General features: G+C 60.0%; 54 protein-coding genes (2 of these 54 only partly in view). 23 read left to right on the top strand and 31 right to left on the bottom strand.

Features of this window, described 5'->3' with window-relative positions; genetic code table 11:
* The 5 genes from JZM60_RS03935 to JZM60_RS03915 form a co-directional block, all read left to right on the top strand.
* Positions 1-17 carry the end of a LolA family protein gene (locus JZM60_RS03935; protein WP_207164220.1) on the top strand. 799 nt of this gene lie to the left of the window's left edge, so the window shows 17 of its 816 coding nt (coding positions 800-816); the start codon falls outside the window, past its left edge; it ends in the stop codon at positions 15-17.
* 95 nt (positions 18-112) lie between these two features.
* The gene (locus tag JZM60_RS03930; RefSeq protein ID WP_207164219.1) at positions 113-832 is read left to right on the top strand and encodes a LolA family protein; all 720 of its coding nucleotides are present in this window, start codon (positions 113-115) and stop codon (positions 830-832) included.
* 22 nt (positions 833-854) lie between these two features.
* Positions 855-1,340 carry a YajQ family cyclic di-GMP-binding protein gene (locus JZM60_RS03925; RefSeq protein WP_207164218.1) on the top strand — a complete coding sequence of 162 codons (486 nt, stop codon included), beginning with the start codon at positions 855-857 and terminating at the stop codon, positions 1,338-1,340.
* 33 nt (positions 1,341-1,373) lie between these two features.
* Positions 1,374-2,711, top strand: coding sequence for a 30S ribosomal protein S12 methylthiotransferase RimO (gene rimO, locus JZM60_RS03920; RefSeq protein WP_207164217.1), 1,338 nt, complete (start codon positions 1,374-1,376; stop codon positions 2,709-2,711).
* 87 nt (positions 2,712-2,798) lie between these two features.
* A complete protein-coding gene (locus JZM60_RS03915) occupies positions 2,799-3,218 on the top strand; it encodes a TraR/DksA family transcriptional regulator (protein WP_207164216.1) in 420 nt (139 codons plus the stop codon).
* A gap of 96 nt (positions 3,219-3,314) precedes the next feature.
* Here JZM60_RS03915 and gpmI read toward each other — a convergent pair whose 3' ends face one another.
* The 12 genes from gpmI to JZM60_RS03855 all read right to left on the bottom strand — a co-directional run bounded on the left by gpmI (position 3,315) and on the right by JZM60_RS03855 (position 15,003).
* The gene (gene gpmI, locus JZM60_RS03910) at positions 3,315-4,853 is read right to left on the bottom strand and encodes a 2,3-bisphosphoglycerate-independent phosphoglycerate mutase (RefSeq protein WP_207164215.1); all 1,539 of its coding nucleotides are present in this window, start codon (positions 4,851-4,853) and stop codon (positions 3,315-3,317) included.
* Between the two features lie 35 nt (positions 4,854-4,888).
* Complete coding sequence (locus tag JZM60_RS03905) at positions 4,889-5,350, bottom strand: 23S rRNA (pseudouridine(1915)-N(3))-methyltransferase RlmH (RefSeq protein WP_207164214.1); 462 nt, start codon at positions 5,348-5,350, stop codon at positions 4,889-4,891.
* The gene (rsfS, locus tag JZM60_RS03900; protein WP_207164213.1) at positions 5,347-5,742 is read right to left on the bottom strand and encodes a ribosome silencing factor; all 396 of its coding nucleotides are present in this window, start codon (positions 5,740-5,742) and stop codon (positions 5,347-5,349) included. The genes JZM60_RS03905 and rsfS overlap by 4 nt, the downstream gene beginning before the upstream one ends.
* Positions 5,732-6,382 (bottom strand): nicotinate-nucleotide adenylyltransferase, encoded by a 651-nt coding sequence (nadD, locus tag JZM60_RS03895; RefSeq protein ID WP_207164212.1) that lies wholly within the window; start codon positions 6,380-6,382, stop codon positions 5,732-5,734. Before nadD ends, rsfS begins: the two co-directional genes overlap by 11 nt.
* Before the next feature lie 31 nt (positions 6,383-6,413).
* Positions 6,414-7,670: a glutamate-5-semialdehyde dehydrogenase gene (locus tag JZM60_RS03890; RefSeq protein ID WP_207164211.1), complete on the bottom strand. Its 1,257-nt coding sequence runs from the start codon at positions 7,668-7,670 to the stop codon at positions 6,414-6,416.
* Between the two features lie 29 nt (positions 7,671-7,699).
* The gene (proB, locus tag JZM60_RS03885; RefSeq protein WP_207164210.1) at positions 7,700-8,821 is read right to left on the bottom strand and encodes a glutamate 5-kinase; all 1,122 of its coding nucleotides are present in this window, start codon (positions 8,819-8,821) and stop codon (positions 7,700-7,702) included.
* Positions 8,822-8,831: 10 nt separating this feature from the next.
* Positions 8,832-9,848 (bottom strand): GTPase ObgE, encoded by a 1,017-nt coding sequence (gene obgE / locus JZM60_RS03880; RefSeq protein WP_207164209.1) that lies wholly within the window; start codon positions 9,846-9,848, stop codon positions 8,832-8,834.
* A gap of 88 nt (positions 9,849-9,936) precedes the next feature.
* A complete protein-coding gene (gene rpmA, locus JZM60_RS03875) occupies positions 9,937-10,194 on the bottom strand; it encodes a 50S ribosomal protein L27 (RefSeq protein WP_207164208.1) in 258 nt (85 codons plus the stop codon).
* A gap of 78 nt (positions 10,195-10,272) precedes the next feature.
* Positions 10,273-10,581 (bottom strand): 50S ribosomal protein L21, encoded by a 309-nt coding sequence (gene rplU / locus JZM60_RS03870; protein ID WP_207164207.1) that lies wholly within the window; start codon positions 10,579-10,581, stop codon positions 10,273-10,275.
* A 76-nt stretch (positions 10,582-10,657) separates the two neighbouring features.
* On the bottom strand, positions 10,658-10,960 hold the full coding sequence (locus JZM60_RS03865) for a Rieske (2Fe-2S) protein (protein WP_207164206.1): 303 nt from the start codon (positions 10,958-10,960) through the stop codon (positions 10,658-10,660).
* Positions 10,961-10,985: 25 nt separating this feature from the next.
* Positions 10,986-12,488 carry a ribonuclease G gene (rng, locus tag JZM60_RS03860; protein WP_207164205.1) on the bottom strand — a complete coding sequence of 501 codons (1,503 nt, stop codon included), beginning with the start codon at positions 12,486-12,488 and terminating at the stop codon, positions 10,986-10,988.
* Entirely contained in the window at positions 12,478-15,003 is a 2,526-nt protein-coding gene (locus tag JZM60_RS03855; protein WP_207164204.1) for a TIGR03960 family B12-binding radical SAM protein, read from the bottom strand. Before JZM60_RS03855 ends, rng begins: the two co-directional genes overlap by 11 nt.
* Positions 15,004-15,316: 313 nt before the next feature.
* On the opposite strand from JZM60_RS03855, the gene JZM60_RS03850 reads away from it, so the two are divergent.
* A complete protein-coding gene (locus tag JZM60_RS03850; RefSeq protein ID WP_207164203.1) occupies positions 15,317-15,577 on the top strand; it encodes a hypothetical protein in 261 nt (86 codons plus the stop codon).
* Positions 15,578-15,661: 84 nt separating this feature from the next.
* Here the strand turns inward: JZM60_RS03850 and JZM60_RS03845 are convergent, their stop codons facing one another.
* From JZM60_RS03845 to JZM60_RS03820, 6 genes are all read right to left on the bottom strand, one after another.
* Positions 15,662-16,042, bottom strand: a complete 381-nt coding sequence (locus JZM60_RS03845; RefSeq protein WP_207164202.1) for an exosortase system-associated protein, TIGR04073 family — start codon at positions 16,040-16,042, stop codon at positions 15,662-15,664.
* Entirely contained in the window at positions 16,039-16,455 is a 417-nt protein-coding gene (locus tag JZM60_RS03840; protein ID WP_207164201.1) for an exosortase system-associated protein, TIGR04073 family, read from the bottom strand. Before JZM60_RS03840 ends, JZM60_RS03845 begins: the two co-directional genes overlap by 4 nt.
* Positions 16,456-16,530: 75 nt before the next feature.
* Complete coding sequence (locus JZM60_RS03835) at positions 16,531-18,765, bottom strand: DNA polymerase domain-containing protein (protein ID WP_207164200.1); 2,235 nt, start codon at positions 18,763-18,765, stop codon at positions 16,531-16,533.
* Positions 18,766-18,835: 70 nt separating this feature from the next.
* The gene (locus tag JZM60_RS03830) at positions 18,836-19,441 is read right to left on the bottom strand and encodes a peroxiredoxin (RefSeq protein ID WP_207164199.1); all 606 of its coding nucleotides are present in this window, start codon (positions 19,439-19,441) and stop codon (positions 18,836-18,838) included.
* Positions 19,442-19,563: 122 nt separating this feature from the next.
* Entirely contained in the window at positions 19,564-20,310 is a 747-nt protein-coding gene (locus JZM60_RS03825) for an ATP-binding protein (protein WP_207164198.1), read from the bottom strand.
* Between the two features lie 34 nt (positions 20,311-20,344).
* Positions 20,345-20,704, bottom strand: coding sequence for a nitrous oxide-stimulated promoter family protein (locus JZM60_RS03820; RefSeq protein ID WP_207165463.1), 360 nt, complete (start codon positions 20,702-20,704; stop codon positions 20,345-20,347).
* A gap of 126 nt (positions 20,705-20,830) precedes the next feature.
* On the opposite strand from JZM60_RS03820, the gene pcnB reads away from it, so the two are divergent.
* A complete protein-coding gene (gene pcnB, locus JZM60_RS03815; RefSeq protein WP_207164197.1) occupies positions 20,831-22,183 on the top strand; it encodes a polynucleotide adenylyltransferase PcnB in 1,353 nt (450 codons plus the stop codon).
* Between the two features lie 95 nt (positions 22,184-22,278).
* Here the strand turns inward: pcnB and JZM60_RS03810 are convergent, their stop codons facing one another.
* Positions 22,279-22,797, bottom strand: a complete 519-nt coding sequence (locus JZM60_RS03810) for a 2-thiouracil desulfurase family protein (RefSeq protein WP_241426361.1) — start codon at positions 22,795-22,797, stop codon at positions 22,279-22,281.
* Positions 22,798-23,007: 210 nt separating this feature from the next.
* Here JZM60_RS03810 and JZM60_RS03805 point away from each other — a divergent pair, with 210 nt between their 5' ends.
* The 7 genes from JZM60_RS03805 to JZM60_RS03775 all read left to right on the top strand — a co-directional run bounded on the left by JZM60_RS03805 (position 23,008) and on the right by JZM60_RS03775 (position 32,459).
* A complete protein-coding gene (locus tag JZM60_RS03805; protein WP_207164196.1) occupies positions 23,008-24,630 on the top strand; it encodes a GAF domain-containing sensor histidine kinase in 1,623 nt (540 codons plus the stop codon).
* Between the two features lies 1 nt (position 24,631).
* Positions 24,632-24,994, top strand: coding sequence for a response regulator (locus JZM60_RS03800; protein ID WP_207164195.1), 363 nt, complete (start codon positions 24,632-24,634; stop codon positions 24,992-24,994).
* 33 nt (positions 24,995-25,027) lie between these two features.
* Positions 25,028-27,538, top strand: coding sequence for a mannose-1-phosphate guanyltransferase (locus tag JZM60_RS03795; protein ID WP_207164194.1), 2,511 nt, complete (start codon positions 25,028-25,030; stop codon positions 27,536-27,538).
* A complete protein-coding gene (locus tag JZM60_RS03790; protein WP_207164193.1) occupies positions 27,535-29,739 on the top strand; it encodes a glycoside hydrolase family 57 protein in 2,205 nt (734 codons plus the stop codon). The genes JZM60_RS03795 and JZM60_RS03790 overlap by 4 nt, the downstream gene beginning before the upstream one ends.
* 13 nt (positions 29,740-29,752) lie before the next feature.
* The gene (gene galT, locus JZM60_RS03785; protein ID WP_207164192.1) at positions 29,753-30,772 is read left to right on the top strand and encodes a galactose-1-phosphate uridylyltransferase; all 1,020 of its coding nucleotides are present in this window, start codon (positions 29,753-29,755) and stop codon (positions 30,770-30,772) included.
* A 69-nt stretch (positions 30,773-30,841) separates the two neighbouring features.
* Positions 30,842-32,299, top strand: coding sequence for a glycogen synthase GlgA (glgA, locus tag JZM60_RS03780; RefSeq protein WP_207164191.1), 1,458 nt, complete (start codon positions 30,842-30,844; stop codon positions 32,297-32,299).
* 4 nt (positions 32,300-32,303) lie between these two features.
* Positions 32,304-32,459, top strand: coding sequence for a hypothetical protein (locus JZM60_RS03775; protein WP_207164190.1), 156 nt, complete (start codon positions 32,304-32,306; stop codon positions 32,457-32,459).
* Between the two features lie 81 nt (positions 32,460-32,540).
* Here the strand turns inward: JZM60_RS03775 and JZM60_RS03770 are convergent, their stop codons facing one another.
* Positions 32,541-34,055, bottom strand: a complete 1,515-nt coding sequence (locus JZM60_RS03770) for a cytochrome c3 family protein (protein ID WP_207164189.1) — start codon at positions 34,053-34,055, stop codon at positions 32,541-32,543.
* A 326-nt stretch (positions 34,056-34,381) separates the two neighbouring features.
* On the opposite strand from JZM60_RS03770, the gene JZM60_RS03765 reads away from it, so the two are divergent.
* Both JZM60_RS03765 and JZM60_RS03760 read left to right on the top strand, forming a co-directional pair.
* A complete protein-coding gene (locus JZM60_RS03765) occupies positions 34,382-35,455 on the top strand; it encodes a pyridoxal-phosphate-dependent aminotransferase family protein (protein WP_207164188.1) in 1,074 nt (357 codons plus the stop codon).
* Between the two features lie 113 nt (positions 35,456-35,568).
* On the top strand, positions 35,569-35,739 hold the full coding sequence (locus JZM60_RS03760; RefSeq protein ID WP_207164187.1) for a hypothetical protein: 171 nt from the start codon (positions 35,569-35,571) through the stop codon (positions 35,737-35,739).
* Between the two features lie 66 nt (positions 35,740-35,805).
* Here JZM60_RS03760 and rd read toward each other — a convergent pair whose 3' ends face one another.
* Both rd and JZM60_RS03750 read right to left on the bottom strand, forming a co-directional pair.
* Positions 35,806-35,961 (bottom strand): rubredoxin, encoded by a 156-nt coding sequence (rd, locus tag JZM60_RS03755; RefSeq protein WP_207164186.1) that lies wholly within the window; start codon positions 35,959-35,961, stop codon positions 35,806-35,808.
* Between the two features lie 42 nt (positions 35,962-36,003).
* Complete coding sequence (locus tag JZM60_RS03750) at positions 36,004-36,195, bottom strand: ferredoxin (RefSeq protein ID WP_207164185.1); 192 nt, start codon at positions 36,193-36,195, stop codon at positions 36,004-36,006.
* A 190-nt stretch (positions 36,196-36,385) separates the two neighbouring features.
* Here JZM60_RS03750 and pckA point away from each other — a divergent pair, with 190 nt between their 5' ends.
* Together pckA and JZM60_RS03740 are read left to right on the top strand one after the other, a co-directional pair.
* Positions 36,386-37,978: a phosphoenolpyruvate carboxykinase (ATP) gene (gene pckA, locus JZM60_RS03745; RefSeq protein WP_207164184.1), complete on the top strand. Its 1,593-nt coding sequence runs from the start codon at positions 36,386-36,388 to the stop codon at positions 37,976-37,978.
* Between the two features lie 172 nt (positions 37,979-38,150).
* On the top strand, positions 38,151-38,606 hold the full coding sequence (locus JZM60_RS03740; RefSeq protein ID WP_207164183.1) for a hypothetical protein: 456 nt from the start codon (positions 38,151-38,153) through the stop codon (positions 38,604-38,606).
* Here the strand turns inward: JZM60_RS03740 and JZM60_RS03735 are convergent.
* The 3 genes from JZM60_RS03735 to JZM60_RS03725 form a co-directional block, all read right to left on the bottom strand.
* The gene (locus JZM60_RS03735) at positions 38,587-41,106 is read right to left on the bottom strand and encodes a helicase C-terminal domain-containing protein (RefSeq protein ID WP_207164182.1); all 2,520 of its coding nucleotides are present in this window, start codon (positions 41,104-41,106) and stop codon (positions 38,587-38,589) included. The genes JZM60_RS03740 and JZM60_RS03735 overlap by 20 nt on opposite strands.
* A 90-nt stretch (positions 41,107-41,196) precedes the next feature.
* Positions 41,197-41,469 (bottom strand): cytochrome c7, encoded by a 273-nt coding sequence (locus tag JZM60_RS03730; RefSeq protein WP_207164181.1) that lies wholly within the window; start codon positions 41,467-41,469, stop codon positions 41,197-41,199.
* A gap of 132 nt (positions 41,470-41,601) precedes the next feature.
* Positions 41,602-41,889 (bottom strand): cytochrome c3 family protein, encoded by a 288-nt coding sequence (locus JZM60_RS03725; protein ID WP_207164180.1) that lies wholly within the window; start codon positions 41,887-41,889, stop codon positions 41,602-41,604.
* Between the two features lie 148 nt (positions 41,890-42,037).
* On the opposite strand from JZM60_RS03725, the gene JZM60_RS03720 reads away from it, so the two are divergent.
* Positions 42,038-42,973, top strand: coding sequence for a helix-turn-helix transcriptional regulator (locus tag JZM60_RS03720; RefSeq protein WP_207164179.1), 936 nt, complete (start codon positions 42,038-42,040; stop codon positions 42,971-42,973).
* Positions 42,970-43,899, top strand: a complete 930-nt coding sequence (gene mnmL, locus JZM60_RS03715) for a tRNA modification radical SAM protein MnmL/YtqA (protein ID WP_207164178.1) — start codon at positions 42,970-42,972, stop codon at positions 43,897-43,899. Before JZM60_RS03720 ends, mnmL begins: the two co-directional genes overlap by 4 nt.
* Here mnmL and JZM60_RS03710 read toward each other — a convergent pair.
* The 6 genes from JZM60_RS03710 to JZM60_RS03685 form a co-directional block, all read right to left on the bottom strand.
* Positions 43,896-45,104 (bottom strand): BamA/TamA family outer membrane protein, encoded by a 1,209-nt coding sequence (locus JZM60_RS03710; RefSeq protein ID WP_420907828.1) that lies wholly within the window; start codon positions 45,102-45,104, stop codon positions 43,896-43,898. The genes mnmL and JZM60_RS03710 overlap by 4 nt on opposite strands.
* A 132-nt stretch (positions 45,105-45,236) precedes the next feature.
* Positions 45,237-45,521, bottom strand: a complete 285-nt coding sequence (locus JZM60_RS03705) for an EscU/YscU/HrcU family type III secretion system export apparatus switch protein (protein WP_207164176.1) — start codon at positions 45,519-45,521, stop codon at positions 45,237-45,239.
* Positions 45,508-47,244 (bottom strand): flagellar hook-length control protein FliK, encoded by a 1,737-nt coding sequence (gene fliK, locus JZM60_RS03700; RefSeq protein WP_207164175.1) that lies wholly within the window; start codon positions 47,242-47,244, stop codon positions 45,508-45,510. The genes JZM60_RS03705 and fliK overlap by 14 nt, the downstream gene beginning before the upstream one ends.
* 98 nt (positions 47,245-47,342) lie before the next feature.
* Positions 47,343-49,907, bottom strand: coding sequence for a glycosyltransferase family 1 protein (locus tag JZM60_RS03695; RefSeq protein ID WP_207164174.1), 2,565 nt, complete (start codon positions 49,905-49,907; stop codon positions 47,343-47,345).
* 22 nt (positions 49,908-49,929) lie between these two features.
* Complete coding sequence (locus tag JZM60_RS03690) at positions 49,930-51,297, bottom strand: sigma-54-dependent transcriptional regulator (protein WP_207164173.1); 1,368 nt, start codon at positions 51,295-51,297, stop codon at positions 49,930-49,932.
* 18 nt (positions 51,298-51,315) lie between these two features.
* Positions 51,316-52,728, bottom strand: coding sequence for a sensor histidine kinase (locus JZM60_RS03685; RefSeq protein ID WP_207164172.1), 1,413 nt, complete (start codon positions 52,726-52,728; stop codon positions 51,316-51,318).
* 168 nt (positions 52,729-52,896) lie between these two features.
* Here JZM60_RS03685 and hypA point away from each other — a divergent pair, with 168 nt between their 5' ends.
* From hypA to JZM60_RS03670, 3 genes are all read left to right on the top strand, one after another.
* Positions 52,897-53,229, top strand: coding sequence for a hydrogenase maturation nickel metallochaperone HypA (gene hypA / locus JZM60_RS03680; protein ID WP_207164171.1), 333 nt, complete (start codon positions 52,897-52,899; stop codon positions 53,227-53,229).
* Between the two features lie 574 nt (positions 53,230-53,803).
* Entirely contained in the window at positions 53,804-55,534 is a 1,731-nt protein-coding gene (locus JZM60_RS03675; protein WP_207164170.1) for a hypothetical protein, read from the top strand.
* A gap of 53 nt (positions 55,535-55,587) precedes the next feature.
* Positions 55,588-56,217: the start of a hypothetical protein gene (locus tag JZM60_RS03670; protein ID WP_207164169.1), read on the top strand. The gene runs 807 nt beyond the window's last position; only the first 630 of its 1,437 coding nucleotides appear in the window; it begins with the start codon at positions 55,588-55,590; its stop codon lies off the right edge, out of view.

The raw sequence follows: 56,217 nt of genomic DNA, 5'->3' as shown, positions 1-56,217 counted from the left end.
CTCCCCGTGGCCGCTGAAGTCCGGTAATTCGCAGCTGCGTGTTGGCAGGGGCGGTATGTATCATGCCGCCCTTGCTGTTTGCGCAGGTAACAATCCGTTGAGGAGGAACCAAATGCTCCGTTTTCTTCTGCCGTGCCTTGTCGCGGCGATTATGGCCATGACGCCCGCCTTTGCCGGTGCTGCTTCCGTCGGCGAGGTAGTGACGGCGCTGGAGAAGGGATACGACTCGCTGCGTGATATGCAGGCCTCTTTCTCCCAGCGGTCTGAAATGGCTTCGGTGAAAAGAGCGCAGAGCGGCGCCGGCGAGGTCTTTATCCGCAAAGACAAGGGGGCGGCCATGTTCCGCTTCAATTACACCAAACCCCGCCAGGAAATTGTCTCCAACGGCAAGACCGTCTGGTATTACCTTCCCGAGAACCGCCAGGTGATGACCATGGACGCGGCGTCGCTTTTTGAGGGTGGCGGAGGCGTGGCCCTTTCGTACCTGACGGGCATGGGGGAGGTCTCCCGCGACTTTACGGCGCGGTTCGTGGGGAATGGGCAGGACGGCCAGGGGAACTACGTCCTTGAGCTCGTGCCGAAAAAGGGCGGGCAGGCATTCCAGAAGCTCCACCTCACTGTTTCGGGACGCGCCGTTGAGGAGTATCTGGCAAAAGGGCGGGCAACGGTGCCGTTTCCCATCGTCTCTTCGGTTGTCTTCGACCAGCTCGGCAACCGGACGACCATAGTGTTCAGCAAGGTAAAGGTAAACCGGGGGGTGAAAGCCTCGCTTTTCACCTTCAATGTCCCCAAGGGCGTTGAGGTAATACGGAACCCCATGGGGGGAAGATAACAAATTTTATAAGGAGGGACTGATGCCTTCGTTCGACATCGTTTCCAAAGTGGATATGCAGGAAGTGGACAACGCGGTCAATCAGGCCGTCAAGGAGATCGGCCAGCGCTACGACTTCAAGGGGTCGAAAAGCGAGGTAACTCTCGAAAAGGACTCGATCAAGGTCCTCGCCGATGACGACTTCCGCCTCAAGGCCATCGTCGACATTCTCCAGTCCAAGTTCGTCAAGAGGGGAATCTCCCCCAAGGCCCTCCAGTACGGAAAGGCCGAGTCCGCCTCCGGCGGCATGGTGCGGCAGATAATCAGCATCCAGCAGGGGATCTCCAAGGAGAAGGGTAAGGAGGTCGTGGCCGTCATCAAGGATACCAAGCTCAAGGTTCAGGGGCAGATCCAGGACGACCAGGTGCGGGTCACCGGCAAGAACCGGGACGACCTCCAGGATGCGATCCGGACCCTCAAGGGGAAGGATCTGGGGATCGAGTTGCAGTTCGTGAATTTCAGGGATTAGACATTATAGCGGTACAGGGAGGGAGCGGATTTAATGAAGGAAAAAGTAAGCATGGTCAGCCTCGGCTGCCCCAAGAACCTGGTGGACGCCGAGGTGATGCTCGGCTGCCTGGCGAAGGACCAGTACGAGATTACCACCGACGAACACGAGGCCGACATCATCATCGTCAATACCTGCTCCTTCATCGGTGATGCAAAGAAAGAGAGCATCGACACGATTCTCGATCTGGCCGACCGCAAGCAAGACGGCCGGTGCAAACTCCTCATCGTCACGGGCTGCCTTCCCCAGCGCTATCAGGAGGAACTGGCGGCGGAACTCCCCGAAGTGGACATCTTTATCGGGACCGCCGACTACCCGCGCATTGCCGGGATAATCGCCGAAAAGCGCGGCGTGGCGGAACAGCTCCGCTACATCAGCGACCCCAATTACATTTTCGACGAGAGCCTGCCGCGGCTGAAATCGTCGCCGGCCTACACCGCCTATCTGAAGATTGCCGAGGGGTGCTCCAACTGCTGCTCCTACTGCGTCATCCCGTCGCTGCGGGGGGCTTTGCGCTCGCGCCCGATGGACAACCTCCTCATGGAGGCCCGGACCCTCGTATCCAATGGCGCCAGGGAGATCAACCTCATTGCCCAGGATATCACCGCCTGGGGGCGCGATCTGCCGGGAAGCCCGACTCTGGAGGAGCTCATCCGCGAGCTGGCGAAGATTGCGGGGCTTCGGTGGATCAGGCTCCTCTACGCCTACCCCGACGGGATTACCGACGGCCTCATCGAGATCATCAAGAACGAGCCGAAGGTCTGCAAGTACCTTGATATACCGATCCAGCATATCAGCGATCCGATCCTGAAACGGATGAACCGCCGGAGCACTGAGCCCCAGATCCGGGAGCTCATTTCGCGGCTGAGGAGTGAAATCCCCGAAATAGCTCTACGCACTTCGATAATCGTCGGCTTTCCCGGTGAAACCGACGAAGATTTCCGCACCCTGCTCCACTATGTGGAGGAGACCCAGTTCGACCGCCTCGGCGTATTCTGCTATTCCCGGGAGGAAGGGACCCCTGCCGCCGGGATGGAAGACCAGGTGTCCGAGCGGGTCAAGCGGGACCGCTACAAAAAGCTCATGAAAGTCCAGGCCCGCCTCTCCTTCAAACGCAACCGCCGCCTCATCGATACCGAGGAGGAGGTAATCGTTGAGGGTTACAGCGACGAGACCGACCTGCTCCTCAAGGGGCGCTCGTCCCGGCAGGCTCCCGACATCGACGGGCAGGTATACATTACCGCCGGCAATGCCAACGTGGGGGATATTGTGCGGCTGCGGATCACCGATTCATCCGATTATGACCTCATCGGGGAAATTGTTGAGGAATGATGGGCCTGAAAATTGCTTGACAATCGTTGTTTTTTGAGTAACATTTCGGGACCTTTTGGCCCACCTTATAGTGATGGAGTGATGTAAATGGTTGAAAAACAAGACGAAATGAAGGCTCTTCTCCTGAAGTCGAAGAGTGAAATTCTTGCAGGGATAAACAAAGTGCTGAAGTCGGGGTCCGAGTCGGCCACCAGCGAGCCCACCGGTGACATCTATGACCAGGCTTCCAGCGAGCGCGATCGCGAACTCGGGCTGCTTCTCAACGATCGCGAGCGGGACAAGCTGCGTCAGATCGATGAGGCGCTGCTACGGATAGAGGACGGCGAATACGGAATTTGCGAAGAGTGCGAGGAGGAAATTCCGCTGGGACGTCTCAAGGTGATGCCCTTTGCCCGCTTCTGCGTCCGGTGCCAATCGGACATGGAGAAGCTCCAGGCGCAGACCCGTCGCGTCGAAGAGGAGCGTGAATACCGCGAAATCACCTTCGGCGAGGAAGAAGAAGGGTAAGCGGGACGGTTGAAGCCGCTGGAGGAAATTTAAAAAGGCGCCACTGAAGTGTGGCGCCTTTTTTTTGTCAGAAATTATAGCGGTGTCAAAAAAATGTCAGTATTTGACGATGAGGCTTTTTCCGGTCATCTCCGCCGGTTGGGAAATGCCAAGAATCTCCAGCATCGTCGGGGCGATGTCGGCCAGGGTGCCGGCCCTGAGCTTTGCCCCTTTCCGGTTGTCGTCCACCAGTATCAGGGGAACAGGTCCGTTCGTGTGGGCCGTGTGCGGTCCACCGGTCTCGTCAGTCATCATCTCGGCGTTGCCGTGGTCGGCGGTTATGATGACGGCGCCCCCCTTCTCCCGCACTTTCGCCACGATTCTCCCCACGCAGGTATCCACCGCCTCCATGGCCTTCCTGGCTGCTTCCAGGATGCCGGTGTGCCCCACCATGTCGGCGTTGGCGAAATTGACGATGACGACATCGTAGGCGTCGCTCTCCAGCCGATTCAGTAGTTCGTCGGTAACGAGATAGGCGCTCATCTCCGGCTTCAGGTCGTAGGTGGCCACCTCCTTGGGGGAGGGGATGAGGCAGCGCTCTTCGAGGGGGAAAGGCTCCTCGATGCCGCCGTTGAAAAAGAAGGTGACATGGGCGTATTTCTCGGTCTCGGCAATCCGCAGCTGCCGGAGTCCCGCGCGGCCCAGGACGTCGCCGAGGATGTTCTTCAGCTCTTCGGGGCCGAAGGCGATGGGGAGGCCGAAGGTGGCGTCATACTCGGTCATGCAGACGTAGGAAGCCAGGCTGGGCCGGTTCTCGCGCCCGAAGCCCGGGCAGTCGGCGAGGGCCAGCGCCCGGGTAATCTCCCTTGCCCGGTCGGAGCGGAAGTTGAAGAAGATAAAACCGTCGCCGTCCCGAAGCTGTCCACGCGGTGCTCCGTCCTGCATGATTACGGCCGGTTCCACGAATTCGTCGGTCACGTCGGCCGCGTAACTCGCCTCGATGGCGTCGGCCGAGCTGCTTCTTCCGGTTCCTTCGCCGCGAACAATGGCGTTGTAGGCACGCTCCACCCGCTCCCAGCGGTTGTCCCGGTCCATGGCCCAGTACCGTCCCATGACCGTGGCAACGGAACCAACGCCGATGCGGGAGATTTCCGCTTCAAGCTGCGCCAGGTAGTCGATGCCGCTTTTCGGGGGAGTGTCCCGGCCGTCGAGGATGGCATGAACGAAGACGTCTCTGATTCCCTCGCGCTTCGCCAGTTCCAGCAGGGCGTAGAGGTGGGTGTTGTGGGAGTGGACGCCGCCGTCGGAGAGGAGTCCCGACAGGTGGAGCCGTCCCCCGGCGGCCCTGGTCTTTGCCATGCAATCCAGAAGGACCGGGTTGGTGAAAAAGTCGCCGTCCTGAATCGCCTTGGTTATGCGGGTGAGGTCCTGGTAGACAACCCGCCCCGCTCCGATGTTCAGGTGCCCCACCTCGGAGTTCCCCATCTGGCCGTCGGGCAGCCCGACTGCCATGCCGGATGTCAGCATTTCAGCATTGGGATAGGTGGCGAGGAGGGTGTCCAGGTTCGGGGTCCGGGCCTGGGTTACGGCGTTGTTCTCGGCGTTGGGGTTGATCCCCCAGCCGTCGAGGATCATGAGCATGAGCGGTCGGGTCATGGTTCCTCCGGAATAAGTAATGAAACGAATGAAGTTCAGTGGTGATAGGGCTCGCCGTTGATGATGGTGTGGGCACGGTATATCTGCTCGAGAAGGAATACCCGCACCATCTGGTGGGTGAAGGTGAGCTGCGAAAGGCCCAGTACCTTGTCTGCCCGGGCCCGGAAGCTGTCGGCAAAGCCGTAGGCGCCGCCGATGGCGAAGACCATCTCGGGAACGGCGCTGTCACGGCTTTTTTCGATAAACGTGGCCAGTTGGGGGGATGTCAGCTGGTCGCCCCGTTCATCCAGCAGAACGAGCCGGGCATTTTTCGGCACCAGTTTCTCCAGCCGCTCGCATTCCCTGGCCCGCATGGCTTCGGCAGCGGCTCCCTTCTCCTCCCTTGCCTCGGCGATCTCCAGGGGGGTGTAGCGCCTGATCCGGCCGGCGTACTCGTCGATGCCCCGCCGGAGCCACTCCTCCTGGGTTTTGCCGACCCAGAGGACCTTCAGCTTCATTCAGGGGTTCCTTCTGTTCCTTCCCAGAGGTAGGCAGTGGGGATTTCAACCCGGTCAGCCGCGGCCCAGAGCCCGTCCAGGTCGTAGTAACGGCGGATCTCCTCCTGAAAGACGTGAACCAGAACATCACCGTAGTCGACGACGATCCAGTTTCCTTCCTTCAGCCCCTCCACATCGAGCGCCTTGCCGTATTTCTTGAGTCCCTTTTTCACCGAATCGGCAATGGCCTGTGCCTGCTTGTCGGAGCGGCCCGAAGCGAGCACGAGGTAGTCGGCAATGGATGACAGCCGGCCGATCTCCATGATCTTCACGTCGAGGGCTTTCTTGTCCAGGGCAAGGCGGGCGCATTCAAGGGCCCGTTCGCGGGGGGTGAGGGTAGGTTTATCGGTCATGGGTGTAAATCCTTTGTTCAGTAATATAGTGTGCTACGGGGTCAGGCACCAGATATCTTACGGAGCGCCCCTGTCGGGCGAGGTTCCGTATCGCGCTCGATGAGATGTCCAGGGGGGTGCCTGCCAGGTGGTAGACCGAGTATCCCGAGCGGTGGGAAAGGCGTTTTCCGGCGGCATGATAGCAGAACTGGGGGGCTACCGCAACGGGGAGGGCCGCTGCCGGATCGCGAATGAGAGCCCCTGGCCTGTCGACCGCCACGATGTTGCATGTGGAAAAAATGGCTTCGTATTCATGCCATGATCCGAAGTCCATGAACGAATCGCTGCCGATGATGAAGAAAAACTCGTCGCCGGGACGCTCGCGCCGCAGTTCGCGCAGGGTGTCGATGGAGTAGGATTTTCCCGGCCGCCGCCCTTCGATGTCCGAGACGGCAAACGAGGGGTTGTCCCGGGTGGCGAGGCGGACCATCTCGCAGCGGACGGCGAAGGGAAGCTCTCCAGCCATCGGCTTGTGGGGGGGGGAGGCAGCGGGGATGAAGATGACCTGGTCCAGGGCGAACTTGTCCCGCACCTCCTCTGCGATGCGAAGATGGGCATAGTGGATCGGGTTGAAGGTGCCGCCAAGAATTCCCGTTTTCATCTTTTTCCCGTTTCCGGTTCCCGGTTGCCGGTCACTGACGTATCTGTCCGTCGCCGTAGACGATGAACTTGGTGGTGGTCAGATCCTCCAGCCCCATGGGGCCGAACGAGTGGAGCTTGGTGGTGGAGATGCCGATCTCCGCGCCGAGGCCCAGTTGGTTGCCGTCGGCGAAACGGGTGGACGCATTCACGAGCACCGTGCTGGAATTAACTTCCCGGATGAAGCGCTGGGAATTGTGGTAGTCCCCCGTGACAATCGCTTCCGTGTGGAGCGACCCATAGGCGTTTATATGGTTTATGGCATCGTCCAGGTCGTCAACCACCCGTACGGCCAGGATCAACTCCAGGTACTCCGCCTGCCAGTCCTCCTCCGTTGCCGGTGTTGCCTGGGGGGCGAATTCCCGCACGCAGTCGTCGCCCCGCAGTTCCACCTTGAGGTCGGTCAGGGTTTGGGCAATGCGGGGGATGAAGGTTTCGGCCACGTCCTTGTGAATAAGGAGCGTCTCAAGGGAGTTGCAGACGCCGGGGCGCTGGACCTTGGCGTTCACCACGATCCGTTCCGCCATGTCGAAATCCGCCGAGGAATCCACGAAGATGTGGCAAACCCCTTTGTAGTGCTTTATCACCGGAATCTTCGAATGTTCCACCACGAAGCGGATAAGGCTTTCTCCGCCCCTGGGGATGATGAGATCGATGAACTCCTCCTGCTTGAGCATCTCCAGGACCCCTTCGCGCTCCGGGAAGGGGATGACCGACAGAGCTGCTTGCGGTATGCCGGCCCGCTCCATCTCGCGTCCCAGAATGCGGGCTATGGCGAGGTTCGAGTGTATCGCCTCGGAACCGCCGCGCAGAATTACGCTGTTGCCCGCCTTGAGGCAGAGGGCGGCGGCATCGGCAGTCACGTTGGGGCGCGCCTCGTAGATGATGCCGATGACCCCCAGCGGAATTCGCATCTTCCCCACCATGAGGTTGTTGGGGCGCTTCCACATCCGGGTCACTTCACCCACCGGGTCGGGAAGGTTCGCCACTTCCCGCAGGCCGTCGGCCATGGCCTTGATGCGCGTTTCATCCAGCATCAGGCGGTCAAGCATGGCGCTTGAGAGCCCCTTTTTCTCCCCAGCTTCCAGGTCCTTGCGGTTTTCATCGATCAGTTGGGGCGTATCGTTGATGAGGGCCATGGCCATGGCCATGAGAAGGTCGTTCTTGGCCGTGGTGGGAAGCTTTGCCATGGCGATGGCGGCCTGACGGGCGTCGGCGGCGATGGTGCGGATCTGGGCAACAATGGTCACGGAAGGTACCTCCTTGCGCGTAGTCGGCATTACAAAAGAACCAGGTTGTCCCGGTGGATGATTTCGTCCCCGTATTTGTAGCCGAGGATAGCTTCGATTTCGCTGCTGCGGCGGCCGAGAATCCTCTCGATTTCGGCGTGGGAGTAGTCCGCGATTCCCCGGGCGATTTCGGCCCCGTCGGTGCCGCAGACCCGGATGCAGGCGCCACGGTCGAATTCCCCCTCTACCCGGACCACCCCCGAAGGGAGGAGGCTCTTCCCTTTCCGGGACAGGACCGTGCGGGCTCCGTCGTCCACGATGACCCGTCCGTTGGGGCGCAGGGTGTGGGCGATCCAGTGCTTGCGGCGGTTTAGGCTCTCGCGCGCGGGGAGGAAGAGGGTTCCCACTTCCCGGCCGGTGAAGGCCTCGGTCAGGATTCCCGGTATCATGCCGTTGAGCATGAGGGTCGGGACTCCGAACTGCCCGGCTTTTTTGGCCGCAGCCAGCTTTGTGGCCATGCCGCCGGTGCCGACGGCGGAGCCGCTTCCCCCCGCAGCCCGCTCCACGTCGCGGGTGATGCTCTTCACCAGGGGGATCAGCTTCGCCCCGGCGTTTGCCCGGGGGTCGGAATCAAAGAAGCCGTCAATATCGGTGAGGATGATGAGTAGGTGGGCTTCGGCAAGGTTGGTGACCAGGGCCGAGAGGTTGTCGTTGTCGCCGAACTTGATTTCATCCACCACGACGGTGTCGTTTTCGTTGATTATCGGGATAACGCCGAAGCCGAGAAGGGTGTCGATGGTTGCCCGGGCGTTCAGGAACCGCCGGCGGTTGGAGAGATCGTCCCTGGTGAGAAGAATCTGGGCCACCTTGTGGCCGAACCGGCCGAAGTCTTCTTCATAGGCCCGCATGAGGTGCGACTGGCCGATGGCCGCAGCCGCCTGTTTCTGGGGGATGCTCTTGGGGCGCCCCTCGATGCCGAGCTCTTTTCGGCCCGCCGCCACGGCCCCTGACGACACGATGATGACCTCGCGCCCCTGCCGCCTCAGGGTTGCCGTCTCGGCGGCGAGGCGGGAGATCAGGGCGTGGTCGAGCCCATTCTCGTCGCCGGTGAGGACCCGGCTGCCGATCTTGATGACGATCCGTTTGACTTTTTTGAGTATGGAAGTGCGCATCGGTACCAGTTTACCATTCTTCCTCAGCTGTTCCCCATAGATGCCGGGCAATCTCATCCAGAAGGGGCGGAATCCCCTCGCCGGTGGCGGCCGAGATGGGGAATACCTTGATCCCCCGCTCCTGGAACCAGGCGAGTACCGGCGGAAGGTTCTCTCGGACCACCGGCAGGTCGATCTTGTTGATGACGGCAATCTGCTCCTTGCCGGCCAGCTCCGGGCTGAAGAGGGCCAGTTCCCGGTTGAGGGTCTCGTATTCCCGGATCGGGTCCCGGTCGGGAATCCAGGAGAGATCGATGAGGTGCAGGAGGATGTTGGTCCTCTCCACATGCTTCAGGAAACGGTGCCCCAGGCCCAGTCCCTCCGATGCCCCCTCGATGATGCCGGGGATGTCCGCCACCACGAAGGAGCGGTAGTTCTTGTAGGGAACTACTCCCAGGTTGGGCTTGATGGTCGTGAAGGGATAGTCGGCGATCTTGGGGCGGGCCGCGGAAACCTTGGTGATGAACGATGATTTCCCCACGTTGGGGAACCCGAGCAGCCCCACATCGGCCATGAGCTTCAGCTCCAGCCGCAGCCACCGCTCCTCTTCATCCTCTCCCGGTTGGGCGAATTTGGGCGCCCGGTTGGTGGAGGTGGTGAAGCGGGCGTTCCCCTGCCCACCGCGCCCCCCCTTGAGGAGAACGGCGGTCTGCCCCGGCTCGGTCAGGTCGATGAGGATTTCTCCCGTTTCCGCGTCTTTGATGATTGTTCCCGGCGGGACGGGGATGGTGAGGTCTTCGCCGTTGGCGCCATGGCGGTCCTTCCCCATGCCGTTCTTACCCTTTCCGGCTTTCAGGTGGGGACGGTAGCGGAGATCCATGAGGGTGGAAAGGTTTGAATCGACCGTGAATATCACGTCGCCCCCCTTGCCGCCGTCGCCGCCGTCGGGACCGCCGAAGGGAATGAATTTTTCCCGGCGGAACGAGACGCATCCTGCGCCGCCGTGTCCCGACTGGACGTGGATTTTTACTTCATCGATGAACTGCATAGGGTATCTTTCAATCCTGTTTCAGAAAACAACAAGAGCCCGGAACTCGAAAGTCCCAGGCTCTTGGGTTCTTGCGACCCGCCAACTGTTAGTTTGCGGGGTAGACGGAAACTTTCTTCCGGTCGCGGCCCAACCGCTCGAACTTCACCACGCCGTCGATGAGGGCGAAAAGGGTGTAGTCCTTGCCACAGCCGACGTTGGTGCCGGGGTGGATCTGGGTGCCGCGCTGGCGGTAGATGATGTTCCCTGCCTTGACGTTCTCGCCGCCGTACTTCTTGCAGCCGAGTCGTTTTGATTCGGAATCGCGCCCGTTCCGTGTGGAGCCGACGCCTTTCTTGTGTGCCATGGTGCTAAACCTCCTGACGGCATGCCGTATCGGTAGTCAGGACTGCCGGGCCGTCGCTGCAAAATGCTGTGGTTCTGATTACCCGTTGATCTTTTCGATCTTGAGTACGGTTCTCGGTTGACGGTGCCCGCGCAGTTTCCTGCTGTTTTTGCGCCGCTTGGACTTGAATACGAGTACTTTCTTGTCCTTGCCCTGTTCGACGATCTTGCCGACTACAGAAGCGCTGGGCACTAACGGTGTTCCGATTTTGACCGTTTCGCCGCCAACCATCAGGATGTCATTGAGTTCTACGGTATCGCCTACCGCACCCTCAAGCTTTTCGACTTTCAAGAAGTCGCCTTCGGAAACTTTGTACTGCTTCCCTCCGGTTCTCACTACCGCGTACATGTACTTCACCACCTTTACATATTTTTTTGAAGAGCATGGAAGATTATCCGGAAGAGTGCAACAAGTCAAGGATTTTTTATTCCAGCCCAACCATTACGTCATCTCCGGCCACCTCCACCGGGTATATCTTAAGGGTGCACTCCGGGAACTCCTTGCAGTCGCCGGTCCTCAGATTGAAGCGGTAGCCGTGGCGCTGGCAGGATATGTGCCCTTCCTCCTTGAGCAGCGCTCCGGAGAGGGGGGCTCCCTGGTGGGGGCACTCTGTTTCGCAGGCGTAGATGTTTCCCTTGGTCTTGACGAGTAGTATCTCCTGACCGTTGACGGTGACGACCTTTTTCCCCCAGTCGGGGATCTCGGAAACCTTTGCGGCGAATACCATGTGTTCCTCCTTGAGAAAGATGATATCAGCTGATGGCGATCTCGAACTGCTCCTGGTGAAAGCCCGGCTTGGCCCGTACGGTTACCCGCTTCTTGAACTTCTTCTCCAGTTCCTCCAGCCCCCGGCGTTCTTCGTCGTAGAGGAGGTCGGCCACCTGGGGGTGGACGGTGAGGGTCGCCTTGGTGCCCCGGATGTCCAGCATCTCCCGGCGCAGTTCCCGGAAGATCTCGTGGCAGACGGTGGTCTTGGACTTAACGTAGCCGCGTCCCTCGCAGTAGGGGCACGGCTCGCACATCATCCGGCCGATTGATTCGCGCACCCGCTTGCGGGTCATCTCCACGAGCCCCAACTCCGAGATTTTCAGGATGTTGGTCTTGGATTTGTCGGCCTTCATGGCCTCTTCCAGGGCAGTGAAGACCTTCTCCCGGTTCACCTCCTTCTCCATGTCGATGAAGTCGATGATGATAATCCCGCCGATGTTGCGCAGTCTGAGTTGGTAGGCGATTTCCTTCACCGCCTCCAGGTTGGTCTTGAGGATCGTGTCCTCAAGGTTGTGCTTGCCCACGAAACGGCCGGTGTTCACGTCGATGGCGGTCAGGGCCTCGGTCTGCTCGATGATGATGTAGCCGCCGGACTTGAGCCAGACCTTGCGCCCCAGGGCACGGCTGATTTCCACTTCCAGGCCGAAGTGGTCGAAGATGGGCTCTTCGTCGTCGTAGGGCTCCATGGAGTACTTCATCTTCGGCATGAAGGTGGAGATGAACTGGATGATCTTGTCGTGCTCGATCTTGGAGTCAACCACGATGCGCGATACATCCTCTGTCAGTATATCCCGGATTACCTTCTGGGTAACGTCCAGGTCGGCGTGGATGAGGGAGGGGGCATGCCCCTTCTCGTTGCGCTTCACCACCTCGTCCCAGAGCTTGGTCAGGTAATTCATGTCGGCGATGAGGTCTTCTTCGCTCTTTCCCTCGGCTGCGGTCCGGACGATGAACCCCCCATTCTGGGGCTTCATCCGCTCGACTATCTCCTTGAGCCGTTCCCGTTCGGGCTCTTCCTCAATGCGGCGGGATATTCCCACGTGGTCCACGGTGGGCATGTAGACCAGATGCCGCCCCGGCAGGGAGATGTGGGATGTGATCCGCGCCCCCTTGGTGCCGATGGGTTCCTTGGACACCTGTACCAGGATTTCCTGTCCCTCCTGAAGAAGTTCTTCAATGGGGTGGAGAGGCTGGAGCACCTGTTCATCGCCGTCCACATCCGCGCCGTTTCGTTCCATGAAAGAGTCGAACTCCTCCATGGCGTCGAAGACGTCCGCCACGTAGAGGAATGCCGCCTTTTCCAGGCCGATGTCCACGAAGGCGGCCTGCATGCCGGGGAGAACCCTGACGACTTTTCCCTTGTAGATGTTGCCGACGATGCCCTTTTCGCGGCTTCGCTCAATGTAGAGTTCGGCGATGGTGCCGTTTTCGATGAGAGCGATGCGGGTTTCGTGGGAGGATGTGTTGATTACCAGTTCATTGGCCATTGCATGTACCTTGTATGGATGAAATCAAAGAGTCTTTGAAGATGACGGCGAGCTTCTCGATGCGGGCATCAGCCAGCTCTTCGGAGGTGAGCCCCGTGATGGCGGCAGCGTATTCGAGGGGTTTCCCCCTGCCGATGGTAAGCTCCAGCGTCGAGCCGGAGACGGTGAGTTCCGCCAGTTCCCGGCGCAGGTCGTATTCCTGGACCCGCCCCTTCTTTTCCCTGCGGAGCGGGACGCTGTCCCGGCACAGGAACTCCTCGGCCTTTCCCGCGAGCCCATGGACTATCTCTTCGGGCAGAATGACCCGGTAGCGGACTTTGTCCATGAGCACCGAGAGGGATGGGGTGCCCGGCGCAATGACGACGGTTTCGAGGATACGCATCCCTTCGGGAAGGGCTGCGTTGAGGCGGGCCTGTACCTCTTCCGGTGCGAGGCCGGGGACCAGCTCCAGGTCGAGATATTCAGCCCACGATTCTACACCGACCGAAAGGGCCGTGGCAAACGAGAATTTGGGGTGGGGATGGAACCCCTGGGAGAAGCGGATGGGGAGCCGGGCCCTTCCCACGGCCCTGGTGAACAGGCCGATCATTTCCAGGTGGCTCAGGTAACGCATGGCGCCGGTTTTGGTGTAGCGGAGCCGCATGATCACTTTCTCTCCGGTATCGGCGGGATGCACAGTGGCAGTCGTGCTCTCTTTCCGCCATGCCGGATCGGTCGTCCGCATGGCGATCCGGTCGAAGTCGCAGATGCCGCAGCCGGTGCAGATGCCCGAACGGCAGTCGCCGGTGGGCTCTCCGGCCCAGGCCTTTTCCAGTTCGCTGCGCAGGAAGGTCTTGGTTACGCCGAAATCCAGGTGCTCCCAGGGAAGAATTTCGTCGCGCCCCCGGCGGCGGTGGTAGAAGGCGGGGTCGATGCCGCAGGCGGCGAAGGCCTCGTGCCATGCGGCGCTGTTCAGCCGGTCGCCCCACCCGTCGAAGCGGCATCCCAACTCCCATGCCTTTGCCAGCACCGCGCCCAGGCGCCGGTCTCCCCGGGCGAAGACCCCTTCCATGAAGGAGAGGGGAGCGTCATGCCACTTGAGGCCCATTTTGCGCTTCTTGAGTTCGTCCCGGAGAAACCGCTGCTTGGCCACCGTCTCTTCGGTGGTAATCTGGGGCTCCCACTGGAAGGGGGTGTGGGGCTTGGGGACGAAGGTGGAGACCGAGACGTTCACCTCGCCGCCGCCGGCCCGTCTCCCTTCCATCTTCACCTTGCGGGCCAGGTCGGCGATGCCGAGGAGGTCGTCTTCTGTTTCGCCGGGGAGGCCGATCATGAAGTAGAGCTTGATGACCCGCCAGCCGTTGGAGAAGGCTTCGAAGGCGTTGCGAAGGAGATCCTCCTCGGAGATTCCCTTGTTGATGATGTTTCGCAGCCGCTCGCTCCCCGCCTCGGGGGCCAGGGTGAAGCCGGTCTTGCGAACCTTGCGGATTTCCTCCACCAGTTCCTGGCTGAGGCTGCCGACCCGCAGCGACGGCAGCGCCACGGCGATCCTCTCGTGGGCGTAGCGGAGCATCAACTCCCGCAATAGCGGCGTGAGGCAGCCGTAGTCGCCGGTGGAAAGCGAGAGGAGCGACACTTCGTCGTAGCCGGTGTTCCGCAGGGTCTCCTCCACGAGGCGCAGGATCGTCTCCGGGGAACGCTCCCGCACCGGCCGGTAGAGGTAGCCCGCCTGGCAGAAGCGGCATCCCCTGGTGCACCCCCGGCCGATCTCGATGCTTACCCGGTCGTGGATCGTCTTGAGAAAGGGGACCACCGGAGCGGTGGGGTAGGGGGCCGTGTCGAGGTTGGCAAGGAACCGTCGCCGCACCCGGTCGTAGCCGGACCGCAGAGGGGTGATGGCGCCTATGGTGCCGTCTTCGTTGCAGCTGGGCTCGAAGAAAGAGGGGACGTAGACCCCCTCGATGGCGGCGAGGCGCTCCAGAAGCCACTGCTTTGATTCGCCCCGTTCCTTCCGCTCCCGGCAGGCCGCGGCGATCTCCACGATCGCCTCCTCGCCGTCCCCCAGGAGGACGGCGTCCAGGAAGTCGGCCAGGGGTTCGGGGTTGCAGGCGCAGGGGCCTCCTGCGGTGATGAGGGGAAATTCCTCGCCCCGGTCCTTGGCCCGGAAGGGGATGCCGGCCAGGTCGAGCATGGTGAGGATGTTGGTATAGGAAAGCTCGTACTGGAGGGTAAACCCGATGATGTCGGCCCTGGCCAGGGGAGTCTGGCTCTCAAGGGTGGCGAGTGGTTCACCGAGGCTCCGCAGCTGGGCCTCCCGGTCGGGCCAGGGGGTGTAGACCCGTTCCGCTGCTATGCCTTCTTCCCGGTTCAGGATGTCGTAGAGGATCTGGAGCCCCAGGTGGCTCATTCCCACTTCGTAGACATCGGGGAAGGCGAGGACAAAGCGCAATTCGGCCTCTTTTTTCGGGCTGGAGCCGATTTCATCCCCTGTGTATCGAACGGGTTTTTCAACGGCAAGAAGGCTGTTGTGTGACACCGGTGTATCTCCATATAAGATCTGGCAGATTGATTGTATAAGAAGTTAAATGTTTAAATTTAATGAAAAAGTCGGTTTTTGGCAAGGCAAAAGACCTTTTGCTGAGCAGCAGCCCCCAATTACCCCGAAGCGGGAATGCCTTATATGGGGTATCGATGGGATGATATGCGGCTACGGCTGGAGTTTTTTGCCCTTATCGCTTGAGTGGATATGGGGCCAAATCTCAATTGTTACGAGATGTTATGCATGTGGCCCCGCCGTGGCACGTTCCCTGCTCTATAGAGCATACAAACTATCCTTTGGAGGTGTTGAAATGAAAAAAGTAGTTTCCTCGATCGTAGCTTCTCTCGTAGCCGTTGCTTTCGCCGCCACCGTTTTCGCCGCGCCGAAGAAAGAAGCTGCTGCTCCGGCTGCTCCGGCTACCCCGGCTGTTGCTGCTGCCCCGGCCACCCCTGCATCCGAAGTGAAGAAAGAAGAAAAAGCCGTCAAGAAAGTCAAGAAAGTCAAGAAGGCCAAAAAAGCTGTGAAGAAGGAAGCTGTTCCTGCTACCCCTGCTACTCCGGCTGCCAAGTAATTACTCTTTTGACGAAACAAAAAGCCGCATCTATCGGATGCGGCTTTTTTTGTGTTTCGACTGTCCGGCAGATATCTGCCGCAGCTATTCTTTCTCCCAGACGTAGGGCGGGTCCACGTACGGGTCAAAGAAGCCCGGCCATGCCACGAAAAAGGTGGCGGCCTCTCCCACCCCGGCCAGCGTTCTTACTATGGTCATCCCCACTCCCTTGAGGGGGCCGATAAGTACCCCTTTTGCCGGACCGTCTTCCTGCCACGTCACGTAAACCTGCTTGGGCAGCTCGAGCCATCCGGTCGCTGTGTTGGCAACTCCCCGGGCGAACTTGTTGGCCATGCCGTCAACCACCTCCTGGGCCGACGAGTCGTCAATGGAGGATGTTGTCGAGGCGTTGGCCTGCCGGTGCGAACCGAAGAAGAGGAGAACGGCACAGACTGTTACGGCACAGATTTGAACAGCTTTTTTCATTGGCCTGCTCTCTGGCCGGAAGCCGCCGCTTCTTCAGTGTTCATTCCGTTCGCGCGCTGGGGAGGCTCCCATCCCTTCCACACGAAGTCAGGCTCGATCATGGGATCGTAGTATCCCGGTTGAGGAACCAGGAAGAAGGCTGTCTCGGTTGCGCCGATGAACGCACGGTAGAGCGTCATGCCGATCCCCTTGAGGGGGCCGATGGCATAGCCGACGGCTCCACGGTCGCGGACGGTGATGTAAGACTGCTTGGGGATTTCGACAATCGCAGTTGCCATGTTGGTGACGCCGCGGCCCAGTTTGAAGGCCATCTTTTCCACTACGAATTCGGGATTCGGTTCGTCCTGGGCAAAAACGGGGGTGGAGCAGGAAAGAGCAACCGCTAGGGCAAGAAACCATGCGAAAGAACGCATATATTCTCCTTTTGCCGGCGAATTTTTAGCCTCTTAACCCTTGTAACATACTTGCCGACGGGTGGCAAGCCGCCTCTAGTCAAAGAGTGTGCGCTCCCCGGGGAAAAAGGGGGCAAGCCTTTTCACCAACTGGTCGAGTTTATCCAGGTAGAATTCCGTGTTCTCGTCGGGGCTGTCGGGATCGTAAAGGGATACCGGCTTGCAGTTTTCGTAAACGGTCACTCCTTTCCCATGGCCGGTGACATAGTAGCTGATCTGGTCGCCGGCCCGGAAGGAGCGTTCAGAGCGCAGGGCAATCTCGAAGGCTGCCGAGGGATTGCGTTTCCCCTGGCGGACCTTGAGCAGGTAGGTGGCCGGGGCTTCCCGGAGTGTTTCCGTCCTGGCGAGGTCTTCGATGGGGATGCGGTGCTCCTGCAGAAGCCGGGTGCAGTCGTCGCGCAGGAGCGGAATTTTTTCCCCTTCGCCGGTCAGCAGGAGCCGAATCGCTTCGCTTGTGAAATTTCGCAGATATCGCTCTATTCCCCGTGACCGGAGGGCGCTTCCCCTGACGGTAATCCTTCCCTCGTGGTCCAGGAGGGCGTAGTTCTTCATCTTGTAGGAGAAGATGGCGCGGTACCGGCCATCCATCTCCAGGGCTATCCCCTCGGGGAGGGTCGCGGACAGTTCTTTTACCAGGGCTTCCTGCTGCTCGCGGGTTTCCGTTCCCGGAGGCGGGATGAAGTAGATGCCGTCGGTATCCACTTCCACGGGCCGGGCTCCTCCACGGCGGAGCCGGTCGATTACTGCCTGGATCAGCTCCCGTCCCCTGCGGGCCACCTCAGCGGCTGTTTCCACGTCGGAAAAGGTGTGGATGGTGGTCCCCAGATAGCCGTAAAAAGAATTTATCAGCACCTTGAAGGTCTGCTGGAGAGCGTTGAAATAATCTCTCTGGTGGGGATCTGCGGCTGTCCGCGCGCGTTCCTTTGCGGCGAGCCGGAACTCTCGCAGTTGCGCCAGAAGCGGGAGGAACAGCCCTTGGTGATCCCGGCGGGGCGAGAGGCCGTAGGCGAGCATGATGGAGGGGTAGAGAGAAGCCACGTCGCAGTGAACGACGGGGCCGAGCACCCCGGTCCCGAAAACGTCGGTGTAGCCCCCTTCGAAGGTTCCCCCGGCCTCGGCAGGCCTGGGAATTGCGGCGCCCCTCCGCAGGTATTCCCGCAGGAAGAGGCCGTTGATCCGGGTCGCGTTTCCCCGGATGATGCAGTTCTGGTAGGAGTACGGGAAAATGCGTGCCTGGAGAAACCAGGGGTATGAAAGAAGCCGCGACAGGGCAAGGGTTTCCCGCACGTCATCCAGGTTGTAGCGCCGGAGAGCCTGCGGGTCGGTGCGGAAGGCTTCGTCCATGGCCTTGCGGTCCAGATAGACCCGGCCGGGGGCGGCGAGGCCGAAATGGATGGCTGCCGGTTTGAGTCCGTAGCTCTCAAGCTCGCGGCTGGAAACGTCGTAGATCTGCAGCAGGAAGTAAGTGTCGATGACGGAACGGCCGTAGATGTCCCAGCGGGGATAGTCGATGATTCGCTCCGCCACGGTGAACCGTGAGGGGTGAACCTTTGGTGCGCTTCCGTCGCGCCCCCAACGGAGCCTCACCCCGTGGCGGTCTGCCCGGACCCGGATGTATTCGAGATCGAAGCGGAAGAGGTTGTGCCCCTCGATCACGTCCGGGTCCCGCTCCCGGATGATGGCGGTGAGCCGTTCCAGCATCTCCTTTTCGGACATCTCGTGGGCCGACAGGTATTCCTCGTAGCCCCCCTCTTCCATGACGGCAATGGAGAGGATGCGATCTTCCTCCCGCGCCGGGTTGGAGAACTCGAACCCCTCGGCACAGGCGGTTTCGATGTCCAGGGCGAGACGGCGGAGCGTATCGAACTCTATTCCCTTGAAGAACGTTGAGCCGGAAAGGAGAAAGTGCTGGTGCACCGGATCGGAGAGGAAAAGGTACGGTGTCGCCGGGGCGGAAGTGGTGTATCCGGTCCCTTTCGCCAGGAAATCCCTGGCGGCTATGCACTCTGACCAATCGGCGAAGAGGGCCAGGTGGCGGAAGGTGCCGGGGCCCGAAAGGGGGGCGATGGAGACGGCATGCCGGAAGCCGTCCAGAAGCGCGGGGTCTTCCAGGAGGATGAAGGGGCGGAAGGGAACGTCCCGGAAGATGACGCCATCCTCGGTGCGGATGAACAGGCGCACGAAGCGCCCCGCCAGTTCGGCGGCGACGATCCCCTCCGTAGGGTCAGCCCCTGAAAGAAGGGGGGTGTCGGTGAAGCTGAGATCGACCATGGCGGCCTCGGGAAGACGAAAAAGGCACGGTTCCGGGACCGTGCCTTTCGGTTACGCCGGCGGGCAGCGGTTACCCGGCGGCATGTTTGGCCAGGTAATCGGCAACGCCTGAGGCTGTCGGCTTCATGGCCTCGTCACCCTCTTTCCAGTTGGCGGGGCAGACCTGGTCGCCGTGGGTTTCCACGAACTGCAGGGCGTCCAGCATCCGCAGGGCTTCATCAACGCTGCGCCCCAGGGGGAGGTCGTTGATGACGGCATGGCGGACGACACCCTTGGTGTCGATGAGGAACAGCCCCCTGAGGGCTACGCCCCCGTTCTCGAAAAGGACGCCGTACTGGGTGGCGATCTCCTTCTTGATGTCTGAAACCAGCGGATACTGGATGTCGCCGATGCCGCCGTCCTCCACCTTGGTGTTCTTCCATGCCAGGTGCGTGAACTTGGAGTCGACGGAGACGCCGATGACTTCGCAGTTTTTCGCCTTGAACTGATCCAGCTTTTTGTTGAAGGCGAGAATCTCCGAAGGGCAGACGAAGGTGAAATCCAGGGGGTAGAAGAACAGGATCACGTATTTTCCGCGAAAACTCGACAACTTGATGGTTGCAAAGGTGTTGTCGGGCAGAACCGCGTCGGCGGTGAATTCAGGGGCTTCCTTGGTTACGAGGGTACACATGCACATGGTATGGTTTCTCCTTTCGTGCGGCGGATAAATTGTAATGACATGAAAAGAGATACCAGCCGGGAAGCCCCTTGTCAATGGAAAAAGATAAAAAGAATCCTATTTATCTTGAGAGATGAATTTTACCCTTTTATCTCCCCTTGGATACCAATGACGACCTCCCGGAAGGGAATTTCCTTTCCGCTGGCCGCCAGGGCCTGGCGGGCCGCCATGACGATGCCTCCGCAGCAGGGGACTTCCATCCTCAGAACGGTGATGCTCTTGATGGAGGAGGACCGGAAGATCTCGGTCAGCTTATGGAGATAGGCGTTGTTGTCGTCCAGCTTGGGGCAGCCGATGACCAGCGCCTTCCCCTCCAGGAATTCCCGGTGGAAATCGCCGTGGGCGAAGGCGACGCAATCGGCGGCGATGAGAAGGTCGGCGTCCTGGAAGTAGGGGGCAGTTGTCGGCACCAGGTGAAGCTGGACGGGCCACTGGCGGAGCCTGCTGGCGATTTTTCCTCCAGCGGGCTGCTCGTCGGCGGGCTCGGGTTTCTCAAAGGTCATGGCCCGGGAGCCGGGGCAGCCGCCGCCGGCATGGTGCCCATGGTGCCGGGTAGCAGGCGGCTCATGGTGGGCCGGTTTGCGGCCGGTGTCCTTCAGGTGTACCTCCACGGCCGCCTCGTCAAACTCGTCCGCTTCCCGCTCGATAATCTTGATTGCATCCTGGGGGCAGTCGCCGAGGCAGGCTCCGAGACCGTCGCAAAGGTTGTCGGCGGACAGGACCGCCTTGCCGTTCACGATTTTTATGGCTCCCTCGGCACAGGCGGGGACGCAGAGGCCGCAGCCGTTGCACTTCTCTTCATCAATGCTGACGATTTTTCGAATCATGGTTGAGTTCTCCTTCTGGATTGATTGGTTATGTTTATTTAGCAAAATAGTGCCAAAGATAATCGAGCCGTCCCCGCAGAATCATTCTTCGCCCCGAGAAGGCCATGACTTCCCGGATTTTCGCCCGGTACTCCTTGCTGTAGCAGTGGACGCGGCAATGCTTGCACGATGGCTTAGGGTCCAGGGGACATTTGCGGCGCTTCTGGATGCCGTGGGCCAGGAGCCCGGCGCAGTCGGGGCAGAGATCCACCCCTTTGGGGTAGCGGTGCCTAAGTTCCGGCGGCGGCTCGAAGGGGGCCCGGAGTGAACGGTCATGACGGGCGTGGCAGTAGACCCGGACAAAGTCGGTGAGGATCCGCATGTCATTTTGCTGTTTTTTCGTGAGCGTTTCCATGGGTGCATCATATGACAGTGGCGCGATGTTTGTCATGACCCATGTCAAAAAATGCCGTTTTCATCATTAGGCTTTCCAGGGAGCGGCGCCTTTGCGTTTCAGCACGTTCTGTGCTATGAACCCCCTATGAAAAGCGAACCAGTCATCATCCCCCGGCAAGATCATCCCATCTCACGCTCCCAAGTCAGCCCCAACGCCCTCCGTGTCCTCTACCGCCTCAAGGACAACGGCCATATCGCCTACCTCGTGGGGGGATGCGTCCGGGATCTCCTCCTGGGGCGCGAACCCAAGGATTTCGACGTGGCCACCGACGCCACCCCTAACCAGGTGAAGCGCCTCTTCCGCAACTGCCGCCTGGTGGGGCGCCGGTTCCGGCTTGCCCATATCCATTATCAGGACGAGATCATCGAGGTGGCCACCTTCCGGGCCATGGCGCCGGAAGAGCCGGGGGAGGCCGAAGCCGAACCTCTCGCCGAAGGGGAGGTGGAGCGCTCCCGGAAGCCCCGCCATGTGGTGAGCGACGAGGGGATGGTGCTGCGGGACAATGTCTTCGGAACGCCGGAGGAAGATGCCCTGCGGCGGGATTTTACGGTGAATGCCCTGGCGTACAATATCGCCGATTTTTCCATCATAGACTACGCCAATGGCATGGAGGACCTGCGGCGTGGAGTCATCCGCACCATTGGCGATCCTGTGGTTCGTTTCACCGAGGACCCGGTACGGATGATCCGGGCAGTGCGCTTTGCCGCCATCCTGGGCTTTACCGTGGAGGAGGCTACCCGGCGGGCGGTCCTGGAGCTGGCGCCCACCATTACCAGGGCCACGGCTCCCCGTCTCTACGAAGAAATGTTGAAGCTGTTTCTCTCGGGGGCCGGGGAGCGGGTCTACCAGATTCTGCGCCAGGCCGGGCTCTTTGCCCATCTTTTCCCCCGGTTCAACGGCTGGCTTGACCGGGAGAGCGACGGTTTTCCCCATTTGAGGATAAGCAAGGCTCTGGAGTGGATTGACGGCCAGGTGGGGGGCGGAGAGCCGGTTTCGCCGCCGCTTCTTCTTGCCTTGATGTTCGGCGAGTATGTGGAGGAACTGGCCGGGGAACTGGTTTCGGCCGGGATGCCGGTTCCTGATGCGGTCAGCGGCGCCATGGCCGGCTTTCTCGGTGAGCAGGCGCCGATTATCGCCATCCCCCATCGGATTGCCCTCGCCGTGCGGGAAATTCTGCTGCTCCAGCTTCGTCTGGCAAAGATACCGGGGAAACGGCCCCAGGGGGTTCTTGCCCGGTCAAGCTTTGCCGAGGCCCTGGCCTATCTGCGATGCCGGTGCGCGGTGACGGGGGAGGGGGAGAAGGTCCTTGCCTGGTGGGAGCGCTACAGCCGCGACAACACCATGCCGCCGGTGGAGCCGGGTACCGGGGAAAGCGAAGGAAAAGCCACGAAACGCCGCAGGCGCCGGGGGAAGAGACGCAAGCCAGCTGTCTCCTGAATGCTGCCGGTTTTGCCGGTTATTGCCACCGTTCCATTCATCGTGATGCGCCCAAGGGATATTCCGAGGGCGTTTTTGCCGACCATAAAGACCTTTCATCGCCGGTAGGCGAATACCCGTTTAATGAAGTTCTCCATTAACGCCTGGTCGTGGAGTTGTTCCGCTTCTTCCACCGGAAGGTTCGGGAAACGTTCCGTGACCGCATTGGCAAAGAGTCCCCGCCCCACCATGTCCGGCATCCCCATGCGGTACACCGGCACGTCGTTGAGCCCCGAGCTCGGCGAGTTCTTTTTGAATACGAAACCGCTGATATTTTCCAGTTCCAGTTCAGAGACTTCGTGCTCGCACCATGCGAGCATGCGGTCAGTGTGGTCGATGCGTGTTGTAATGGTGACCAGCCTGAGGGAGCCGCCATCGAGTTCCAGCCGCATGGCCTCCCTGGGAACCGGCAGGCCGCAGCCAACCTCGGGGCAGACCGGGATGATCCGGAAGAACCGGCCCAGGATGTCGGCGACGTATCGGTCGTGCTTGTGGCTGCCGTCGTAGCGGACTTTTTTGCCCATGAGGCAGGCGCTGATTCCAATCGTAATGGGTAATGGGGTTGGCATATCCATGAAATAAGCATATCCTTTCTGAAAAAAATATTCATGAATTTTGTCAACGTACCGATTGGTAACTGTATGAAGGCAAAAGTTGCCTTGAAGGGGAAAAGATTAATTAACAACTGCCGCGGGTCACGGCGGCTTCGGGCTTGAAAGCATTTGGCCGGCTGGTATAATTGTGCCGTCTGTTGCATGTAAATCAACCCCTTCGGGAGCTCTTTAGTGGATTGGGTCTGTTGCTGGCACAGGGAGGTGGTTGAACCGGGAGGGTGTCCCAACATCGGCGAGGGGGAGGAGGTTCTTTATACCTCCTACCAGCGGCGGGTCATTGAAAAATGCATTGACTGCCCCAATTTTCGCGCCGATCTCCAGAAGCTGGGGGATGAGGGATCTCCACTGGGGAAGGTGGTCCCGATTCTCGTTGCCGAGGTTCTGGAGCAGCGGGGAAAGCTGCAATCGATGGTCGGGTTTCTCGACAGCCGGGAGCGGGAGATCAAGTTCCTTCACGAGATCAGTCTCGTACTTCAGACTTCCGTAGACCTGGATGAAGTCCTTTCGGTGGTGATGACCGCCATCACGGCCGGCAAGGGGTTCGGTATGAACCGGGCCTTTCTGCTGCTGGCCGACAAGGAACGCAAGCTTTTGCGGGGATACCTGGGGGTGGGGCCGCAGAATTTCGGCGAGGCGTGTGGGATTTGGGAGGATATCCAGCGGGACGACTTCACCCTCAAGGAGATGGCGCGGGACTTCTACAAGACCAAGCTCACGTCGGAAAAACAGAAGTTCCATGACATCCTTGAGCGGATGACCATCCCGCTGGCGGACCAGAACAACATCCTTGTCCGGGCGCTGAGGGAAAAGCGGCCGATCCTGGTCGAGAACGCCTTCCACAGCCCCGACTGTGACCATTCGCTGGTGCAGGCCCTGGGGGTGGACACGTTCCTGATTACCCCCCTCATCTCCCGCAACCGGCGGATCGGGGTCATTATCTCCGATAACTGCATCACCCACAAAAGGATTACCCCCCAGGACGTGCAGTCCCTGGAGACCTTTGCCTTCTCGGTGGCTTTCGCCATTGAACGGGCTTCACTCTATGAGCGGCTCCAGGAGGAACTCCTCAAGGTGACGGCCGCCAATGTGAAGCTGAAAGAGCAGCAGGAGCTGATCGTTAAAATGGAGCGGATGGCGCTGGTGGGAAAGATTACCTCCAGCATTGCCCACTCCATACGCAATCCTCTCATGATAATCGGAGGCTTCTCCCGCTCGCTCCTGAAGGGGGCCGCCGAGGATGACCCCAAGCGGGAGTACCTGGAGTCCATAGGGCAGCAGGCGCACCAGTTGGAGGAAGTCCTGGAGGATATTCTCAACTATTCCGATTCCCTCTACCCGACCCTGGATATCTGGGACGTGAACCAGCTTTTGAGCTCCGTATGCCGCGAGCTCGACGGACAGCTCCAGGAGCGGCGCGTGGCCTGTCGGCTTCGGCTCGATGCCCATCTGCCGCCGGCGCGCATCGACTACAAACAAGTGGCAAACTGCGTAAGAACGATTATTTCCACGGTTGTTGAAGGAATGGCGGAGGGGGGGGATGTCAGAGTCGAAACCCGTCGCGAAAACGGCTGGATTGTCGTGGAGGTAAGAGGGAGCGGGGCAAGTCTCCCCATGGAAGATATCGAAGCCATGACGACCCCCTTCTCCTCCACCGAGGAGCTGGGCACAGGGCTCGGCGTGGCGATCTGCAAGACGGTTATGGAAAGACACGGCAATATTCTGGAAATTGATACTCCGGACGGGAATGAAACCCGCTACCTTATAAAACTGCCTGAAAACAAGGAGGATGCATAACATGGCTCGACTGCTGGTGGTTGACGACGAAAGCAGCATCAGACTGCTCTATTCACAGGAACTGGCCGACGAAGGGCATGATGTTACGACTGCCGCCAATATCTCGGAGGCGGTTGATCAGATAAAGGAAAACGAATTCGACCTGATCGTTCTTGATATAAAGCTCAAGAACGAGAGCGGCCTGGAGCTTCTCCAGAAGGTGGTAAAGGAGCGGCACAACCTGCCGGTCATCCTCTGCACCGCCTTCTCCTGCTTCAAGGACGACTTCTCCGCCTGGCTCGCCGACGGTTACGTGGTGAAGTCCAGCGACCTCACGGAGTTGAAGGAAGAGGTCAAGCGGGTACTGGCGAAGAAAGGCAAGTGAGATAAATAGAATATTATAAAAGGAGCATCCTACATGAAAGCAGTCATTATGGCCGGCGGGTTCGGGACCCGCATCCAGCCCCTGACGAGCAGCATCCCGAAACCGATGATCCCGCTGCTGAACCGCCCCATCATGCTCCATATCGTGGAACTGCTGAAAAAGTACGAGATCACCGATCTGGTGATGCTCCTCTACCACCAGCCGGCGGTCATCAAGAACTTCTTCCGGGACGGCACCGACTTCGGCGTCAAGATCACCTACGTGACCCCCCTTCAGGACATGGGGACCGCCGGGGCCGTCAAGTGTGCCGAGAAATTCCTGGACGAGCGGTTCCTCGTCATCAGCGGCGACCTCCTCACCGACTTCAACCTCCAGAAGATTATCGACTCCCACGAGGAGAACAAGGCACTGGCCACCATTACCCTCACTTCGGTGAAGGACCCGCTTCAGTTCGGGGTCGTCATCACCGACAAGGAGAAGCGGATTACCCAGTTCCTGGAGAAGCCGGGGTGGGGGGAGGTGATCTCCGACACCATCAACACCGGCATCTACGTCTTCGAGCCGGAGATCTTCGCCCATATCCCCGAGGAGGAGAACTACGACTTTTCCCAGGATCTCTTCCCGAAACTTCTGGAGCAGCAGAAGCCCCTCTTCGGCCACACCGCCAAGGGTTACTGGCGCGATATCGGCAATACCGACTCCTATCGTGAGGCCCACCACGACATCTTCAAGGGGAAGGTGAACGTGAAGATCGACGAGGCGAAGCAGGATCTGGTGGGGAAGGATTTGCGGCTGGGAAGCGACGTGAACCTGGACGAGCACATTACCCTGGAGGGGACGGTGATCGTGGGGGACAACTCCCAGGTCTTCGAGAGCGCCCACATCAAGGATTCGGTCATCGGTCGCAACTGCACCATTGATCCGGGCGTCCGCCTGAATCGCTGTGTCATCTGGGACAATGTTTACGTGAAGAAGGGGGCCAAGCTCCACGACAGCGTCCTCTGCAGCAACGTGCGGGTGGGGCACGGGGTCGTCATGGAAGAGGGGGTCATCGTGGCCGACGACACCTCCATCGGCGAAGAGGCCTACATCAAGCGGGATGTGAAGATCTGGCCCCGCAAGGTGATCGAGGCGGGGGCCACCGTTACCGGCAACCTCATCTGGGGCGAGAAGTGGAAGAAGTCTCTCTTCGAGGGAGCCATGGTCAAGGGGCTTACAAACATGGAGCTCACCCCCGAGTTCGTGGCCAAGCTGGGGTGCGCCTATGGCACAACGCTCCCCAAGGGAAGCCATATCATATCGGCCCGCGATGCTTACCGCTCCTGCCGGATGCTCAAGCGCAGCTTCATCGGCGGCCTCCTTTCCGCCGGGGTCAACGTGCGGGACCTGACCATGGTGCCGATGCCGGTCCTGCGCTACAAGCTCCGCTCCTTCGGCGAGGTGGGGGGGATCTATTTCCGCCAGGCCATTGACGATCCCGCATCCACCGAGATCGTTTTCCTGGACGGCGAAGGTCTCGACTTCTCCAGTTCCATGGGGAAAAACGTGGAGAGGATTTTCTTCAAGGAGAACTTCCGCCGGGCCCACCACACTGAGCCGGGCGCCCTTTCCGAGATTCCTCTGCAGGTGATGGATTTCTACCGTGAAGGGTTCCTCCACGCCATCGGCAAGTCGCCGCTGCAGAAGAAGCAATTCAAGGTGGTAATCGATTTCAATCATTCCTCGGCCAGTCAGATTCTCCCCGGTATCCTGACCCAGATGGGGTGCGAGGTCATCAGCCTCAACGCCTATGTGGACGAGGAGCGGGGCATTCAGGCGGTGGCTGAGCGTCAGGAGAGCCTCGGCCAGCTTTCCAAGATCGTTGCCACCCTGGAGGCCCATGCCGGGTTCTGGCTCGATCCCACCACCGAAGGGGTTATCATGGTGGATGAAACCGGAAAGGTCTATGAAGGGGCTGATCTGCTGCCGCTCATAGCCGGACTAGCCCTTCGCTCCGGCGAAAAGGGGCTGTTCGTGGTGCCGGTTTCGGCCCCTTCGGCCATCGAGCGGATGGTCCAGGAACGGGGAGGGACTGTGACCCGCACCAAGAGCGCCGACCGGGCCATGATCGAAGCCACCATTTCTTCCGAAGTGGTCCTTGCCGGTACCATGGACGGCCGTTTTGCGTTCCCCAAATTCCAGTCCGCCTTCGACGGCATGTTCGCCATCGCCAAGACCATCGAAATGGTGGCCAAGGGGGGGCTGTCCATCTCAAAGGTGGCGGCAGAGATTCCCCAACGGGCCTTCCTTCAGACCAGGGTTCCCTGCGTCTGGGACATGAAGGGGGGGATCATGCGGAAGATGAGCGAGGACAGCCTCGACAAGGAGGCGAGCTTCATCGACGGGATCAAGGTCCACTTCGGCGAGGACTGGGCCCTGGTGCTCCCCGACCAGTATCTCCCCTATGTCCACATCGTGGCCGAGGCCCGGGATGCCAAGACGGCCCAGAAGCTCCTCGATGAGTACAGAAAAAAGGTCGAGGGGTGGAAACGGGAACTGCAGTGAGCGCACCCCTTTCCGTCATATTCCTGTGGCACATGCACCAGCCGTACTACAAGGATCCGGTGAAGGGTGAGTACGCCCTTCCCTGGACCTACCTCCATGCCGTGAAGGACTACTACGACATGGCGGCCATCGTTGACGACACCCCGGGAGCGCGGGCGGTCTTCAATCTGGTGCCGTCGCTCCTGGACCAGATCCTCGACTATGCCGCCGGCACGGCTGTGGACCCGTGGCTCATTAGGGGGGGGATGGCTCCGGCCGACATGGCCGAGGAAGACCGGATCTTCCTGCTGGAAAATTTCTTCTCGGCCAACCGCCAGCGGCTCATCGAGCCGAACCGCCGCTACCTGGAACTTCTCCACCTGGCCGGTGACGGAGCCAGGGTAAAAGGCCGGGAGCGGCATCGCCACTTCAGCGCTCAGGATCTGCTGGACCTCCAGGTCTGGTTCTTCCTGGCCTGGACCGGGGAGGCGGCCCGCCGCCGCTACCCCGAGTTGAAGGAGCTGGTGAAGAAAGGACGCCACTTCACCGAGGAGGACAAGGCACTCCTCTTTGACCGGCATGCCGACATCCTGAACGGCATCATTCCCCTCTACAAAAAACTCCATGACGAGGGAAAGGCGGAGTTGGCCGTCTCACCCTACTATCACCCGATACTCCCCCTTCTCTGCGACATGAAGGCGGCCGGCATCGCCATGCCGCGGGTAAACCTGCCGGCAACCCGTTTCCGCCATCCGGAGGATGCCCGCAGCCAGGTGAGCCGGGGGATTGCCCGATTCCGGGAGATTTTCGGTTTCACGCCGGTCGGCATGTGGCCGTCGGAGGGGTCGGTGAGCGACGAGGCCCTCGCCATCATTGCCGGCTGCGGCATCAAGTGGATTGCCACCGACGAGGAGATTCTCGCCAGGACCCTTTCCGGAGGGCTCGGTTCCGGCCGGGAGGCCCTCTATCATTCCTACACGTTCCGGCAGGGCGCGCGGGAGCTGAAGGCCTTTTTCCGGGATCACCTCCTCTCGGACCTGATCGGCTTCACCTACTCCTCCTGGGAGCCTCAGCGGGCCGTTGAAGACTTTGTGGGGAGGCTCGGGGAAATACGGGAGCGAATTCCCGGAGCCAGGGTGGTCCCGGTGATTCTGGACGGCGAGAACGCCTGGGAGTACTACCCGGACAACGGTTACGATTTTCTCCGGGGGCTTTACGGGGCCACCGCCGCCGCGCCGGGGGTTTCATGCGTCACCTGCTCGGAGTTTCTCGCCCGTGAGCCGGAGCGGCGGGTCATCGAGCATATCCATCCCGGCTCCTGGATCAATGCCGATTATGGCATTTGGGTCGGTCACCCTGAAGAGAACCAGGGGTGGGATTATCTGGAGCGGGCGCGGGAGGCTGCAATTACCGCAAGCCCGCTGGTGGCCGATCTCATGGCCGTGGGGGGGGCGTGGGAAGGGGAGGGCACCGCTGAAGAGCGGACGGCCCGTCTCGTCTGCACGTCCCTCTATGCCGCCGAGGGGAGCGACTGGTTCTGGTGGTATGGGGACGATCACTTTTCGTCCCATAGCGACCGCTTCGACCGGTTGTTCCGCAAGCATCTCATGAATTGCTACCGGCTGCTCGGCCTTGACGTCCCCCGGGAGCTGTACGAGCCCATAAAGAAGCTTACTCCGGCGGGGCTCGTACGGGAGCCGGCCGCTCTCATCACCCCCGTCGTCAATGGCCTGGTGGACGACTATTTCGAGTGGCTTGCGGCCGGCCTTGTGGACCTCACCAAGCAGGCATCGGCCATGCACGCCGCCGAGAGCGTTCTTCAGTCGCTCTTTTACGGCTTCGACCGGGAGAACCTTTACTTGCGCCTCGACAGCCCCTCGCCGGTTGCCGCAACTCTCCTGGAAGGGGATACTCTCCATCTCCATCTCGTCACCGAGGGGGAATACCGGCTTGATATGATACCTTCCGCTACCGGCGGCGAGCTGATGGTTAAGGGGCCCAAAGGGTGGAAGAGCGGTAAGGCCCGTTGTTGCTGGGCAATGGATCGGGTCTGCGAGGTATCGGTTCCCCTGGCTCCCCTGAAGCTTGCTCCGCAGGGAAAGCTTTTCGTCACGGTTACCCTGACGCGGGGGGGGGAGGAGTTCGGCCGCTGGCCTGCCGATTCGCCCCTGGCACTGGTCTACGCGGGGGCGGAGCTGGATGCGGAAAACTGGTTGATATGACACTGGAGGAACAATGTCAGAACTGAGATGGGATCCCCTCAAGCAGCACTGGGTGATTATCGCCACCGACAGGGGGAGGCGTCCGCGGGATTTTCTCGTGGAGCCGGAGCCCTCCGAGATAACCAGTTGTCCTTTCTGTTATGGCAACGAAGACAAAACGCCCGGCGAGGTTTTCGCGCTCCGGCCCTCTGGAGCTGCGAATTCCACCGGCTGGAAGGTGCGGGTCATCCCGAACCGGTTTCCGGTCCTCCGGATCGAGGGTGAGCTCAACAGCCGCGCCTACGGCATCTATGACGTCATGAACGGCATCGGCGCCCACGAGGTCATCATCGAGACACCAGACCACAACCGGGGCCTGTCCGAACTTTCCCCCGCCGAGATTGCCGAGGTCCTGAAGGCATACCGGTCGCGCTTTCTTGACCTGCGCCGCGACATGCGGTTCCGGTACATGGTGCTTTTCAAGAACCACGGCCAGCGGGCGGGCGCTACCCTCTCCCATTCCCATAGCCAGCTCATAGCAGTGCCTCTGATTCCGCCGGTGGCGGCCACTGAACTGCGGATATGCCGCGAGCACTACGCCGTCAAGGAGCGCTGCCTCTTCTGCGATCTGCTGGATTTCGAGCTCCAGAGCGGCGACCGGGTCGTGCGGGAGTTCCCCAACTACGTCACCATGACTCCCTATGCCTCCAGCTTCCCCTTCGAGCTGCGGCTCTATCCCAAGCGGCATTCCCATGACTTCGCGCTCTCCACCGATGCGGATCTGGCCGAGCTTGCCGTGGCGCTCAAGGATATGCTCAGCCGGCTCAAAAGGGTCCTCAGGGATCCCCCTTACAATTTCATTCTCCACACCGCGCCTCCCCCGCAACCCCGCTTGGGCAAACCCGATTTCTGGAGTTCCATCGAGTATGACTACCACTGGCACATAGAACTGGTGCCACGGCTCACCGCCATTGCCGGCTTCGAGTGGGGTACCGGCTTCTTCATCAACCCCACGTCGCCGGAGGATGCGGCCGAGTTTCTCCGAAGCGCATGAAAATACTGAGCAAGAATACCGGATTCGGCTGCCGAACCTGGCAAACATGAGCCGCTACGAGGCCCGACGATGAAAATCCTGCAGGTTGCATCAGAGGTTACCCCCTTCGCCAAGACCGGCGGACTGGCGGATGTCACCGCCGCCCTCCCCAAGGAGCTCAGGAGGATGGGGCACGATGTTCGTGTTGCAATTCCGTTTTACAAGGGGGCCTCGTCGGGGGGGCATCCCGTGCGCAAGGCCCGTAAAAGCGCGGAGGTGCAACTGGGGGGGGAGCTCCACAAGGGGTATTTGCGCCAGACCACTCTTGGGGATGTGCCGGTCTATCTGGTTGAAAACCGGGATTTTTTCGGACGAAATTATCTCTATGGCCCCCCAGAGGGGGATTACCCCGATAACCCCCTGCGCTTTGCATTTTTCTGCCGCAGTGTGCTCCAGCTCCTGAAACGAATGGATTTCAGGCCCGACGTGATCCACTGCCACGATTGGCAGGCGGCCCTCATTCCCATCATCCTGAAGTACGAATTGGGGGATGATCCGTTCTTCAACCGCATGGCCCTTGTATTTACCATCCACAATCTGGCCTATCAGGGGCTTTTCCCCGCCGATTGCCTGCCGCAGACGGGGCTCGACGACTCGCTCTTCACCATGGACCTCCTTGAGTACTATGGCCGGTTGAATCTCATGAAGGGGGCGATTATCGCCTCCGACGCCATCACGACCGTCTCGGAAACCTACTGCCGGGAGATTCTGACCCCCGGGCAGGGGTGCGGCCTCGAAGGGGTTCTCGGCGCGCGTCGGGCCGACCTGACCGGCATCCTCAACGGCCTCGATACGGAAGAATGGAGTCCGTCATCGGATCGGCGCATCTTCAGAAACTATTCGACGAAGTCGCTGGCGGGCAAGGGGGCCGACAAGCTGGACCTCCAGCGGGAACTCGGGTTGAAGGTGGATCCTTCGGTCCCCCTCATCGGCATGGTGGGGCGTATAGTGGAGCAGAAGGGGATCGATATAGTCATCGAGCTTCTCCCCCGGTTCGCCGAAGAGAACGTACAGCTGGTCATCCTCGGCACCGGCGACCTTCAGCTCATGCACCAGCTCTACGAGTTCAGGAACAGCGGCATAGCGAAAAACGTCTCCATCAACCTTGGGTTCAAGGACCCTCTGGCGCCGAGGATTTACGCCGGATGCGACATGTTTCTGATGCCCTCGCGCTACGAACCGTGCGGGTTGAGTCAGCTCATTGCCCTCAGCTATGGCGCGGTGCCCATCGTGCGGCGGACGGGAGGGCTCGCCGATACGGTGGTCGATGTTGCCGATGCCCCCCGGGAAGGGAACGGTTTCTCCTTCAGCGACTACAGCGCGGAGTCCTGCTGGGAGACAGTTCAGCGGGCATTGGCTTTTTATCGGGATCGCGAAGGGTGGAGAAAGATCATGCGGCGTGGTATGCTGCGCGACGTTTCGTGGCGCAACGCGGCCCACAAGTACGAGGAGCTCTACGGCGCATGCTTTGAGAAGAAGCGGGGGTAATGATATGGGTGATGAGCGGATCGAACTGGACGAGCTTAGCAAGGAGATCCGGAAGGTAATAGAAAATAACCGGAAATTTCTTGACCGGGTCATGGATGAAGATTTTGAACCCGAGGATGGGGAAGAGGCGAAAGAGGAAGAAGTCTTCGAGGAGTTGTAGCGATATCGTACAGCACGAAGAAAAAATCCCCCGAGGTGAGCCCCCGGGGGATTTTTCTGTGGTGATCCGGATAGCGTACTTCTAGTGCTTGCCGGCTCCGGTCACATCCTCTCCGCCGGCCATGTGGCAATCGCTGCAGTTGGTCTTGCGGATCTCATCTCCGATGTCCACCGGGTGCACGAAATCCTTCACCTGCTTGCCGGCCGGGATGTTCTCCTGGATCTGGCCGATCATGGTGTGGCACATGTTGCAGTCCTTGGAGATGGTCTTCTTGCCGTCGGCCGTCTTGTGCTTGTCGTCGTGGCAGCGGAAGCAGCCGGGGGTGTAGAAGTGGCCGATGTGGTTCGGGTACGTGCTCCACGACACATTCATCCGCGGGAAGAAGTTCCGGGCGTAGATCCCTTTCACCTTCTCCACCGCCTGGGTGATGGCCGCCGCTTTGGCCCGGGCGATATCCGGATAGTTGGCAGCGTAGTACTCGGGCAGTTTGGCCGCGATGGCGGCATGGGCTTCTTCCTTGGTTTTGTACGGTTTCTCCAGGAGTTCCACCGCCACTTTCTTTATGAACGGCAACGACGGGTCGATGAGTCCGGAGACGATGTGCTCATCCATCTCCTGGCTCGGCGATTTGTAGATGTGGGTCGGCCGGTTGTGGCAGTCGGTGCAGTCCATGAGGCGCTTCTTCGCCTTGGCGATTTCCTCCCTGGTCAGGGGCTTGTCGGTGCTCATGTACTCCACGAACGAGCCATCCTTCTGCTTGACGGCGATATAGGGGATGTCGAGCCGCTTCCTGTCGTTGGCAATGTAATAGACCTCGGTGCCTATGTGCCAGTGGATGCCCTTGGCGTGGGGAGACTTGGGTGCCCCGCCGATGTTGATCAGCATGTTGATCTCGCGGGGGGTGTTCTCCTTGTTGGGGGCATAATGATAGAAGACCTTCTGGCGGCCGGCATAGAACTTCTCGGGCCAGTGGCAGTGCTCGCAGGTATCCCGTGCCGGGCGCAGATGCTCGATGGGGGTTGCGATGGGCGCCGGGTAGGAATTGGTCGCCACGGCCCATACCTGCCGGAGCCCGGAAATCTTGGCCTTCACGTACCATTCGGCGCCGGGGCCCACATGGCATTCCACGCATTTGACCCGGGCGTGGGGGGAGTTTTTCCAGGCAGTGTGCTCGGGCTCCATGACCGTATGGCAGAGTTCGCCGCAGAAGGTGGTAGACTCGGTGAATTCGTAACCGAGGATCGAAGCCACTGAAACTATCAGGACGAAGATGATGCTCGCCGTCACGAAGAACAGGAAAAGCTTGCGCTTGTGGGGATCGTTGAAATCCATCCGCGGGTATGGGGGGATTTCTTCGTCTTCGGTTCGCCGCTTGTTTCTGACCCGCCACGCACCCACCGGCACCAGAAGAAGTCCGAAGATGAGCATTCCGGGGAATGCGAAGTAGGTGAGGAGACCGATGTAGGGGTGATCGAAACCGGTGATAATCTCCATTGCGACAAATGCAATGATGAGGCCGGTCCCCAGAAACGCAAGAAGCAGACCGATGAGGCTGATTGGGTTCCAGAGATAACCTGCTGTTTTGCGGAGAGCCATACAATTTCCTCCCAAAAAATAACGCTGTTTTGTTGCTAGACTCATTAAAGCTAGTGGTAGGCCTTAGTCTTAAGCGAACAACTCTACAATTATATACGGCAACTTGTCAAACGCAAAAAGCTGCCCGGCAAAAAGTCATAGAGAACGAGGGGTGTTGTGGAACATGATTTGAGAATTGTTGCATAAAATAATTCTTAAAATAACGGTTTGACATCCGGGGGCTCCCTTGACAATTTGTGCGTATTTGTGCTATTTTCTGGAAACTTTGTGTTCTGCCTGTACCCACGACAGCATCCGAGTATATCCACGTCCCCAGGAGGCCGACCATGGCAAAAAAATTATTCATCCCCGGACCGGTTGAGGTCCATCCGGATATCCTTCAGGCAATGGCAACCCAGATGATTGGTCACCGGATGCCGGAGTATGCCGCTCTGCACGGCAGGGTGACGACGGGGCTGAAAAAACTCCTCTCCACGGAGGACCGGGTTTTCCTTGCCACGTCGAGCGCCTTCGGCGTCATGGAGGGGGCGGTGCGCAATCTGGTGTCAAAGCGTTGCGTCAACTTCTGCAATGGTGCCTTTTCCTCCAAGTGGCACGACGTGACGCTTCGCTGCGGCAAAGAAGCCGATGCGGTGAAGGTGGAGTGGGGGCAGCCCATTACCCCGGAACTGGTGGATGAAGCCCTTGCCACCGGCAAATACGACAGCCTTACCCTTATCCACAATGAAACCTCCACCGGCGTCATGTCGCCGCTTCCGGAAATTGCCGCCGTGCTCCGGAAGTATCCGGATGTGGTTTCCATTATCGATACCGTTTCTTCCATGAGCGCCATGCCGATTTCCCTCGGCGAGCTTGGCATCGACTGCTGCATCTTCGGTGTCCAGAAGGCCTTCGCGCTTCCTCCCGGCCTTGCTGTTTTTACGGCGAGCGAGAAGGCGCTGGCACGGGCCCGCACCGTGGAAGGACGTGGCTACTACTTCGATTTCCTGGAGTTCGAGGCGAACGATGCCAAGAACAACACCCCATCAACTCCCTGCATCTCCCAGATCTACGCCATGGACAAGCAGCTGGAGAGGATGTTTGCCGAAGGGCTCGAGCAGCGCTGGAGCCGACACCGGGAGATGGCGGAACTGGTGCGCGGCTGGGTGGCGGACCGGGGTTACGGGTTTTTTGCCGAGGAGCCCTACCGCTCCGTGACCCTTACCTGTGCCGTCAACTCCCGTGGCACCGATCTTGCTGCTCTCAAGAAAATGCTCGGCGAGCGTGGCTACGCCTTTGATGACGGCTACGGCAAAATCAAGGGGAAAACCTTCCGGATCGCTCACATGGGTGATATGCAGCGGGCCGGCCTCGATGAGTTCCTCGGCGTGATCGACTCTTGCCTTGCTGAACTTGGTTAAGAGCTTGGGCATCACCTGACTTTTGTCTCGTCCCTGTTATAATTGTGCAGTGAGGGGGTGCCGCCGGTCTTCCCGGAGACACGGCCCCGGCCCCGGAGAAAGGAGAAAAGGCGATGAAGTGTCCAAATTGCGGTAACAGGACGTCGGTTGAGATCGATATCCATTCCGAAGGTTTTTCAGCGGAGGAGTCCCCCGTCAAGGAGTGTGGGGAGTGCGGCCTTGTCTGGCGCATCAGGCTGGTGAGTGGAAAACCCGAGATTGACATAATCAAGCCGGGAAAATAAATGGCGAAATCCGGAAAGCCTTGCCGTGAAGGAAGGCTTTCCGGACCAGTTCCACAGCGCCTTGCGTCAAGCGGGTTCGAACATATCTTTGCCTGCTCCGCATATGGGGCAGACCCAGTCGTCGGGAAGATCTTCGAATTGCGTTCCCGGTTCAATCCCGTTCTCTGGGTCTCCGGCTGCCGGATCATAGTGGTACTGGCAGATAGTGCAAATCCATTCCATTGTACGGTTTCTCCTTTCGGATTCTGTTGTTAGAGGTCGTTGCTAATCCTTCCAGCTGATGCATTGCACCGGGCAGCCGTCGATGGCTTCCTGGATTTTTTTCTCCGGAGCGCCCGCGGGGTCGTAGACTTCCGATTTGCCATTCTCCGCGAATCGGAACACCTCGGGGCAGACCGACGAGCAGAGCCCGCAGCTTATGCATGCTTCCTGATCAACCCACGGTCTTCGTGCCATTTTCCCCCTCCTTTAAAACAATCTTTTTTCAATTCTAGCAACGGCCATCCTGCTGTCAAACCGCTTGGCGGCCGATGCTGTCCGTTTATTTCCCATTTAGTTTCAGCTGCCGCGGTGTTACATGATTTTTTTGCTATAGTAAAAAAGAAGATTCGATTCATGGAGGTTGAACAAGAGGGAGGGAGCTATCGTGAGACTCAATGACATAACGAGAGGGATCGGCCTTGAAGGGGAAGGAATCACCAACGCGAACCTGATTTACTGGACTCCGCCGACGGCAGTGCTTTACGAGCAGATTGTGAAGCTGGGCGAGGGGCTCGTAACCCATCTCGGTGCCGTGGCGGTGAAAACCGGCCATTACACCGGCCGCGCCGCCAACGAGAAGTTCATTGTCGAGGAGCCCACAAGCCGCGAACACATCGCCTGGGGAAAGGTCAACCGCCCCTTTGACCCTGCCAGGTTCGATGCTTTGTTCGAACGGATGAAGGCCTACCTCCACGGCAAGGATATTTTCGTGCAGGAGTGCTTTGCCGGCTGCAGCCCGGTCCACCGCCTTCCGGTCCGGGTCATCACCGAGCGGGCCTGGCACTCGCTCTTCGCCCGCAACATGTTCGTCAGGGCAACCCCGGATGAACTGGCCGGATTTGCCCCCGGCTTCACCGTGATCGATCTCCCCAGTTTCCACGCCATCCCTTCAGTGGACGGCACCAACACCGAGACTTTCATCATCGTCAACTTCGAGAAAAAACTCGTAATTATCGGCGGCACAAGCTATGCCGGAGAAATCAAAAAGTCCATCTTCACTATCCTCAACTACCTTCTGCCCCACAACAAGAACATCCTTTCCATGCACTGCTCCGCCAACATGGGGGAAAAGGAAGATGTAGCCGTCTTTTTCGGCCTCTCCGGCACCGGCAAGACCACCCTTTCGGCAGACCCCCGGCGCCGTCTCATCGGCGATGACGAGCATGGCTGGGACGACAGCGGCGTCTTCAACTTCGAGGGGGGGTGTTATGCCAAGATCATCAACCTCTCCCCCGAGGCCGAGCCGGAGATCTACCAGACCACGCGGCGCTTCGGCACCATCCTCGAGAACGTCGCCATCGACACCTTGAGCCGCCGCATCGATCTGAACGATGATTCGTTTACCGAGAACACCCGGGCCTCCTACCCGATTACCCACATTCCGAACATCGTAAAGTCGGGGATGGGGGGACATCCGGCCAATATCATCATGCTCACCTGCGATGCCTTCGGGGTCATTCCCCCCATTGCCCGGCTCACCCCCGACCAGGCCATGTACCACTTCCTTTCCGGCTATACGGCCAAGGTGGCGGGCACCGAGGCAGGTATCACCGAGCCCCAGGCAACCTTCTCCACCTGTTTCGGCGCCCCGTTCATGGCACTCCATCCGTCGGTGTACGCAAAACTGCTGGGGGAGAAAATAGCCCGCCACGGAGTCAACTGCTGGCTGGTGAATACCGGTTGGAGCGGCGGCGCCTATGGCACCGGATCGCGGATGAAGATCGCCTACTCCCGCGCATTGGTCAACGCTGCCCTTGACGGTACTCTCAATGCCGGAACCTTTGCGAAGGAGCCGTTCTTCGGGCTAGAGATTCCGGCGGCCTGTCCCGGTGTCCCCGCGGAGGTGCTCGATCCCAGGAATACCTGGGCCGACAAGGCTAAATACGACGAAACCGCGGCCATGCTTGCGGGGCGCTTCCGGAAGAACTTCGAGCAGTATCGCCCTTATGTTTCGGCAGAGGTGGCGGCGGTCATGTAGGTGTTTTTCTGCATCACCGTGCCGCCGGCGTGAAAAAAGGCTTCCTTTCCGGGAGCCTTTTTTGCGGAATGCATGCGATAAAATATATGCCGCTATTGTAAAACGATATTTTATTTGCTAGAGTATATGCCAACTGTTGGCGGCGTTATCTATCTTACGACGGGGAGTTCCCATGACACAGACGTTTGATTTTACCCGGTTGCGCAAGCTCACGGTCATTCATGGATTCGTCCAGGTCTTTCTGCTGGTGCTCCTTGCCGGCATGTCCTTTGTGCTCCTCGGCAAGGTTCCCTCCGATGTATTCATGAACAGTATCATCCGGGTGGTGGTACTGGAGCTGATTCTCTTTTATCCCGTCTACAAGTTGGCCACGGGCGATGCCCAGCGGGAGGTGGCTTCGGCCGCCACCGGACTCACTGCCGACGAGCTGCAGGCCTTGCGGCGCAAGCGGGTCTTCAGCGACATCCTGAAGGGGGCGCTGATCATTTTCTTTTTCACGTTCACCGTGAAAGCTCCCGGTGCGCCCCAGATCCAGTTCATGATCCTGGCGGTGTTCCTGCTGTCGTACCTCGCCTACTTCCAGTGTTTCAACTATGTGGCTAAGAAGCTCATGGAGGCGCAGGACTGAAGAAACGCTCCATCTCCCCGAATACCTCCATGCTGCCGCCGCCGGCAAGCCGTACCGGCGGCAGTGACCGGAGGAAGAACCTGCCGTAGTTTTTCGAAAGCACCCGGCTGTCGAGGATGAGGACCGCCCCCCGGTCCTCGCGGCTCCGGATCAGCCTCCCGAATCCCTGTTTGAACTTTATGACCGCCTGGGGGACCGTGTATTCCATGAAGGGGTCGCCCCCCCGGAGAGAGATGTGGTCGGCCCTTGCCTCCAGGATCGGCTCCGTCGGCACCCGGAAGGGGAGCCGCGTGATGACCACCAGCTCCAGGGCCTTCCCCTGCACGTCAACCCCCTCCCAGAAGGAGTCGGTGCCGAAGAGGACTGCGTTGGGCTCCTTCCGGAACCGGGCCAGGAGGTGGTGCCGGTTGATCTCTCCCTGGCGCATGGGGGAGAGCCCCCGGCGCCGGAGCGCCTCCGCCATCCGGCCATGGATCCGTGAGAGAAGGTCGTAGGAGGTGAAGAGGACGAAGGCATGGCCGTTGGAGATGGCGAGCCCCCGGTGGAGGGCCACCTCCAGGGCTTCCTCGAATCCCCGCGCCGTGGGTTCGGGAAGGTCCGCGGGGATGCCGACGAAGGCCTGGCGCTCGTAGTCGAAGGGGGAGGCGAGCAAAAGCTCCGACACCCGCCCCCGTTCCAGGAGAGAGATGCCGGTCCGCCCCTTCAGGTAGTCGAAGGTCTCCCCCACCGCCAGGGTGGCCGAGGTGACCACAACGGTCCGGAAGGCGTCGAAAACTGTCCGCTTCAGGGAGGCGGCCACCTCCAGGGGGGAGGCGCAGAGCCGCACTGCCATCCCCTTGCTCCCCTTTTTCACCTCGAACCAGCGGCAGACCTCTCCCTCCCGGCCGATGAAGAAGAGGAGATCGGCGGCCATGGCTTCAATCCGTCCCGTCACCCCCCGAAGGTCTACCAGGAGCCCCGAAAGCTTCTCCTGTACCCCGTCGGGAAGCCGTCCGCACCCCGTGAGAAATTCCTTCAGCTCCCGCACGAAACTGTTTACGTCTGCCGCCAGTTCACGGGCCTCATCGTCGGTCTCCTGCCAAAGCTTCGAAGAGAAGAGCGCCGGGGTGACCCGGAGCTTCTTTTCCCCGTTCTCCGGCCCTTTCCCCTTCAGGTGGCCCAGGAGGGCGAGGCCGATGGCGTCCATGGCCCGGACTGCGCCCGCAGCCAGTTCCTGGGTGCGGGAGATGAGCTTTTCCTCCAGCCGCTCGGCCAGCTCCCGGTAGAGGTCGTCCAGTTCCACCGGCACCTCCCGCAAGAGCTGGGCCGACAGCTGGGGAAGGAGTCCCCGCTGGGCCTTGCGCGGGTTCTGGAGCCGCCCCAGGAGCTTTAAAATCCCCTGTCGGGAGACCTGGGCGGAGAGGTGACCCGTGGCCACGTCCTCCAGGTGGTGTCCTTCGTCCACGACGAGCCGCTCGAAGGGGGGAAGGATGGCGGTGGAGCGGTAGCCGGTCTCCTGACGCAGGGCCACGTCGGCCATGAGGAGCGCGTGGTTCACCACAAGGACGTCGGCGCTGGCCGCCTGGCGCCGGGCGCCGTAGAAGAAGCAGCGGGAGTAGGAGGGACACTTGATCCGGCCGCACTGGTCCGCCTCGCAGGCCACCTCCTCCCAGGTCTCGGGCTTGGGGATGAAGGAGAGGTCGCTGCGGCATCCCTCCACGGTCTTTTCGCTCCAGGCGATGACCGCCTCCAGTTCACCGGCCGCCGGGTCATCGGCGAAGAGGGAGGGCTCGCCCTTCACGGCGGCCAGCTTTCTCAGACAGAGGTAGTTGGAGCGCCCCTTGACGAGGACCGCCCGGAACTGGACCCCAGCGTGGCGCTGGAGGAAGGGAATATCTTTTTTTATGAGCTGTTCCTGGAGGTTTATGGTGTTGGTGGAGACGACGATCCGCTCCTTGTTGCGGATGGCCCAGAGCACCGCCGGCACCAGGTAGGCGAGGGACTTCCCGGTGCCGGTACCGGCCTCGATGACCGCTACCCGGTCGTCGTTGAACGCCTCGGTGACGGCAAAGGCCATGCGGAGCTGCTCCTCCCGGTGTTCGTAGCCCTGAAGGTTCTCTGCCAGGACCCCGGCCGGCGCGAAGATCCGCTCGATCTCCGGGAAGGAGAGCCGCTCCGTCTCCCGCCGGGCAAAGGGGGCCACGGCCTGGTAGCAGTTCTCCACGGTGTTGTCCACGATGGAGAAGCCGACCCCCTGGTTCCCCAGGAGGGAGGCGATTTCGATGTCGGCCTGGGAGGGGGTGAGGTTCCCCGAGGGGTGGTTGTGGATCACCACGTCGCCGAAGCTGGTGGCGATCATGATGGCTGCCACCGCGTCCCGGTTCCCCCGGGCCAGGGGTTCGACTTCCACGACAATCCGGTTTTCGTCGGTTCGCCCCAGGAAGAAGACCTCGTTTCCCCCCGTCTCGGCGATGGCGGCCCGCATGTCGAGGATTGCCTGGTCTGAAAAGTATCGCTTCATCCGGTCGAGAATATCGGGTTTAGCTGGGGGGGGCAACGAAAAAAGGGGCGGATCGCTCCGCCCCCGTTCAGGCCCGTCTGGCCAAGGGATTTACTTCTTGTGGCACTCGCCGCACTTGGTGGGGCCGGCTTTCTTCTCTTCGTGGCAACCCTTGCAGGTTTTGTGGGCCCAGTCCTTGCCGAACCCTTCGATCTTGCCGGGTCCCTTCTCGTGGCACGCCTTACAGCTTCCAGCCACCTGCTGGTGCTTCTTGTGGTCGAAGCTGACGTTGCCGTTCTTGGCCTCGAAGCTCATGGTGTCGGCTGCCATGGCCGCCCCGGCGGCAAAGATGGTGAGGGCCGCTGCTGCAATCAGTCTTTTCATGGTACATCTCCTTTCGTCGTGTCTATGGTGTAACCGCATGGGTCCATTATACGGGGTGCGCCATCCTGAGGATATCTATATCGATCGGTATGTGACCCGATGTCGGGTCGCCATGTACGCAAATACGGCGGGTTAGCCCCCCTTGTGGCATCCCTTGCAGAGGGTTGGTCCCCTTTTCATGGTTTCGTGACAACCCTTGCACCCCTTGCCATGGGCCAGCACCTTGTCGAATCCGTCGATCTTCCCGGGTCCTTTTTCATGGCATCCCCGGCACTGGCCCAGGGCCTCCTGGTGCAACTTGTGGGGGAAGTTCACCTGGCCGATCCGGTTCGGATAGGTGATGGTCTCGATGGCACCGGCCACCCCGGCGCCGGCGATCAGTAACGCTGCCGCTGCTGCCGCACAGTCTCTCCACTGCATAGCATTCGCTCCTTGGACGTGGGTTCTGATGGGGGCGATGACCCCGGTCGGTAATTTCGTCTGCAAGTTTCCTGCCTTGCTTGGGGCGTTGCCGGTCATTCCGTAAAATGATTTCGTGTCATTTCGAAAACCTGTTACAATCCTTCCCATGGAGAATCCAGCCGGGAAAAACGAACGGGGTGCCTCCCCCATTGTCGCCATCGACGGGACGGCCATAAAGAAGATACGTGAAGCCAAGAAGTTGACGCAGCTCTATGTGGCGAGCGTGGTTGGGGTCACCACCGATACGATCTCGCGGTGGGAGAACAACCGCTACCCCACCATCAAGCGCGACAACGCCGAAAAGGTGGCGACCGCCCTGGAGGTTCCCCTCGGTGAGATTCTCAGGCAGGAGCCGGAGGCCCCCGAACCGGAGCCGGAAGCCGCTCCCATCACCCCCCCCCGCCGTCAGCGCTTGGCTCCCCTTGTCCTGGCCGTGGGGCTCGCTACCCTCCTGGCGGCGCTGGTTTTCGGAGTCGTCCTCTCGCGCCGGGGAGCGGCCGAACTGACGGCAATCAGAGAGCTTCCTCCCTTTGGCGCGGCGGGCCAGCTCGTGCCGGTTCAGGTTAAAGTGGACCGGCGGGATGGTGAGCAGGGCGGTTTTATCGTAAAGGAGCGGATTCCGGCCGGCTGGCGTTTTGCCGCTTCCAATCCCCCCGTGGCGGGTGAGGTGGGGGCGCGGGAAGTGAAATGGCTCATCCCCCCAGGCGGCAGCGGGCCGGTTGTCATTTCCTATACCCTTATGGCCCCCCGGGCGCTCCCCCTGGGGAGCCGGGCCGACCTGAGCGGCGAGATCGTCCTGAGCCACGGCAGCTCTACCCGTCGGGGGACCATCGCCGGTCCGGCAAGGCTCACCGTAAATGGCCGTCACTGGGCCGATACCAATGGCGACGGCAGGATCGACGACAATGAGATCATGCCCGCCTACTACCTGTGCGAGGAGATGAAGGGGCTCGGCCTCGACTGGAAGACCATCGAAACCATCTGGAGCAGTGCCGGATACCGCTGGAACGACACCCTTAAAGTCTTTGAGGTGGTGAAGTGACCCACCGGCGCTATGCCTCTTTCGGTAACGAACTGCGCCGCGTCTTCGGCTGCCGGGTCCAGCGAATATCGGTGGATGCCGGCTTCACCTGCCCCAACCGGGACGGCTATGTCGGCACCGGCGGCTGCATCTTCTGCGGCGGCAAGGGGTCGGGCTCCTTCGGCATCAGACCTGAACTTTCCGTAACCCGGCAACTCGAACACGGGAAGGAATTCCTCTCCCGCCGCTACGGCGCCGCCAAATTTCTCGCCTATTTCCAGGCCTACTCCAACACCTACGCACCCGTGGGGCAGTTGCGGGAACTCTACAACGAGGCCCTGGCCGTACCCGACGTGGTCGGCCTCATCGTCGGCACCCGCCCCGACTGCCTTCCTGACGATGTGCTCGATCTCCTGGCGGGCTATGCCAGCCGCACCTACTTCTGGCTGGAGCTGGGGCTCCAATCCCCCCTGGATCGGACCCTCAATCTCCTCAACCGCGGCCACGACTTCGCCGTCTTCGCCGACGCCGTGGCCCGGAGCCGCGAGCGGGGTATCCGGGTCTGCGCCCACGTCATCCTGGGGCTGCCGGGGGAGTCGCGGGAGGAGATGCTGGCAACGGCCGGTATCCTGAATGATCTCGGAGTCGAGGGGGTGAAGATCCACCAGCTCCACGTTATGAAGGGGACTGCTCTGGAGGGGATGCATCGGCGGGGTGAGGTGCGGTGTCTGGAGCGAAGCGACTACGTGGAGCTCGTTTGCGATTTCCTGGAGCGTCTCGATCCCCGCATCGTCATCCACCGCCTCGTGGGTGACGCCCCCGCCGACCACCTGGTGGCGCCGCTCTGGTCCCTGGGCAAAGGGGAAGTGCTTGCTGCGATCGATGCCGAGCTGGCGCGGCGGGGGACGGGGCAAGGGTCTGCTTTCGGGAGCCGGGAAAAGGGCTAGAACGGATACCCCAGCCCCACGAAGACAGCGGGCCCTTCGCTGCCGACGCCGATATCGACCCGGCCGACGATGTTGGGGCGGACCACGGCCCGGAAGCCGATGCCGGGGTTGAATTCGAAGCTGCTCTTCCTGGCCTGGTCCAGGGATTCCATCACGGCTCCCAGGTCGATGAAGGGGGCCACCTCCCAGTCGGTGGTCACGTCGAAGACACTCCAGCGGAAGAGCCTGATCCTCTCCTCCAGGTTGCAGAGGAGGTAACTGGAGTCGATGAAACGGTTGCGGCCGTATCCCCGCAGGGTCGTCTCGCCGCCCAGGATGCTCCGCTCCAGAAACGGCACTTTGTTGCCGAGGGTCTGGTTGTAGGCAAACCTCGCCACGGAAATGTAGCGCGCTTCGTTCAGGGGCAAGTACCCCTTGAGCTCCACCTCGTAGTGATTGTAGTCCACGTCGCTCCCCAGCAGTTCACTGCTCGTCTCAAACGTTGCCTTGGCGAAGAGTCCCCTGGTGGGCATGTCGCGGGAGTCGAGGGTGTTGAAGATGAGGGAGAGTTTCTGGGCGTGGGTGGTGAAACCGGTGATTCCCGGCACCTGGCCCTCGGTGAAGAGGTCGTGGATGGAGGGAACCTTTTCGACTGCCCCCTCCTTTATGGAGACCCTGCGAAAACGCTCGCCGAATAAAATCTGGAAATTCCTGGCGATGTCGTAGCCGACGCCGGCGGTGATCCCGTATTCCTTGTCGGCGTAGTTGGTTTCGTTTTCCTGCCTGCTGTCCGACTGAAACCCGTAGAAGCGGGCCGAGCCGTCGGAGAACTTGTAGAGGAAGGCGGTCGTCTCCAGTTTGCCGTCCAAGAGGGTCTTGTCGCGGAATTTTACCTCGTAGTCCTCGTTGACGTTGGTGGATTTGGAGAGGTTGAATTCCCAGTTGCGGCTGGGGAGCGGAAAGAAGGCGCCGTAAAGGGAGAAGGTGGTGCCGAAGTTTTCGTTGAAGTTTACCTGGGGGGCTATGAGGGTGTTGACTTCGTCCCGGTCGTTGTGGAGGAGAAAGGCGGTGAGGCCGCCGAGGATGGCGCCTTCATTGGGGCTTGTGGCGATGACCGGCAGCGGGATGGTCACTACTTTTACCGGGTCCCCGAAGCTTTCATCGGTAAGGGGGTAGGGGAGCCTTTCCCGGGGGACCATGGTGGTGCATGCGGTCAGAAGGGACATTCCCAGTATGATTATAATGAATGATATGCGGTGCATTGGGCGGTCTTTCCAGTGGGAAATCGCGAGAAACGACCCCGAAGAATAACGGTTTTTCCCCTTCCGGGCAATACAAAAGACCGCTACCCCGCCCTATTACGGTTTCCCGTCGCGCCCTTCCTCATTCTCGATCCAGTAGAGCCAGGCCAGCAGTTCCGCCACCGCCCGGTACAGTTCGGGAGGTATGTAGTGGTCGATGTCCACCTGCATGAGCTGGCTCACGAGGGCCGGGGATTCGTGGACGAAGACCCCCGCTTCCCGGGCGCAGGCGATTATCGCTTCGGCAGTCACCCCGTGCCCCTTCGCCACCACCTGCGGCGCATATTGCCCTTCCTTGTAAGAAAGGGCTACCGCCTTTTTTTCCCGCTCACTGTGTTCCATCTCTCACCACAAAGCCGCCGAGCCGCAGGCCGGCGGCGCCGAATCGCTCCTCCAGGCCCTCCTGCCTGGAGGCGAGAACCTCGGCAGTCCGGCCTTCTTCCGCTGCCAGAACCACGGCAATGCCCTCCTTGCCCGAGCGAAGGGTTGCCCTGATGGCTCCCAGGCTCGGCAGTTCAACGGAAACTTCCGTCTGCCATGCTCTCTCTCCCTTTCCGCCCTCGGCTTCCCGTTCTTCCACTTTCCATTCCATGTCCTGTCCGGGCCAGACCTGCCCCTGCCACAGGAAAACGCCGGTGGTGAGGGTGGCGAGCTGTTCCTTGATGAGGGATATGGTCTGAGGCTCGACCCCCGACGGCGCGGGAGGCGTCATGGGGCGTCCCGCGCCTGCCCGGTCGGCAGGAACCGTTTCGCTTGGTATCGCCGTTCTCATGCCCGTGTCCTGTATTGCTGTTGATGGCGATGGCGTGGCGGCACCCTTGGCGGCGGCATGGGCAGGCGCGTTGTCGGGCAGAGGGACCGGCCCGGCTGTCGCGCGGGGGTCCGGAGCAGGCGCGGAGGGGGTCTGCTCCCCCACTGCCGGGCGAAGGAGCATGGTGTCCCGCGGCTGAGTCTCCTGGGCCTTGACTGGAATCTGCGATGGGGGCGGTCCAACTGTGGTTTCCCCCGGAGGTTTGGCTTGCGGATCTGCGGCCGTAGCCGTGGCCGGCTGCGGAGATGGCGGCGGCGCTTCCCCGGCCGGGGCCGGTTGGGGAGATGCGGATGCGCCTGCCTGCTGGGGCTGGGCCGGTACCGGCTGCTCGCCGGGGCGCGAAGGGGCTGCCGGCTGGTTCTGCTGCGTCGTCGGCGTGGGGGCATGGGGGAGCGCATCTCTTGATTCGGGCGCCGGAGCCTGCCCTCCTTGGGGCGTGGCGGTCGTGGAGCCGGTGCCGTCCGGTGCTCCCCCCTGCCGGGGTGGACCGCCTGTGGGGGATTCGGTTCCTCTCTGCGGGGGGGGCGCTGCCTCTGCCTGAGCGGTGCGGGAGGAATCCGGGGGCACTGCCTGCCCGGCGGGGAGCGCTTCGGCCGTGGCGACCTGGGCTTGCGGTGCCGCGGAAGGAGCCTGGGCGGCCGTGGCGCCCTGGGGCGTCAGCAGCAGTGTGCCGTCGACCGGAAGCCTTGCCGCGAGAGGCGAGAGCTTTCCCTGGGGCTCCTGGAGGAGTCCTGTGAGGGGATGTTCCCCCTGTACCCACTGGGACAGGTGCGATTCGTAAAAAACGCCGCTGCGGGTGAGGACATTCTTCAAGCCTTCGGCAAGCATGGCCGAATTGCGCGGAGGGCCGTTTATGACGAGGGACGGGCGCGGCAGGGGCGCTGCGGCAGGGGCGTCGCCGGCCTCCTGGGCCAGATTGTTGAGCCAGCGTCCCGTGTCGCTGATCTGCACCGGTATCGGAGAGTTGCCCGATTTCGACAGGGTGAAGAGCAGGCGGGGTTCGTCGGTGACATAGGTGAGTTCCACCGCTTGCCCCGGCTGCAGGTTGAGGGGGAGCTCCATGTGGAGGAGCTCGTTGGCGATTCGCACCAGGTAGCGGCTATTGGCGAGATTTGCCATCACCTCGCCGTGAACCATCTGCCCCGGAGTGAGGTTGAGTGGGGTGAGCGACTGCCAGGTGCCCTCCACCAGGGAACCGGTGGTATCCTTGAGCAGTGCCTGGACAATCCTTGTTATGTCCTGGGTGATGATCATGTCATACGTATCGGCGGAACCGGCAGAAACTTGAAGGGTGGGATTCGGGAGCCGACGGATGCGGGTTTCCCTGGTCCCTGGTCACCGATCCCGGCTTTTTACCCCCAGGCAATGGCTCCCTGCTCGTAAACCGGTCCCAGCTCCGGGTGCCGGGGCATAACCCGCACCATGAAGCCGTGCCTGCCGCAGAACCGCCCTTCGATCTCCCCCCGGAAAAGGTGGACGCCCTCCTCGGCTGCTTCCTGCCAGGTCAGGGGGACCAGTTCGCCCCCGACGATGTTTCCCCGCGAGTCGAGGACTCCGCAGTAGAGATCCGCGGCAAGCTGACTGGGGGGGATCTCTCCGAGGACGATCTTTGCCGTAACCGGGATCGTCGTGCCGAGAGGTATCTCTGCGGTGGTCTCGGCTTCGATGCCTGCAATCCGCACCTGATGCCAGGTGCGGCGGATGTCCCCCTTCCAGCGGGCAAGGTCCACGGCCAGGGCCAGCCCGTCGGCCGAAAGTTGCTCCCAGTGGTCGAAAGATGGGCGGTACATGGTTCTGGCGTACTCCTGAACCATCCGGTCGGTGCTGAAGATGGGGCATAGGGTCTGGAGGCTCGCCTTCATGCAGGCAAGCCATCCCCTCGGGATGTCATCGGAGCCCCGGTCGTAGAAGAGGGGCACCACTTCCTTTTCCAGCAGGTCGTAGATGGCGCGCCCCTCCACCTCGTTCTGATAGTCCAGGTCGTCGTAGACCTCTCCCTTGCCGATGGCCCAGCCGTTATTCCCCAGGTACCCCTCGGGCCACCAGCCGTCGAGGATGCTCATGTTGAGGCCGCCGTTGAAGGCGACTTTCATGCCGCTGGTGCCGCTGGCCTCCAGGGGGCGCCGGGGGGTGTTGAGCCAGACGTCGACCCCTTGCACCAGGTGCCGCGCCACGGCCATGTCGTAATCCTCAATGAAGACGATGCGCCCCCGGAACCGTTTGTCGAGGGAGTGCTGGAAGATCTCCCGGATCAGCTCCTTCCCCTCGGTGTCGTGGGGGTGGGCCTTGCCGGCAAAGATGATCTGCACCGGCCGGTCGGTGCTGGCGAGGATTTTCTCCAGCCGTGCCAGGTCGCGGAAGAGGAGGGTTCCCCGCTTGTAGGTGGCGAAGCGGCGGGCAAACCCGATGGTGAGGGCCTCGGGGTCGAGGACTTCATCCGCCTGGGCGATCTCCTTGGCGGTTGCGCCCACTTGCCGCAGGTGTTCCTTGAGACGGCGGCGGGCAAAGAGGACGAGCCGCTCGCGGCACCGCTCGTGGGTCCGCCAGAGCTCCGATTCGGGGATGTTGGCGACTCGCTTCCAGAGCAGGGGGTCGGTGGCGTCCTCGCGCCAGCGGTTGCCCAGGTAGCGGGTGAGAAGCCCCGCCATTTCGTTAGACAGCCAGGTCTTTGTATGGACCCCGTTGGTGACCGACGTGATGGGGATATGCTCGTGGGGAAGCTCGGGCCAGAGATTTTTCCACATGCGCCGCGATACCTCGCCGTGGAGCTGGGAGACGCCGTTGGCGTGATCGGCCAGCTTGAGGGCCAGTACTGCCATGCAGAACGCTTCGTGGGGGTTCTTCGGGTTGATTCGTCCCAGCGCAAGGAATTCGTCCCTGGAGAGCCCGACGGAGCGGTAGTAGCGCTCCAGGTACTTTTCCACCAGATCGGGGGGGAAGTGGTCGATGCCCGCGTCCACAGGCGTATGGGTGGTGAAGACATTGCCGGCCCGCACCCCTTCCATCGCCTCGGCAAACCGTATGCCGTGCTCTTTCATGAGGAGGCGGGTCCGCTCAAGGGCCAGGAACGCCGCGTGCCCCTCGTTCATGTGGCAGACGTTGGGATCGATGCCGAGCAGGTGCAGGGCGCGGATGCCGCCGACCCCCAGGAGTATTTCCTGCCGGATCCTCATCTCCAGGTCTCCGCCGTAGAGCTGGGCCGTGATTTCCCGGTCCTCCGGGGTGTTCTCCTCCAGGTTGGTGTCCAGCAGGAAGAGGGGGATCCGTCCCACCTGGACCCGCCAGATGTGGGCCGTCACCTTGCGCCCCGCCATGTCCAGCTCCACCGCCAGGGGGGTGCCGCCGGCGTCGCGCTCCAGCCTGAGGGGAAGGTTGTAGAAGTCGTTCTCCGGGTAGAGCTCCTGCTGCCATCCCTCGATGTTAAGGTACTGGCGGAAGTACCCCTGCCGGTAGAGGAGGCCGACCCCCACCAGCGGAATCCCCAGGTCGCTGGCCGATTTCAGGTGATCGCCGGCCAGAATCCCGAGACCGCCCGAATAGGTGGGGAGAGACTCGTGGATGCCGAACTCCATGGAAAAGTAGGCGACGGTCATGGGCTTGCCGCCGTTGCCGGTCCGGTCGAACCAGGTCCGTGCCGAAAGGTATTCCCGGAACTTTTCTTCCACCTGCTTCATCTGGGACATGAACCCTTCATCGGCGGTGAGTTTGTCGAGGGTGGTCTGCTGGAGGATGCCGAGCATCTCCACCGGGTTGTGCCGTGTCTGCTGCCAGAGGTCGATGTCGAGGCGCTTGAAAAGTTCCACCGCCTCGGGCTCCCAGGTCCACCAGAGGTTGTAGGCGATGGTCTGGAGCGTGGCCATCTCGCCGGTAAGGGACGGCACAACGGTGAAGCGGTGCATTTTTTTTGTGAAATCCATGGAAATCTCCTATGGGCTGCCTTCAGTCGGGTTTCAAAATTCCGAATTTTTCCAGACGGTACTGGAGTGTCTTGTAGCTCATGCCCAGGAGCGGCGCAGCCTTTGCGATGACCCAGCCGGCCCGCTCCATGGCCTTGATTATCAGGTTCCTCTCCAGTTCGTCGAACTGGATCCCCTCCGGGGGGAGCTCGAAGGGGAGTCCGCCCGCCCGGGAGATTCCCTCGGAAATCTCTGCGGGCAGGTCCTCGGGCTGGATCAGGTCGCTCTCCGCCATGAGCGCCCCCCTTTCGATGACCGATTCCAGCTGACGCACGTTGCCGGGCCAGCTGTAATCCATGATGAGCTTCAGGGCCGGTTTGGCGATTCCCCTGACGCTGCTCCCCCCCTGGCGGCCGTACTTCTTCACGAAGAAGTCGGCCAGGGCCGCGATGTCGCTCCCCCGTTCCCTCAAGGGAGGAAGGGTGATCCTGATCACGTTCAGTCGATAGTAGAGATCCTCCCGGAATCCTCCCCGCCTGATCTCCGCCTCCAGGTCCCGGTTGGTGGCGGATACGATCCGCACATCCACGGGGATGTTCACCTTTCCCCCCACTCTCCGGATTTCCTTCGTCTGGATGGCCCGCAGGAGCTTTGCCTGCATCGCCACGCTCATCTCTCCGATCTCGTCCAGGAAGACCGTGCCGCCGTTGGCCGCCTCGAAAATTCCCAGTTCACGGGAATCGGCGCCGGTAAAGGCCCCTTTCTCGTGGCCGAAGAGCTCGCTTTCCATGAGGTTCTCGGGGATGGCGGCGCAGTTGATGGCGAAAAAGGGTTTCTCCTTCCGGGGGCTCCCGTCGTGGATTGCCTTGGCCACCAGTTCCTTGCCGGTTCCCGACTCGCCGTAGATGAGGACCGTGGAGGCGGTGGGGGCGATCTTGCTGACGATCCGGAATACCTCGTGCATCTTCGGGTGTTCCCCGATGATGTTGGGGATGCCGCTGGTCTCTTTGATCCGTTTCTGGAGGACCCGGTTCTCGCGCAGGAGGTTCACCCGCTCGAATGCCCGGCGCAGGGTAAGGAAAAGGTTGTCCCGCTCAAGGGGCTTTTCCAGGTAATCGAAGGCCCCCTTCTTCATGGCCTCCACCGCCGAATCGACGGTGCCGTGGGCGGTCATCATGATGGCGCACTGGAGGGGATCCATCTCCAGGACCTTCTCCAGGAGCTCCATCCCCGACATTCCCTGCATCTTCAGGTCCGTGAGGATCAGGTCGAATTCGCTTTTTTCGAGTTCCCTGAGGGCTTCCCGCCCGCCGGGGGCCGCGGTCACGCGCAATCCTTCGCCTTCCAGGATTGTCTGGAGGATTTCCCGCTGTCCCCGTTCGTCGTCGACTATGAGAATGGTTCCGGTCATTGAAGTTTTCCTTGGTTCCTATGCGTCCGGCAGTTCAACCGTGAACGTCGTCCCCTTGCCGGCGGCGCTCGTCACGCTAATTTTCCCGCCGTGCTCCCGGATGATGCGTTCGGTAATGGCGAGCCCCAGGCCGATGCCGGCCTCCTTTGAGGTGTACCAGGGCTGGAAGATTTTCGGGAGGTCCTCCTCCCCGATACCGCAGCCTTCATCGCTGAAGGTCAGGTTAAAGCATTTCTGCTCCCGGTCGTAGGAGGCCCCGAGGGTTATGGCGCCCCCGTCGGGCATGGCCTGGGCAGCATTGGTGACAAAATTGGAAATACAGTTGCGGAGCATCTCGCCGTCGGCCCGCATGGGGGGAAGGTCATCCGGAAGGTCGGTGCGCACCGTGACCCGCTGCTCCGCAAGCTTCTCCCGGTGGAGCGGCAAGGTTTTTTCGATGAGTTCCGGGTAGGAGAGTTCCGTTATCCGCAGTTTCAGGGGGCGGCCGAAATTCATGAAGTTGACCACCATGTAGTTTGCCCGCCGCACCTCTTCCTTGATCTTATCGGCCAGGGGGATGAACTTTTGAGCTTTTTCGGGGCAGGCCACCGTAAATTCGCTCTTCAGGTGGTCAATGGCGAGGCTTATGTAGTTGAGGGGATTTCTGATTTCATGGGCGATTCCCGAGGCTAGCTGTCCCACCCGTGAGAGGTGCTCAGCCTCGTAGAGGCGTTTTTCCAGGATCTCCCGCTCCCGGAGCTTCTCCACCATCTCGTTGAAGTTTCGGGCCAGTTCGCCGATCTCATCCCCCTTTGCCGCCGGAAAGGTGACCGATAGGTCGCCGTCGGCCACCCGCCGGACACCGTCCGCCAGGTGATTGATGGGGGCGGTGTAGCGCTTGGCCAGGAAGATGGTGAGGGAGATGCCCAGGAGAAAGACCAGGGAGGTGGCCACCATCCGGTTGATGAAATTCTCGTGCTGGATGGTGCGGACGTTGTCGAGGATGAGGTCGATCTGCACATACCCCAACTGCTCGTCGCCGACAATGACCGGAACCAGCAGGTCATAGTCCCGGATTCGCGCGCCGTTTTTGCCCTTTGCGCCGCCTGCGGTCCTGATCCCCGTTTCAAGCTGCCTGATTTCGCGCTTTTTCCCGATCCGGGCCGGATCGGAGGAGTCGATGACCTCCCCCTCGTTGCTGAGGATGGTTATCTCCTTGACTCCCTTGACCTTCGCCTCTTTCATATATTCCTTGAGGCGCGCACGATCCGGCTCGTACTCGGAGGTAAGGTCCTCGATGCTCATCTGGAGAGCCTTGGTCACCATGGTGGAGCTGGCCTGGATCTCTTCCACCATTTCGTTCTGGCTGTACTGGTTCAGGAGAAAGAGGGTGAGGATGGCGATAACCAGAAGAGACAGCATGATCATTACCAGCCGGGTATTGAGCGTCATGGATGGCTCCTGGTTGAACTGCGTGAAATATCGCGGAAGTATACCCCAGTAGCAGCGGTGGAGACAAGATAAGTATATCCAGCGCATTCCCCCGGCGTACTGATTCTGCTATCATGATGTTTTGAATTCCGAAAGGCTTGCCTGAAGCACCGGAGAGGGAGGCGCCAGATGCATGAGATGTCCATAACCCAAAGCGTGGTGGAAATATGCGAGAAGAGCGCGGAGGGGCGGCGGGTGCTGTCGGTGACGCTGGAGATCGGCGACCTCTCCGGCGTCGTGGCCGAGGCCGTGGAGTTCTGCTTCGAAGCCTGCACGCGGGATACCCTCCTGGAGGGGGCCCGGCTCGTCATCGAACAGGTGTCCGGCCGGGGAGAATGCACCACCTGCGGGAAGGGGTTTCCGGTTCGCGGCTACTTCGATCCCTGCCCCGCCTGCGGCGCCTACGGCATAAGAGTCGTGTCGGGTGAGGAGCTGCGGGTGAAGGAACTGGAGGTGGAGTAGCGAGGATTGCCGAACTGTCGTGCCAAGATCAATCCGAGGCGGTCTGCCATTAACTGAAACATCCCACCTGAAACATCCCACCAATTCCCAGATCAACAACTTCCCTGAAATATTCATGAGTTTTTGCCGAGCAGCGGGAAATGATTCCTGCTCGCTCCTTGAAGCACGGCAAACCAGGTCCGTGACTAAGAAAGCCAAACAGGGTGTTCATTTAAATTCAATATGAAATCCGGTGCTTGGAAAGAAGTCCCAGGGTAATTGCTGGTTTTATCAAATAAAATTAAAGTCAGGTTTATTTAAGCCGATAATAATTTTGTACTGATAATAATTAGAATTTATATGGTTTGGCTGAATTCTAAGTGCATTTGGACTCGGTGCGTGATCCCGGTTGTTTTAATGCAACTATCTGGTTCCGGAAGGTTTAATTTTTAATTGAGTATTGGAGAAGATAGTGCGGCAATACACCATTTGGGCCAGGCACATTCTGTTGGTTGGCGTAGTAATGATCTGCTCTGCATTGATGTCGGGCTGTGCCGGCTCAAAAAATTTGCATTCATCAATTTCTGATAAAGAGATGGCACAGATTACCTCCATGCTTCCACAGATAAAGAAGGGGAGTGTAGTCGACGATAAAGTGCAGAACGGTATCGAGTCGCTTCTTGCCCAACATTATCAAGACGCTTTGCAGTCATTCAGTGTTGCTTTGCGCTACGAGCCGCAAAACTCTTATTTGCAGTTTTTAAACGGGCTTTCATACCATCTTGTGGCAGAGAGCGGAGATGTCACCAAGTTGGAGTTTGCCAGAATTGGCTATCAGCTGGCGCTCAAGTTTGACAAGAACAACTGGCTGGCAGCAAAACAACTGGCGCGATTGTATCTTAAAAACAACAATTATCAGATGGCACAGGAATATTTTGCCTATGCCCTTCTTTATGAGCCTGAAGATTTTCAATCGCTCTATGGATTGGCGCAGGCATCTTACTTCGCCCTGGACCTTGAGACGGCACTGGGTTCCATCAAAATGGCCCGGCAACTTGCCCCCGATGACCGCAATATCCTGGCAGCAGCTGCAATGATTTCCGCGGCAGCAGGAATTTCGGATGAGGCCGGGGTGCAACTCGAACAATATAAAGAGGTTGAGCAAAACAAGGCCCGGATTGAGCATATTGCGGGACGGGTTCGCACCTGGTTGAAGATTAATGAAAAGGGGGAAACAGCTCCGGTTGAAAACACTCCGGCTCCGGAAAATGAAGAGCCGACTGTCGAGAGTGAAGCACCTGAAGACGTTGCCAAAACCGATTACACGGCAGATGAGGCTCAGGTCCAGACTCCTCGCATGGTAATTATCGATGTGGTGATGATCCGCACAGAAGAGGCGGAAAACACCTCAAAGGGGGTGAACCTCCTTGATGGCTTGGCGTTGCAGTTCAGTGACACGTTTCTGGGGTTCCAGAATACCTTTATCAAGGATTCGGTCGAGGGAACTACTAATACCCACCAGAGGATTGCTTCCACCACGCTATCGCTGGCAGATGTCAAATACAATCTGAATATTTTCGATATTGGGGAAGATAAGACAGAGGTCCTTGCCCGTCCCACCCTGGTGGCTCTCGATGGCCAGAAATCGACATTTTTTTCCGGTTCTCAACTCGCCGTAGCCGTAGCTGGCAACTATGCCGGTGGTGAACTTGAGAAGATCGATGTCGGCCTCAGGCTGGAAGTCACTCCAAAGTTCGTCGACAACGACACCATCCTCATCGATGTGGCGGTGGGCCGAAATTTCACGGAGCCGGGGGTAGTGGGCAGTTTTAAGGAGAGCATGCGGATCTCTAAAAATGAAGTTACTGCCAGCGTGGCCTTGAAATACGGGCAAACATTGATACTGAGCGGCCTGCGGGAGAAGCAGACTTCGGAGGTGAAGTCCGGGGTTCCGGTGCTTCGTGACCTGCCGCTGATACAGTATCTATTTTCCAACGAAATCACCAGCGACTTTCACAAATCCATCATTACCATCATTACTCCACGTCCGGTAACCCCGGGTGTTTACGTCTCTTCGTCTCCCGCAGATGCCAAATCAACTGCACCGGGAAAAACTGAAGAGCGACCGTACTTCGATGAATTGCGTAAATCTTCAACGACGCTTCTCTCGGTCGATGACAATCTCCGGCAAGTTCTGAGACATCTCAGCAAGCATCGCTCTGTCAGGGAATTCAGGGAAACTGACCTGTTCGACAATGTTTGGTATGGCAGCAGAGGTGATATCGGAAGCATTATCAAAAATGTAATGACATTTATGTACTACTGATTTGATGCTTTTAGCATTTCTATGAAGCCCAATCCAATGCAAAGGAGTTGACTATGGCAAAAAAATTGTTGGCAACTTGCTGTTTGACGGGATTGTTACTGGTGATGATGGTTTTAGCGCCGTTTGCCCACGCAGAAGATCCACCCTTTATAAAGTCTTCAACTGCATTTTATAATGAAGCGGACACGTTCAGAGTCGAGTCAAACCTGTTGATCGACAACACTCAGGAAGTCGATACATTTTTGCTTAATTTCGAAAATGCTCTGGCAGTGCCGCACAATGTTGCAACAGCTCTGAAGCAGTTGAACAACACCCTGGCGGTGGTCAAGCAGGCTATAGTTGTTGCCAAGCAGGTTCCCCAGACAAGGGACAAGGCACAGAAGCTGGAAAAGAATCTGGATTCGATCAAGCAACCCGTAGCAAACGCTGCGGAAAAAGCTGCGGAAGTTGATCGAAACGTCGAACCGGTACGGAATGCGGCCAGCAAGGCTACCGCAGCCGTTGAAACAACTTTGGAGAATGAGACGGCACTAAGGGCTTTTGCCGTAACCTACCTGGACCTGGTTGAGAAACTCTCTGAATGCGCTGATACGAAGCCGGCCCTTGAACAACCGACAATAGGCATCCTGGATGGCTCGACAAAATCGTTCAAGAAGATTGATCAAGGAATCAAGCCGGTTAAC

The sequence above is a fragment of the Geobacter benzoatilyticus genome (assembly GCF_017338855.1).
GTDB lineage: Bacteria > Desulfobacterota > Desulfuromonadia > Geobacterales > Geobacteraceae > Geobacter > Geobacter benzoatilyticus.
This window is presented reverse-complemented; position numbering and strand designations above follow the sequence as displayed.

Excerpts from the sequence above, each read along its gene's own strand:
- JZM60_RS03930 (WP_207164219.1), top strand. The coding sequence starts at position 113 with ATGCTCCGTTTTCTTCTGCCGTGCCTTGTCGCGGCGATTATGGCCATG.
- JZM60_RS03925 (WP_207164218.1), top strand. The coding sequence starts at position 855 with ATGCCTTCGTTCGACATCGTTTCCAAAGTGGATATGCAGGAAGTGGAC.
- rimO (WP_207164217.1), top strand. The coding sequence starts at position 1,374 with ATGAAGGAAAAAGTAAGCATGGTCAGCCTCGGCTGCCCCAAGAACCTG.
- JZM60_RS03915 (WP_207164216.1), top strand. The coding sequence starts at position 2,799 with ATGGTTGAAAAACAAGACGAAATGAAGGCTCTTCTCCTGAAGTCGAAG.
- gpmI (WP_207164215.1), bottom strand. The coding sequence starts at position 4,853 with ATGACCCGACCGCTCATGCTCATGATCCTCGACGGCTGGGGGATCAAC.
- JZM60_RS03905 (WP_207164214.1), bottom strand. The coding sequence starts at position 5,350 with ATGAAGCTGAAGGTCCTCTGGGTCGGCAAAACCCAGGAGGAGTGGCTC.
- rsfS (WP_207164213.1), bottom strand. The coding sequence starts at position 5,742 with ATGACCGATAAACCTACCCTCACCCCCCGCGAACGGGCCCTTGAATGC.
- nadD (WP_207164212.1), bottom strand. The coding sequence starts at position 6,382 with ATGAAAACGGGAATTCTTGGCGGCACCTTCAACCCGATCCACTATGCC.
- proB (WP_207164210.1), bottom strand. The coding sequence starts at position 8,821 with ATGCGCACTTCCATACTCAAAAAAGTCAAACGGATCGTCATCAAGATC.
- obgE (WP_207164209.1), bottom strand. The coding sequence starts at position 9,848 with ATGCAGTTCATCGATGAAGTAAAAATCCACGTCCAGTCGGGACACGGC.
- rpmA (WP_207164208.1), bottom strand. The coding sequence starts at position 10,194 with ATGGCACACAAGAAAGGCGTCGGCTCCACACGGAACGGGCGCGATTCC.
- rplU (WP_207164207.1), bottom strand. The coding sequence starts at position 10,581 with ATGTACGCGGTAGTGAGAACCGGAGGGAAGCAGTACAAAGTTTCCGAA.
- JZM60_RS03865 (WP_207164206.1), bottom strand. The coding sequence starts at position 10,960 with ATGGTATTCGCCGCAAAGGTTTCCGAGATCCCCGACTGGGGGAAAAAG.
- rng (WP_207164205.1), bottom strand. The coding sequence starts at position 12,488 with ATGGCCAATGAACTGGTAATCAACACATCCTCCCACGAAACCCGCATC.
- JZM60_RS03850 (WP_207164203.1), top strand. The coding sequence starts at position 15,317 with ATGAAAAAAGTAGTTTCCTCGATCGTAGCTTCTCTCGTAGCCGTTGCT.
- JZM60_RS03845 (WP_207164202.1), bottom strand. The coding sequence starts at position 16,042 with ATGAAAAAAGCTGTTCAAATCTGTGCCGTAACAGTCTGTGCCGTTCTC.
- JZM60_RS03840 (WP_207164201.1), bottom strand. The coding sequence starts at position 16,455 with ATGCGTTCTTTCGCATGGTTTCTTGCCCTAGCGGTTGCTCTTTCCTGC.
- JZM60_RS03835 (WP_207164200.1), bottom strand. The coding sequence starts at position 18,765 with ATGGTCGATCTCAGCTTCACCGACACCCCCCTTCTTTCAGGGGCTGAC.
- JZM60_RS03830 (WP_207164199.1), bottom strand. The coding sequence starts at position 19,441 with ATGTGCATGTGTACCCTCGTAACCAAGGAAGCCCCTGAATTCACCGCC.
- JZM60_RS03825 (WP_207164198.1), bottom strand. The coding sequence starts at position 20,310 with ATGATTCGAAAAATCGTCAGCATTGATGAAGAGAAGTGCAACGGCTGC.
- JZM60_RS03820 (WP_207165463.1), bottom strand. The coding sequence starts at position 20,704 with ATGGAAACGCTCACGAAAAAACAGCAAAATGACATGCGGATCCTCACC.
- pcnB (WP_207164197.1), top strand. The coding sequence starts at position 20,831 with ATGAAAAGCGAACCAGTCATCATCCCCCGGCAAGATCATCCCATCTCA.
- JZM60_RS03810 (WP_241426361.1), bottom strand. The coding sequence starts at position 22,797 with ATGGATATGCCAACCCCATTACCCATTACGATTGGAATCAGCGCCTGC.
- JZM60_RS03800 (WP_207164195.1), top strand. The coding sequence starts at position 24,632 with ATGGCTCGACTGCTGGTGGTTGACGACGAAAGCAGCATCAGACTGCTC.
- JZM60_RS03795 (WP_207164194.1), top strand. The coding sequence starts at position 25,028 with ATGAAAGCAGTCATTATGGCCGGCGGGTTCGGGACCCGCATCCAGCCC.
- galT (WP_207164192.1), top strand. The coding sequence starts at position 29,753 with ATGTCAGAACTGAGATGGGATCCCCTCAAGCAGCACTGGGTGATTATC.
- glgA (WP_207164191.1), top strand. The coding sequence starts at position 30,842 with ATGAAAATCCTGCAGGTTGCATCAGAGGTTACCCCCTTCGCCAAGACC.
- JZM60_RS03775 (WP_207164190.1), top strand. The coding sequence starts at position 32,304 with ATGGGTGATGAGCGGATCGAACTGGACGAGCTTAGCAAGGAGATCCGG.
- JZM60_RS03770 (WP_207164189.1), bottom strand. The coding sequence starts at position 34,055 with ATGGCTCTCCGCAAAACAGCAGGTTATCTCTGGAACCCAATCAGCCTC.
- JZM60_RS03765 (WP_207164188.1), top strand. The coding sequence starts at position 34,382 with ATGGCAAAAAAATTATTCATCCCCGGACCGGTTGAGGTCCATCCGGAT.
- JZM60_RS03760 (WP_207164187.1), top strand. The coding sequence starts at position 35,569 with ATGAAGTGTCCAAATTGCGGTAACAGGACGTCGGTTGAGATCGATATC.
- rd (WP_207164186.1), bottom strand. The coding sequence starts at position 35,961 with ATGGAATGGATTTGCACTATCTGCCAGTACCACTATGATCCGGCAGCC.
- JZM60_RS03750 (WP_207164185.1), bottom strand. The coding sequence starts at position 36,195 with ATGGCACGAAGACCGTGGGTTGATCAGGAAGCATGCATAAGCTGCGGG.
- JZM60_RS03740 (WP_207164183.1), top strand. The coding sequence starts at position 38,151 with ATGACACAGACGTTTGATTTTACCCGGTTGCGCAAGCTCACGGTCATT.
- JZM60_RS03735 (WP_207164182.1), bottom strand. The coding sequence starts at position 41,106 with ATGAAGCGATACTTTTCAGACCAGGCAATCCTCGACATGCGGGCCGCC.
- JZM60_RS03730 (WP_207164181.1), bottom strand. The coding sequence starts at position 41,469 with ATGAAAAGACTGATTGCAGCAGCGGCCCTCACCATCTTTGCCGCCGGG.
- JZM60_RS03725 (WP_207164180.1), bottom strand. The coding sequence starts at position 41,889 with ATGCAGTGGAGAGACTGTGCGGCAGCAGCGGCAGCGTTACTGATCGCC.
- JZM60_RS03720 (WP_207164179.1), top strand. The coding sequence starts at position 42,038 with ATGGAGAATCCAGCCGGGAAAAACGAACGGGGTGCCTCCCCCATTGTC.
- JZM60_RS03710 (WP_420907828.1), bottom strand. The coding sequence starts at position 45,104 with ATGTCCCTTCTGACCGCATGCACCACCATGGTCCCCCGGGAAAGGCTC.
- JZM60_RS03705 (WP_207164176.1), bottom strand. The coding sequence starts at position 45,521 with ATGGAACACAGTGAGCGGGAAAAAAAGGCGGTAGCCCTTTCTTACAAG.
- fliK (WP_207164175.1), bottom strand. The coding sequence starts at position 47,244 with ATGATCATCACCCAGGACATAACAAGGATTGTCCAGGCACTGCTCAAG.
- JZM60_RS03695 (WP_207164174.1), bottom strand. The coding sequence starts at position 49,907 with ATGGATTTCACAAAAAAAATGCACCGCTTCACCGTTGTGCCGTCCCTT.
- JZM60_RS03690 (WP_207164173.1), bottom strand. The coding sequence starts at position 51,297 with ATGACCGGAACCATTCTCATAGTCGACGACGAACGGGGACAGCGGGAA.
- JZM60_RS03685 (WP_207164172.1), bottom strand. The coding sequence starts at position 52,728 with ATGACGCTCAATACCCGGCTGGTAATGATCATGCTGTCTCTTCTGGTT.
- hypA (WP_207164171.1), top strand. The coding sequence starts at position 52,897 with ATGCATGAGATGTCCATAACCCAAAGCGTGGTGGAAATATGCGAGAAG.
- JZM60_RS03675 (WP_207164170.1), top strand. The coding sequence starts at position 53,804 with ATGGCACAGATTACCTCCATGCTTCCACAGATAAAGAAGGGGAGTGTA.